The sequence below is a fragment of the Crossiella cryophila genome (assembly GCF_014204915.1).
Classification (GTDB): domain Bacteria; phylum Actinomycetota; class Actinomycetes; order Mycobacteriales; family Pseudonocardiaceae; genus Crossiella; species Crossiella cryophila.
This window is the reverse complement of the sequence record NZ_JACHMH010000001.1, coordinates 5011164-5068834: the sequence shown is the minus strand read 5'-3', so window position 1 is coordinate 5068834 and position 57671 is coordinate 5011164. Positions and strand designations below refer to the sequence as shown.

At 71.2% G+C, this 57671-nt stretch carries 39 protein-coding genes (2 of these 39 cut by a window edge); 17 read left to right on the top strand and 22 right to left on the bottom strand.

Annotated features, from left to right (window positions below; genetic code table 11):
* The 4 genes from HNR67_RS22435 to folP all read right to left on the bottom strand — a co-directional run.
* Positions 1 to 280, bottom strand: the beginning of a protein-coding gene (locus HNR67_RS22435; protein ID WP_185004177.1) for an FGGY-family carbohydrate kinase. Its footprint begins 1217 nt before the window's first position; 280 of the gene's 1497 nt are visible here — the first part of the coding sequence; the start codon lies at positions 278 to 280; its stop codon lies off the left edge, out of view.
* A gap of 8 nt (positions 281 to 288) precedes the next feature.
* Positions 289 to 462 carry a hypothetical protein gene (locus tag HNR67_RS22430; protein ID WP_185004176.1) on the bottom strand — a complete coding sequence of 58 codons (174 nt, stop codon included), beginning with the start codon at positions 460 to 462 and terminating at the stop codon, positions 289 to 291.
* A gap of 69 nt (positions 463 to 531) precedes the next feature.
* Entirely contained in the window at positions 532 to 1176 is a 645-nt protein-coding gene (locus HNR67_RS22425) for a nitroreductase family protein (RefSeq protein WP_185004175.1), read from the bottom strand.
* Positions 1177 to 1192: 16 nt separating this feature from the next.
* Positions 1193 to 2041 carry a dihydropteroate synthase gene (folP, locus tag HNR67_RS22420; protein WP_407645139.1) on the bottom strand — a complete coding sequence of 283 codons (849 nt, stop codon included), beginning with the start codon at positions 2039 to 2041 and terminating at the stop codon, positions 1193 to 1195.
* Positions 2042 to 2294: 253 nt separating this feature from the next.
* Between folP and HNR67_RS22415 the strand changes: the two genes are divergently transcribed.
* Together HNR67_RS22415 and HNR67_RS22410 are read left to right on the top strand one after the other, a co-directional pair.
* Positions 2295 to 3041 carry a hypothetical protein gene (locus HNR67_RS22415; protein WP_185004174.1) on the top strand — a complete coding sequence of 249 codons (747 nt, stop codon included), beginning with the start codon at positions 2295 to 2297 and terminating at the stop codon, positions 3039 to 3041.
* Positions 3042 to 3175: 134 nt separating this feature from the next.
* Complete coding sequence (locus HNR67_RS22410; protein ID WP_185004173.1) at positions 3176 to 4153, top strand: GGDEF domain-containing protein; 978 nt, start codon at positions 3176 to 3178, stop codon at positions 4151 to 4153.
* Here HNR67_RS22410 and HNR67_RS22405 read toward each other — a convergent pair.
* Positions 4150 to 5367 (bottom strand): glycosyltransferase, encoded by a 1218-nt coding sequence (locus tag HNR67_RS22405; RefSeq protein WP_185004172.1) that lies wholly within the window; start codon positions 5365 to 5367, stop codon positions 4150 to 4152. The two genes, HNR67_RS22410 and HNR67_RS22405, sit on opposite strands and share 4 nt — an antisense overlap.
* A gap of 127 nt (positions 5368 to 5494) precedes the next feature.
* Positions 5495 to 6529: an LLM class flavin-dependent oxidoreductase gene (locus HNR67_RS22400; protein WP_185004171.1), complete on the bottom strand. Its 1035-nt coding sequence runs from the start codon at positions 6527 to 6529 to the stop codon at positions 5495 to 5497.
* Positions 6530 to 6585: 56 nt separating this feature from the next.
* Here HNR67_RS22400 and HNR67_RS22395 point away from each other — a divergent pair, with 56 nt between their 5' ends.
* The gene (locus tag HNR67_RS22395; RefSeq protein ID WP_185004170.1) at positions 6586 to 8193 is read left to right on the top strand and encodes an FAD-dependent oxidoreductase; all 1608 of its coding nucleotides are present in this window, start codon (positions 6586 to 6588) and stop codon (positions 8191 to 8193) included.
* Here HNR67_RS22395 and HNR67_RS22390 read toward each other — a convergent pair.
* On the bottom strand, positions 8126 to 9634 hold the full coding sequence (locus HNR67_RS22390) for a beta-xylosidase family glycoside hydrolase (protein WP_185004169.1): 1509 nt from the start codon (positions 9632 to 9634) through the stop codon (positions 8126 to 8128). The two genes, HNR67_RS22395 and HNR67_RS22390, sit on opposite strands and share 68 nt — an antisense overlap.
* A gap of 356 nt (positions 9635 to 9990) precedes the next feature.
* Between HNR67_RS22390 and HNR67_RS22385 the strand changes: the two genes are divergently transcribed.
* Positions 9991 to 10458, top strand: a complete 468-nt coding sequence (locus tag HNR67_RS22385; RefSeq protein ID WP_185010957.1) for a hypothetical protein — start codon at positions 9991 to 9993, stop codon at positions 10456 to 10458.
* On the top strand, positions 10455 to 11543 hold the full coding sequence (locus tag HNR67_RS22380; RefSeq protein ID WP_312987817.1) for an MAB_1171c family putative transporter: 1089 nt from the start codon (positions 10455 to 10457) through the stop codon (positions 11541 to 11543). The genes HNR67_RS22385 and HNR67_RS22380 overlap by 4 nt, the downstream gene beginning before the upstream one ends.
* A 10-nt stretch (positions 11544 to 11553) precedes the next feature.
* Here the strand turns inward: HNR67_RS22380 and HNR67_RS22375 are convergent, their stop codons facing one another.
* The gene (locus HNR67_RS22375) at positions 11554 to 11949 is read right to left on the bottom strand and encodes a type III secretion system chaperone family protein (protein WP_185004168.1); all 396 of its coding nucleotides are present in this window, start codon (positions 11947 to 11949) and stop codon (positions 11554 to 11556) included.
* 122 nt (positions 11950 to 12071) lie between these two features.
* Between HNR67_RS22375 and HNR67_RS22370 the strand changes: the two genes are divergently transcribed.
* Together HNR67_RS22370 and HNR67_RS22365 are read left to right on the top strand one after the other, a co-directional pair.
* Positions 12072 to 12719, top strand: coding sequence for a nitroreductase family protein (locus tag HNR67_RS22370; protein ID WP_185004167.1), 648 nt, complete (start codon positions 12072 to 12074; stop codon positions 12717 to 12719).
* 24 nt (positions 12720 to 12743) lie between these two features.
* The gene (locus tag HNR67_RS22365; protein WP_185004166.1) at positions 12744 to 13526 is read left to right on the top strand and encodes a cyclase family protein; all 783 of its coding nucleotides are present in this window, start codon (positions 12744 to 12746) and stop codon (positions 13524 to 13526) included.
* 955 nt (positions 13527 to 14481) lie between these two features.
* Here HNR67_RS22365 and pdxR read toward each other — a convergent pair.
* From pdxR to HNR67_RS22340, 5 genes are all read right to left on the bottom strand, one after another.
* Complete coding sequence (gene pdxR, locus HNR67_RS22360) at positions 14482 to 15861, bottom strand: MocR-like pyridoxine biosynthesis transcription factor PdxR (protein ID WP_185004165.1); 1380 nt, start codon at positions 15859 to 15861, stop codon at positions 14482 to 14484.
* The gene (locus HNR67_RS22355) at positions 15854 to 16312 is read right to left on the bottom strand and encodes a carboxymuconolactone decarboxylase family protein (protein ID WP_185004164.1); all 459 of its coding nucleotides are present in this window, start codon (positions 16310 to 16312) and stop codon (positions 15854 to 15856) included. Before HNR67_RS22355 ends, pdxR begins: the two co-directional genes overlap by 8 nt.
* A 109-nt stretch (positions 16313 to 16421) precedes the next feature.
* A complete protein-coding gene (locus tag HNR67_RS22350; protein WP_185004163.1) occupies positions 16422 to 17237 on the bottom strand; it encodes an alpha/beta fold hydrolase in 816 nt (271 codons plus the stop codon).
* Positions 17238 to 17274: 37 nt separating this feature from the next.
* The gene (locus HNR67_RS22345; RefSeq protein WP_185004162.1) at positions 17275 to 17871 is read right to left on the bottom strand and encodes a dihydrofolate reductase family protein; all 597 of its coding nucleotides are present in this window, start codon (positions 17869 to 17871) and stop codon (positions 17275 to 17277) included.
* A 62-nt stretch (positions 17872 to 17933) separates the two neighbouring features.
* The gene (locus HNR67_RS22340; protein ID WP_185004161.1) at positions 17934 to 19424 is read right to left on the bottom strand and encodes a CoA transferase; all 1491 of its coding nucleotides are present in this window, start codon (positions 19422 to 19424) and stop codon (positions 17934 to 17936) included.
* On the opposite strand from HNR67_RS22340, the gene HNR67_RS22335 reads away from it, so the two are divergent.
* The 5 genes from HNR67_RS22335 to HNR67_RS22315 all read left to right on the top strand — a co-directional run bounded on the left by HNR67_RS22335 (position 19414) and on the right by HNR67_RS22315 (position 23447).
* Positions 19414 to 19554 carry a hypothetical protein gene (locus tag HNR67_RS22335; RefSeq protein ID WP_185004160.1) on the top strand — a complete coding sequence of 47 codons (141 nt, stop codon included), beginning with the start codon at positions 19414 to 19416 and terminating at the stop codon, positions 19552 to 19554. The genes HNR67_RS22340 and HNR67_RS22335 overlap by 11 nt on opposite strands.
* Complete coding sequence (locus HNR67_RS22330; protein ID WP_185004159.1) at positions 19551 to 20120, top strand: dTDP-4-dehydrorhamnose 3,5-epimerase family protein; 570 nt, start codon at positions 19551 to 19553, stop codon at positions 20118 to 20120. Before HNR67_RS22335 ends, HNR67_RS22330 begins: the two co-directional genes overlap by 4 nt.
* Positions 20121 to 20374: 254 nt before the next feature.
* Positions 20375 to 21388 (top strand): hypothetical protein, encoded by a 1014-nt coding sequence (locus HNR67_RS22325; protein WP_185004158.1) that lies wholly within the window; start codon positions 20375 to 20377, stop codon positions 21386 to 21388.
* A gap of 17 nt (positions 21389 to 21405) precedes the next feature.
* Positions 21406 to 22413 carry a hypothetical protein gene (locus HNR67_RS22320; RefSeq protein ID WP_185004157.1) on the top strand — a complete coding sequence of 336 codons (1008 nt, stop codon included), beginning with the start codon at positions 21406 to 21408 and terminating at the stop codon, positions 22411 to 22413.
* 29 nt (positions 22414 to 22442) lie between these two features.
* Positions 22443 to 23447, top strand: coding sequence for a hypothetical protein (locus tag HNR67_RS22315; protein ID WP_185004156.1), 1005 nt, complete (start codon positions 22443 to 22445; stop codon positions 23445 to 23447).
* 45 nt (positions 23448 to 23492) lie between these two features.
* Here the strand turns inward: HNR67_RS22315 and HNR67_RS22310 are convergent, their stop codons facing one another.
* The gene (locus tag HNR67_RS22310) at positions 23493 to 24275 is read right to left on the bottom strand and encodes an amino acid ABC transporter ATP-binding protein (protein ID WP_185004155.1); all 783 of its coding nucleotides are present in this window, start codon (positions 24273 to 24275) and stop codon (positions 23493 to 23495) included.
* Positions 24272 to 25741, bottom strand: coding sequence for an ABC transporter substrate-binding protein/permease (locus tag HNR67_RS22305; protein WP_185004154.1), 1470 nt, complete (start codon positions 25739 to 25741; stop codon positions 24272 to 24274). Before HNR67_RS22305 ends, HNR67_RS22310 begins: the two co-directional genes overlap by 4 nt.
* 200 nt (positions 25742 to 25941) lie before the next feature.
* Here HNR67_RS22305 and HNR67_RS22300 point away from each other — a divergent pair, with 200 nt between their 5' ends.
* The gene (locus HNR67_RS22300) at positions 25942 to 27021 is read left to right on the top strand and encodes an L-dopachrome tautomerase-related protein (protein WP_185004153.1); all 1080 of its coding nucleotides are present in this window, start codon (positions 25942 to 25944) and stop codon (positions 27019 to 27021) included.
* Between the two features lie 172 nt (positions 27022 to 27193).
* On the opposite strand, the gene HNR67_RS22295 is transcribed toward HNR67_RS22300, so the two are convergent.
* Positions 27194 to 30754 (bottom strand): discoidin domain-containing protein, encoded by a 3561-nt coding sequence (locus HNR67_RS22295; RefSeq protein ID WP_221490000.1) that lies wholly within the window; start codon positions 30752 to 30754, stop codon positions 27194 to 27196.
* Positions 30755 to 30883: 129 nt separating this feature from the next.
* Positions 30884 to 31153 carry a hypothetical protein gene (locus HNR67_RS22290; RefSeq protein ID WP_185004151.1) on the bottom strand — a complete coding sequence of 90 codons (270 nt, stop codon included), beginning with the start codon at positions 31151 to 31153 and terminating at the stop codon, positions 30884 to 30886.
* A gap of 610 nt (positions 31154 to 31763) precedes the next feature.
* Between HNR67_RS22290 and HNR67_RS22285 the strand changes: the two genes are divergently transcribed.
* From HNR67_RS22285 to HNR67_RS22275, 3 genes are read left to right on the top strand one after another with little or no spacing between them, the layout of a single operon-like run.
* Positions 31764 to 32570 (top strand): DUF1996 domain-containing protein, encoded by an 807-nt coding sequence (locus HNR67_RS22285; RefSeq protein WP_221489999.1) that lies wholly within the window; start codon positions 31764 to 31766, stop codon positions 32568 to 32570.
* A complete protein-coding gene (locus HNR67_RS22280) occupies positions 32567 to 33118 on the top strand; it encodes a DUF305 domain-containing protein (protein WP_185004149.1) in 552 nt (183 codons plus the stop codon). Before HNR67_RS22285 ends, HNR67_RS22280 begins: the two co-directional genes overlap by 4 nt.
* A gap of 30 nt (positions 33119 to 33148) precedes the next feature.
* Positions 33149 to 34168 (top strand): LacI family DNA-binding transcriptional regulator, encoded by a 1020-nt coding sequence (locus HNR67_RS22275; RefSeq protein WP_185004148.1) that lies wholly within the window; start codon positions 33149 to 33151, stop codon positions 34166 to 34168.
* 40 nt (positions 34169 to 34208) lie between these two features.
* Here HNR67_RS22275 and HNR67_RS22270 read toward each other — a convergent pair whose 3' ends face one another.
* The gene (locus HNR67_RS22270) at positions 34209 to 35468 is read right to left on the bottom strand and encodes a helix-turn-helix domain-containing protein (RefSeq protein WP_185004147.1); all 1260 of its coding nucleotides are present in this window, start codon (positions 35466 to 35468) and stop codon (positions 34209 to 34211) included.
* Positions 35469 to 35867: 399 nt separating this feature from the next.
* Between HNR67_RS22270 and HNR67_RS22265 the strand changes: the two genes are divergently transcribed.
* Positions 35868 to 36620: a thioesterase II family protein gene (locus tag HNR67_RS22265; RefSeq protein ID WP_185004146.1), complete on the top strand. Its 753-nt coding sequence runs from the start codon at positions 35868 to 35870 to the stop codon at positions 36618 to 36620.
* Between the two features lie 41 nt (positions 36621 to 36661).
* On the opposite strand, the gene HNR67_RS22260 is transcribed toward HNR67_RS22265, so the two are convergent.
* The 4 genes in view from HNR67_RS22260 to HNR67_RS44680 are tightly spaced (at most 38 nt apart) and all read right to left on the bottom strand, a layout consistent with a single transcriptional unit that may run on beyond the window.
* A complete protein-coding gene (locus HNR67_RS22260; RefSeq protein WP_185004145.1) occupies positions 36662 to 37132 on the bottom strand; it encodes a pyridoxamine 5'-phosphate oxidase family protein in 471 nt (156 codons plus the stop codon).
* 38 nt (positions 37133 to 37170) lie between these two features.
* A complete protein-coding gene (locus HNR67_RS22255; protein ID WP_185004144.1) occupies positions 37171 to 38448 on the bottom strand; it encodes an FAD-dependent oxidoreductase in 1278 nt (425 codons plus the stop codon).
* Positions 38448 to 44366 (bottom strand): type I polyketide synthase, encoded by a 5919-nt coding sequence (locus tag HNR67_RS22250; RefSeq protein ID WP_185004143.1) that lies wholly within the window; start codon positions 44364 to 44366, stop codon positions 38448 to 38450. Before HNR67_RS22250 ends, HNR67_RS22255 begins: the two co-directional genes overlap by 1 nt.
* Positions 44363 to 57671 carry the 3' portion of a type I polyketide synthase gene (locus HNR67_RS44680; RefSeq protein WP_246492570.1) on the bottom strand. The gene runs 6017 nt beyond the window's last position, so 13309 of the gene's 19326 nt are visible here — the last part of the coding sequence; its start codon lies off the right edge, out of view; its stop codon occupies positions 44363 to 44365. The genes HNR67_RS22250 and HNR67_RS44680 overlap by 4 nt, the downstream gene beginning before the upstream one ends.

Genomic DNA, 57671 nt, shown 5'->3' with positions numbered 1-57671 from the left:
GGCGCCCGGCGCCGTCGGCGGGCAGGTAACACGGCCCGATGCCGCTGACCGCGACCGCGGCCACCGGCTCCTCGACCTGGCCGAGCAGTTCCCTGGTGAGTGCGCGGAAATCAGCCCACCAGACCGCGTCGGCGTCGTGCTCGAACCAGCCGGGGCGGGGTGAAGACAGGGCGTGCGCCCGGCTCGCCCGCGCCAGCACCCGGCCATCCCGGCTGGTCAGCACGGCTTTGGAACTCGACGTCCCGATGTCGACGCCGAGCACTACTCCCGAATCAGCCACCGCGCCGGTCAGGACTCCCGGCTCAGGTCGACCCCGTGCTCACCGGCCAGCCGTTTCAGGTTGGCCAGATCGGCCTCGTGCAGATCGGCGCGGTGCTCATCGCCCTCTGCCCGAGCGGCCCGCACGGCCGCCTCGGCCTGCGCCACTCGCTGGAGGATGTTCGCCGTGAACTCACTTGCCACGTCTGCCCCTGACCTGCTCAGCCGTTCCCGGAAACTGCGATTCCATCATGCCCCTGGCCACTGACAATTTCACCAGCGGTCGTAGTGCAGAACCTCGGACAACGGCTGGCGGGCGGCCTTGCGGAAGTCCGTGCCGACAGCGTAGGCGGTCGGGATCAGCGCTGCCTGGCGGATATCGGACGGCAGGCCGAGCAGCCCGGCGATCTCCGTCTCGTACTCCAGGTGCAGCGTGGTCCAGGCGCTGCCCAGGCCACGGGCCCGCGCGGCCAGCATGTAACTCCACGCCGCCGGCAGGATCGACCCCCACAGCCCGGCCTGGTTGCCCTCGGCCAGCGCGGGCGCGCGCAGGCACGGGATGACCAGCACCGGCACCTGCCCCATCTTCTCCCCGAGGTAGGCCACGCTGCTGCCCACCTTGGTCTGCACCTTGGCCCGGTCCGGGTCCTCGGCGAAGAGCTTGCCCGCCGCGCCGCTCGATTCGAGGTAGCTGTCCACCGCGCGGCGGTAGTACTCGCCGATGGCGGCCCGCTGCTCCGGATCGGTCACCACCACCCAGTGCCAGCTCTGCCGGTTGCTGCCCGATGGCGCCTGCAACGCGATCTCCAGGCACTCCTCGATCAGCTCCCGCGGCACCGGCCGCTCCAGGTCGAGCCGCTTGCGCACCGAGCGGGTGGTGGTCAGCAACTCGTCGGGCGTGAGGTCCAGGGTGGCCACGCGACCTGCCTTCAGCTCAGGAAGCCGCTGCCCGGTTGGCCAACAGCGTGGCCACGGTATCGAGCACCGTCCGAGTGCGCGCGACCTGGTGCGCGCGGAACACCGCCGCGCCGGCGTGCGCCGCGATCGCGGTGGCGGCCAGGGTGCCGTCCACTCGCCCGGCCAGCGGCACGCCCAGGGTCTCCCCGATGAAGTCCTTGTTGGACAACGCCATCAGCACCGGCCACCCGGTGTCCACCAGCTCCCCGGCCCGGCGCAACAGCTCCAGCCCGTGCCAGGTGTTCTTGCCGAAGTCGTGCGTGGGGTCGATCAGGATCCCGGCCCGCGGCACCCCTTGCCGCACCAGCATTTCCGCCCGCGAGGTGGTCTCCGCGATGACCTCGCCGACGATGTCGGTGAACCGCACCCGGAACGGCCGGTGCCGCGGCGTGAGCCCGCCGGTGTGCGAGCAGACGAACCCGGCCCCGAACTCCGCAGCCACCTCGATCAGTGCCGGATCCGCGGCGGCCCAGGTGTCGTTGACCAGATCCGCGCCCTCGGCACAGGCCACCCTGGCGACCTCGGCCCGCCAGGTGTCGATGCTGATCACCACATCGGGGAAGGCCGCCCGCACCGCGACCAGGAACGGCACCGTGCGCGCGATCTCCTCGGCCACGCCGACGTCGGTGCCCGGCCCGGCCTTGACCCCACCGATGTCGATGATGTCGGCCCCCTCGGCCACCGCCTTGGCCACCGAGGCCATGGCCGCGCCGTCGGCGAAGTTGGCGCCCCCGTCGTAGAACGAGTCCGGCGTCCGATTGATGATCGCCATGATCATCGCGCCCTCGCGCCCCACCCGCCGACCACGAAAGCTGAACTCCACCACGCCCCAGGTCTATCACACCCCCCACCCCACCGTGTTCGCCCTTGTCGTACGCCGTGTTGGCCGTTGTCGTACGCCGTGTTGGCCGTTGTCGTACGGCGAGCGGGCGGCGCCCCGGCGGCTTTACCTGGGTAAGCGCGACCAAGGCACCATCGAGTGAGAAATTCGGCGCCTGTTCGTCGCGCGAGAGCCTCGCTGCCACCATGTGCGGATCACATTTTCCGCGACTCCTTGGGAGAGAGCTGTGTTCAGACGCATGTCCGCATTCGTGTTCACGATGGCCGCCGTGATGGCGCCGATCGCGTTGCCCGCACCCGCGATCGCGGACGACAAATGTGACGCCAGGCCACTGCCCGGCTCCCACATGTTCACCGAGAAGAAGGTGACCGAGGACGGCGAGCGGATTACCTACCTGGAGGCGGTGCGGGATGGCGACAACAATGTGATCACCCTGCCCAAAGACCTGTGCCTGAAGAAGATGGGCCTCCTCTTCGGCGAGCCGTTCCCGCTCACCGAAGGGGTGTGGGGCAGCGTCGATGAGACGGAGCTGGAAGAAGCGCCGGACGACCGGGATGTGGTCAAGTGGCAGAAGGATGGCGGCGGCGCACCGCATGACAAGGTCTTCATCCACCTCAAGATTCCCGGTCGGGTGGACCCCTACGTGTTCGACGTCAAGAGCCTGTGGGACTTCGAGCCCAACAAGCTGCTCGACCGGAAGCCCGCGCTGACCTGTGCGGCGACCACCGGTGACCTGACCCGGGCCTATCGGTGGTCCGCGCCGAGTGGAGTCATGGCGCATGTCATCACGTTGGGGCCGAACACCTGCCTCCGCTCGCTGGAAGACAAGGTCGAGGGCAAGTTCGACCACTATCAGCAGCACGTCAACTGGCCTTCGCAAGGCTGGTCGAAGAATTGGCTGGGGTCCTCGATGTGTTTCCGCCGGGACGCCGCCACCGACCTGTACGTCGACGTGAAGGACCTGAGCGACAAGTGGGCCTGCTGATCGGCTATCACTCGGTTGGGTGATCACTCGCTGGAACGAGGATTCACCCGTTCACGCATGAACCCCTCGACTACGGGAGCTGGTACAAACACCCCACCGAGTGCTGATCACCAAAACGGAGGGCCCGCACAGTCATGACCGCGCCCGGTTCGAGCGCCGATCCCGTGGACCCGGCCTGCCACTCCTGTGGCCATGCCGCGACCGACCGCCTCACCGGTCTACTCGACCGCTGGGGCTGGGACGAGCGGGCCCCGGCCGAACTCGCCCAGGCCGCCGCGGCGCGGGATTCACTGGCGTTGCTGGTCATCGACATCGACCACTTCAAGCGGTTCAACGACCGGTTCGGGCACATCGCGGGGGACGCGGTGATCAAGGCCGTCGCGGACACCGTGCGCCGCTCCACCAGGGAGTCCGATGTGCTCGGCCGGTACGGCGGGCACGGCGGCGACGAGTTCCTGGTGTTGTTGCGCCAGACCGACGCGGCCGAGGCGTTGTCGGTGGCGCACCGGATCCGGACCGGGGTGCGGGAGATCGCGGTGGACGCACCCAGCACCGACGGCGGGATCATCCGGCTGGACCGGGTGACCACCTCGATCGGGGTGTGCGCCAAGGTGCCCCGGCCCGAGGACGACCTGACCTCCTTCGTGGTGGCCGCGGACGCCGCGCTCCAGGTGGCCAAACAGGCAGGCCGGGACCGGATCCGGCTGGCCGACGAGTCGCGCACGCCGTTGCCGGTGCCGCTCGGGCGGCATCGCGCGGCGGCGCGGCCCGCCGTCCGGCGGTTCGTGCCGGTGCTGGTCGGACTGGGTTCCGTGCTGGCCGCCTTCGTCTACATCGTGGTCTTCGCGCCGCCCGGTGAGCGGGAGGAACCGGCGATGGCGGCCGCGCAGCTCGCGCCGATCGCCACCGCCGCCCCGTCCACCGAGACCACGATCATCGTGGTGACCACGGTGATCGGCCCGCCGCCCGCACCCCCGCAGCGGCCCGATCCCAAGCCCACCACCGCGAAGAAGAAGCCCACCGGCAAGCCCGCGCCGACCACCACCCCCGAGCAGAAGCCGCTGGTCGACGTCTGCCAGATCATGCGCCAGGTGGTCGGCCGGATCTGCTAGACCCCGGCCAGCAACAACCGCGCCGTGACCAGCGTGCCGTCGGTGCGCACCCGCTTCGCGATCTCCCTGCCCCGCTCGGCGATCTCCGGCCGCAGCACGAACTCCAGCGCCGTCACCAGTGATTCCGCCGTTGGCGCCCCCGGCGCGTGTGCGAAGCCGACGCCCAGGGCCTTTACCCGCTCGGCCAGGTAGTGCTGGTCGTACATCTGCGGCACGATCACCTGCGGCGTGCCGGACCGGGTCACCGCGGTGGTGGTGCCCGAACCGCCGTGGTGCACCACCGCCGCGACCCGAGGGAACAGCGCGTCGTAGTTGACCTCGCCGACCGAGAGGCAGTCCGGCGCGTCCCCGATCAGCTCCACATCGGCCCAGCCGCGGGAGACGATCGCCCGCCGCCCCACCGCGCGGGCCGCCTTGAGCACCTCCTGCCCCAGGTCACCGGGTGCGGGCATGCTGCCGAAGCCGAAGAAGACCGGCGGCTCGCCCGCGTCCAGGAACTCGGTCAGCTCCGGCGGCAGCGGGCGCTCGTCCGGCATGCTCCACGCGCCGGTCTGCACCACGTCCAGCTCGGCGGGCCGCTGCCATGGCGCCAGCGTCGGGTCGGCGGCCAGCCAGGGCCGGTCGGTGAACATGTGGCTCCGGACGTCGGTGACCGGGGCCAGGCCGAGTTCCGCGCGGTGCGCGTTGAGCGGCTCGCCCCAGCCCGCGTTCAGGAATTCCGCGTTCTGTGCCCAGAGTTCGGCGAATTGCGCCGGGTCCTCGGCCGGATTCTGCCCGAGGCTGCCCAATGGGGCGGGGCCGTGGTGCGGGGAGGGCAGGGTGTTCGGGCAGAAGGTGACGTAGACGTAGCGGATTCCCAGGTGCTCGGCCACCGAGGCGGCCGCGATCTGCATCGCCGACCAGGCCACGATCACGTCGCAGTCGCGCGCCGCCTCGCCGACCGCGGCGAACTGATCGCGAACCGTGCCCGCCATCAACTGCCTGCGCTGCTCCGCAGTTGGCGGGACCTGCGACTTCCCCCGGTCGGGCCTGGCCAGTTGCCGCAGCTCCGGCCCGACCGGGGTGAACGGGATGCCGAGCGAGCCGATCCACTCGCCGAAGTCCGGCGGCGCGCAGATCCGCACCTCCTGGCCGAGTTCGCGCAGTTTCAGCGCCAGTGCGACCACCGGTTGCACATCGCCGCGCGATCCGATTGTCGACAGCAGAACCCGCATGGCAAATCCCCTTGGTAATCGCGAACGCGCGCCAGCCGGCGCACGGAGCGAAATTGTGGACCGCCACCCCGGCCTTGCCGCAAGCCCCCCACCCCGCTATAACTTGAAAGTGGAGGGCAGCGCCCCACTAGTCCGTGAACTCCTTCCGGACCAGCGGCAGCACCTCGGTCCCGAGCAGTTCGATCGCCTTCATCACGTGCTCGTGCGGCACCCCGGACCAGTCCATCTGCATCGCGTACCGGTTCGCGCCGACCAGCTTGCCCACGCTGATGATCCGCTCCGCCACCTGCTCAGGGCTGCCGGTGAACAACGCGTTCGCGTTCTCGGTGTAGCCGTCGTAGTCGGCCCTGGTCGGCACCGCCCAGCCGCGTGCCCGCGCGCCGTACTTCATCGTCTGCAGCCAGTACGGGTAGAAGATGTCCTTGGCGTCCTGCGAGCGCGGCGCGATGAACCCGATGGCGCCCATGGTCACGTGCAGGTCCTCCGGCGCGTGCTCGGCGGCCGCGCCTGCCCGCCGGTACAGGTCCACCAGCGGCGCGAACCGCTCCGGCTGGCCGCCGATCACCGCGTACACCACTGGCAGGCCGAGCACGCCCGCGCGGATCGAGGACTCCGGGTTGCCGCCGGTGCCCACCGAGATGCGCAGCCGCCTACCGTACGGCCGGGGCAGCACCCGCACGTTCTTCAGCGGGGTGCGGTGCTTGCCGGACCAGGTCAGCGGGTCCTCGCGGTCGATGCGCAGCAGCAGCGCCAGCTTCTCCTCGAACAACTCGTCGTAGTCGCCGAGGTCCGCGCCGAAGAGCGGGAAGGACTCGGTGAAGGAGCCACGCCCGGCCAGCAGTTCGGCGCGGCCGTGGCTGAGCTGGTCCAGCGTGGTGAACTGCTGGTAGACCCGGACCGGGTCCTCGGTGCTGAGCACGGTGACCGCGGAGCTGAGCGTGATGTGCTCGGTGATGCTCGCGGCGGCGGCCAGCACGGTGGCCGGGTTGGAGATCGCGTACTGGTCCAGGTGGTGCTCACCCAGACCGTAGAAGGACAGGCCCAGCTCGTCCGCCAGCTTGATCCGCTCCAGCTGGTTGGCCAGGGCCCGAGCCACGGAGACCTGCTCGCCCGTCACCGGATCGGGGCTGCGGTCGCCGAAGCTGTAGATACCGAGTTCCATGGGCACTACAACGCCGGGCGCACACGATCCGTTACCCGGTGGACGGGGGCGAGGGCATGAGCGAGCACACGGACGTGGTGGTGATCGGCTCGGGTGCGGCCGGCCTGTCCGCGGCACTGGCCGCGGCGGTCGGCGGGGCCAGGGTGACCGTGCTGGAGGGCAGTCCCCACTGGGGCGGCACCACCGCGGTCTCCGGTGGTCAGGCGTGGGTGCCGGACAACCACCGGATGGCCGCGCTGGGCGTGTCCGACGACCGGGCGGAGGCGCTGACCTACCTGCTGGGCCGCACCGAGGGCCGGGAACCCGAGCTGGCCACCGCGTTCGTGGACGCCGCGCCGCGGATGGCCCGGTTCGTCGAGGAACACAGCCCGATCGAGTTCACCCCGATGAGCACCCCGGACTCCTTCGCCGAAGCCCCCGGCGGCAGGTCCGCGGGTCGCAACATCGAGGTGGCGCCGGTCGAACTGGGTGGGCTGGGCCGGGCGGAGGAGCTGTTCTGGCCCGCGCCTTACCCGATGGTGCTGACCAACGAGGAGGTCGCCGGGCTCGGTCTGATGACCGGCGGACGGTTGCCGCAGGGCCTGATCGAGTACCGGACCGCTGCCGGTCAGGTCACCCTGGGCCAGGGCCTGATCGCCGGACTGCTGCACGGGTGTCAGGCAGCGGGCGTCCAACTGCGGAAGGGGCAGCCGGTCACCGGGCTGGTGATGGAGCGCGGGTCCGTGGACGGGGTGTGGTGCACTCCGGACGAGGCGATCCACGCGGACGCGGTGATCCTGGCCTGCGGTGGTTTCGAGCACGATCACGACCTGGCCGAGGCGAAGTTGCACGGCCCGTTCCGACACCCGGTCTCCCCGCCGGTCAACCGGGGCTCCGCGATCCGGCTGGCGCACCAGGCCGGGGCGTCGTTCCGGCACCTGGGCGAGGCGTGGAGCTGGCCGGTACGGCAGGGCTCGACCTGGCCGGACGGCTCGCCGCGGCCGGAACTGGTGCTGGCCGAACGGATGCTGCCGCACGTGCTCTGGGTCAACCAGGCCGGCCGGCGGTTCGTCAACGAGTCCAGCCACAACGTGGCGCTGGCCTTCGCCGAGACCGACCCGGCCACCGGCCAGCCCGCCAACCTGCCCGCCTGGGCCATCGCCGACGCCAACTTCCGCACCCGCTACCCCTTCGCCGGCGCCTACCCCGGCCAGCCCCTGCCCGAACACATCCACCAGGCCGACACCCTGCCCGAACTCGCCGAGCGGCTAGGCATCCCCGCCGCCACCCTGACCACGACCATCACCGAGTTCAACACACACGCGGCCCAGGGCACCGACCCGGCGTTCGGCCGCGGCTCGTTCGCCTACGACCGCCACGGCGGCGACCCGAACGCACCACACCCCAACCTCGGCCCACTCACTGAACCCCCGTTCACTGCTATGCCCGTGCAGGCCGGCCTGGTCGGCACCAAGGGCGGCCCCAGGGTGGACGCACACGCCAGGGTGCTGCGCTGGGACGACTCGCCGATCAACGGCCTCTACGCCGCGGGCAACGCGATGGCCGCCCCGATCGGCCCAGGCACGGTGTCCGCGGGCGCCACCATCGGCTCCGCACTCACCTGGGGCTGGATAGCGGGCGCAACGACATCCGGTCCACATCGCACACCAGCCGTGCCCCGGTGAGATCGGTCGCACACACCCCGAGGAAGCCGCGCGACACGGGAAGCGGCGGCCCGATCCCGGTCCAGCTCCCGCCGTCGGCGGAAGCGGTGAACCGCAGTTCACCGTGCTGGAGCAGGGCCCGCAGCCAGACCGGCCCGTTCGGCCAGGGCAACGGGTCGGCCGGGGCGGCGAGCTGACCGTTGTCGCTGGTCAGGACGGCGAGGCAGCGGCCAAGCTGTTCGTGGTGGGTGAGGTGCAGCCAGTGCCAGCGGGTGTGGTCGGTGTAGTGGATCAGCCCGGCCAGCTGCTGGAAATGCGTGGGCTGGGCATCGAGCAGGACGGTGAACTCGCAGTCCTGGTGCTGGTGGCGGGCAAGCAGGCTGACCCGGTGACGGCTGGCCGGGGACTCGTCGGCGCGCAGGCGCAGCCAGCCGGGGCGTTCGCCGAGGGAGAGCCAGCCGGGGTCGGGCGGGCGGCGGACGGACTGCCAGCAGAAGGCGAGTTCGGTGGCGTCGAAGTCGTCGGTGTGGGTGAGCGGCTCGGGTTCGGCGGGCGGTCGCTCGTCGGCGGGGGCAGTCAACTCGGGCTCGGCGGGCAGCCGCCCATCAGCGCGAGCAGTCGACCCAGGCTCGGCGGGCACTCGCGCGCCGCCGGGCGGGACTGGCGCAGCAGCCCCGGTCGCCGGGCGCGCGTCACCGACTCTCGGCCACCCATCCCCCGCCCAATCCACCGCCCGCACAACGGTTTCCGACCCCAGCGCGCAGCCACCCTCCGGCCACGCCGTCAGCCACCACTCCCCCGCCCGCCCCTCGACCAGACACCCCGGTCCGCCCTCGGCCACCAGCGCGCCATGCGGATCCGGGTGGAACGGTCCGGTCAGGTGCGGCGAGCGGGCCACCGCGATCCCCCCGGCCACCAGGTAGTACCAGCCGGCCCGCCGGTGCAGCCGGGCGCCTCGCGCACCGCCGCGCACCAGGTGCGCCCGGCCGGTCAGCCGTCGGGTGCCGCGGTAGAACTCCTGCGCCCAGGTCCCGCCGAAGGAGTCCCGGCCCGGCCGGTGGTCCCATTCCGACCAGAGCAGGTAGGAGCGGCCCGACTCGTGGTAGAGGGAGGGGTGGAAACCCTTGGCGTGCAACAACACCGGCGGCGACCATGGGCCGTGCGGGGAGGGTGCGCGGACGTGGCAGATCGGTGAGTCGGCGAACCCGGACTCGCTCGCCGAGAGGGCCGTGCCGTACAGCAGGTGATACACACCGTCCACATAGGACAGGTCAGGGTCCAGGACGATGCCGGACTCCGGCATCTCGACCTGTTCCAGCGGGTGTGGGAGTTGTTCCCAGCGGGTCAGGTCCGGGGAGCGGAACAGCAGCACGCCAGGGTAGAACCGGCCGGTGGCGATGGCGGCCAGGTACTCGCCGTCGGCCTGGATGATCGACGGGTGGTCGCGCTGGGTGGTGGTCATGGGCGCTCCCGTTCCCCCGTGTGGCGGGAGACGTTAGGTCGCGATACTTCGTGGGTCAATGACTACGGCGCGCCGGTGACCGTAAGTTCACCTGGCGATCCCTTACCACCGACCGATGTGCCCGAGAGTTCGCCGCCAACCGGGTGGCAGTCCGCGCCAGATTCAGCACGGGCCGGACAGTCCTAAATGGTCATTACCCCTGAGTAGCCGGGCTCTTTGCGCAGGTCAGGGCCGAGTGCGGCCGGGGCGAGCCGGGTGCGCGACGGCCGGGAAGTCCCTGGGATCACATCGAACATGCTGGCCACGGCTCCACTCCGGACGAGGTTGCTGGCACCATGGCGTCCGTGTCGCGGCTGGTGAACGAACGCAGGTTGCGCCAGGAGTGCCGCCGGTTGCTCAGGGAGCTGAACCTGCGGCCGCCACTGGACGTGCGGGAGCTGTGCCGCCGGGTCGGCGAGCGCCGCGGGCGGCCGATTCACCTGACGCCGCACCGGTTTCCGGTGCCCGGCCCGTTCGGCGCGTGGACCGCGGGCGCCGAGGCCGACCACATCCACTTCCAGGCCGAGACCTCCGCCGCGCACCAGGACCACATCATCCTGCACGAGCTGAGCCACCTGCTGGCCGGGCACGAGCCGCCGCCGGAGAAAGCGCTTTACCGGCGTACGCACTACTCCAGCGCGGCCGAGTACGAAGCCGAGGCACTGGCCACGATCATCCTGGAGTGGTCGGCGGTGGCCGGGCGGATCAATCCCGGGCGCTCCAGCACGCTGCCCGCGCGGCGGATCAGCCGCAGCCTCGCCGGTGAAGCGGTGGGCTGGTTGTGACCGCGGTCTACCCGATCGCCACCTACCTCACCCTGACCTGGGTGCTGTTCCTGCTCGCCCGCCGCCCGCACGACATCCGGTTGCGCGCCATCGTCGGGGTGGTCGCCTGCTGGGCGGTGGCCTACCCGTTCATGGAACTGGCCGGTAACCACGTCACCGTGCTCGGCTTCCCGCCAATGGCCTCCCGGTTCGTCCAGCACGCGATGTTCCTGGTCGCGGTCAACTTCCTGATCGTGTTCTTCCTGCACTCCGCACTGGAGGAGGCGGCGGCGCGGCGGCGGGGCCGCTGGTGCGCGGTGCCGCTGGGCGTGGCGGTGACGGTGCTGCTGGTGACCGCGGCGCTGACCCCGCCGACCGCCGACACCAACGACCAGTCGGTGTCCAGCATCGCGGTGTTCTTCCTGACCTCCAACCTGTACGTGATGTTCGGCTTCGCGCTGGCCTGCTTCTGGACCCTGCGGCACGCCCGCGGCGCCGAACCCCGGCTGGCCCGGGGGCTGCGGCTGGCCGCGGTCGGCCTGGCCGGGATCGTGGCCGCGGACCTGGTGTTCCTGCCGACGGTGCTGATCCGCTGGTCCGGCGGGTTCGCGCCGCGCTGGTTCGTCGACATCGGCATCACGTTGGTGCTGCTGGGGATCGTGCTGTTCCTGGCCGGGGTGTGTTATCCGGCGGCGGGCATGCGGGTGGCCGGGCTGGGTGTGTGGTGGCAGCATTTGCGGCTGTACCGGCGGCTCTATCCATTGTGGACGATCCTGCACGAGCGGTTCCCGCAGGACACGCTGGAGTCCTTGCCCGCCAACACCCTGCGTGAGTTGTACGGGTTGCGCGGGGTGCACCGGCGGTACTACCGGCGGGTGATCGAATGCCGGGACGGGCTGGTGCGGATCAGCCCGTACCTGGGTTGCTCGCGCCGGGACGGGCTGCCGCTGGCCGATCAGTTGCGCGCGGCATTGCGCGCGCACGCGGCGGGCACCCCGGCCGCGGTGCACGCGGTGCCGGTGGCGATCCCGCGGGCCGAGGGCCTGGAGGCCGACGTGCGCGAGCTGGTGGCGTTGTCCGACGCGCTGCGGCTGGCGCCGCGCTGAGCAGGTCGGTTCAGTAGTCGTCGTCCTCGCCGGAGAACTGCTCCTCCAGCTCGTCCGCGGTGGCCGCCAGCAGGCTCAGCGGTTCGGTGAACTCGTTGAGGTCCAGGTTCTCCAGCGGCAGCGTGTGCCGCAGCACCACGTGCTCACCCATGATCACCACACCCCCGGCCACCGTGTTGTGCCCGACCTCGACCAGCAGCGCCCGCAGGTCGACCTGCCCGACCCGGCCACACGGCGAGGCGATCTGCACCCACTCGTGCTTGCCGTCGAGCACCTCCCGGCCCAGCAACACGGTCTGGCTGCGATCGTCCTCGAATCGCACCAGCAGCCGCAGTTCGTCGGGTTGCTGGTCGACCACCTTGTAGGCCGACCGGACGTAGCTGACCAGCTCGTCCCAGGTTGCCACGATGCCCCTCCCCGAAGACCGGAACCACTCCCGTGCCGAGCCTAGTGGCAGCGGATCTATTCCCGCCGTTCCACAGTGCGAGATCACGCCACCGGGGCGACCCGGCTGCCACTATTGGCCGTATGACCGAGTTGTCCGCGCACGAAGTGCTCACCACCACCCGCACCGTCCGCCGCCGCCTTGACCTGGACCGCCCGGTAGACCTGGACCTCATCCGCCAGGCCCTGTCCACCGCGCTGCAGGCCCCCAGCGGCTCGAACGCCCAGCGCTGGCACTTCCTGGTGATCACCGACGCCGACCAGCGAGCGGCCATCGGCGAGTACTACCGGCGCGCGGCCGAGGCGTACTTCCAGACCGCCGAGTCCGCGGGCAACCAGCCGCACGAGGACCCCAACCGTCAGCGCACCCAGCAGCGCGTCCGCAACAGCTCCGAACACCTGGCGCAGAACATGGGCCGGGTACCGGTCCTGGTCATCCCCGCCATCGAAACCCCGAACGTCACGGAGTTGCCGGCGGGCAACCAGTCCGGCCTGTGGGGCTCGATCCTGCCCGCGGCGTGGAGCTACATGCTCGCCGCCCGCAACCTGGGCCTGGCCGCGGCCTGGACCACCCTGCACCTGAAGTACGAACGCGAGGTGGCGGAACTACTCGGCCTGCCACCCACGGTGCACCAGGCCGCCCTGATCCCGACCGCACACCACACCGGCGACGGCTTCAAGCCCGCTCCCCGCCAGCCCCTGGATGAGGTGCTGCACCTCAACCGGTGGTGACAACGCCTGGGCCATGATGGCCCCATGCGCACCTTCGTCGACATCTCCGTTCCCCTGATGAGCGGCATCGCCTCCGACCCACCCGGCTTCACCCCGGAGATCACCTACCTGGACCACCAGGACACCGCAGGCGATGTCGTCTCCTTCTTCCCCGGCGCGAAGAAGGAGGACCTACCCGACGGCGAGGGCTGGGCGCTGGAGTGGGTGCGGATGACCACCCACTGCGGCACCCATCTGGACGCGCCGTATCACTATGCGTCCACAATGGACGGTGGGCAGCGGGCGATCACCATTGACGAGGTGCCGCTGGAGTGGTGTCTGCAGCCGGGGGTGAAGCTGGACTTCCGGCATCTGCCGGATGGGTATGTGGTGACGCCTGGGGATATTGACGCGGAGCTGGCTCGGATCGGGCATACGTTGAGTCCGTTGGAGATCGTGGTGGTGAACACGAGCGCGGGGGTTCGGTATGGGGAGCCGGATTACGTGTCGAAGGGGTGCGGGGTCGGGCGGGCGGCGACGTTGCATCTGCTGGAGCAGGGGGTGCGGGTGACGGGGACGGATGCCTGGAGTTGGGATGCACCGTTTGTCTATACGGCGCAGCGGTATGCGGCGGAGGGGGATCCGTCGGTGATCTGGGAGGGGCACAAGGCGGGGCGGGACATCGGGTACTGCCACATCGAGAAGCTGCACAACTTGGAAGCGTTGCCTGCTACGGGGTTCCAGGTTTCCTGCTTTCCGCACAAGGTGCATCGGGGATCGGCGGGGTGGACTCGGGCGGTCGCCATCATTGATACGCCGGAGCCTTGAGACCAGGCAAATCCCGCCCGGAGTGTTGGCCGTTGTTGTACGGGTCGTTGGCTGTTCTTGTACGGCGGGTGGGGGTTGGTCGTGATCCGGAGGCTGTCCGGAACGGCCAACACGGCGTACAAGAACGGCCAACACGCCGGGTGGGGGGTGTGGGTTTCAACCCTCCGCGCGTGTTGGCCGTTGTCGTACCGTGTGTTGGCCGTTTTGGGACGGTGTGTTGGCCGTTGCGGGACGGGTCGTTGGCCGTTGTTGTACGGCCGCAGGCCGGGGGTTGGGTTGGGGTTGGGGGTAAACCCCCACGACGAGGGTTCTCGTGTGTTCTCCGTACGGCCTGGAGCTTGCTGACCGCGCCCCGAGGAGCGGCCCCTGCAACACAAACCGCCGCCCGGCCCACCCAACGTGACGGGGGCCGCTCCTCGGGGTGTGGTTGGCTTGCGGAAGGCCGTGCGGAGAACACGCGAGCCCTCGGAGCCACGCTGGAACCGGCCCCGGCAGCCCAAACCCCGCCCCGTAACCTGCTCATCCCGGGGTTTGATCTGCCCTCCCCCCTCCGGTGGTCTGCCCGGCCGGCGAGGCCATCTTTTCCGCTCTTGATCTTTGCGCTGTTGGCCTCTGTTGCTGAGGTACACGAGCGACGATCAAGAGCGTCCTCGCCGGACGGGCAGGAATCAAAGGATGGGGGGGAAAGTCAAAGACGAAGAGCAAGAGCAGTGCTCGTGCGGTTCCCCCATCCCCGTCAACCTTCCGATACCAAACCACATCCCGGCAAGCGACCGCCGTCACGTTGGGCAGTATTGGCGGCGGCAGGTTGCAGCGGCCGCTTGCCGGGATGTGGTGTGTCCTCTCCAGGTTGACGGGGATGGGGGAACCGCTCGGATTGGGTTTTCGAAAAGCCGGCCCCGCTGCCTGTACGCGGGCTTCGCCCTGCGGTTGCAGGCACCTATGGCGTTGGGGGTCAGTCCAAGGTGTCGAGGAGTGTCTGCAAGGTGCGGCGCCAGGCGTGTGGGGCTGGCGTTGCGAAGCCCAGGACCAAGGCCGCGCCGGGGTTTGGGGTCTGGTCGTGCCAGTACCCGAACGCGTGCATCCCTTGCAGGAGTAGCCCCTTGGCGCGGGCCTTCGCGACGAGTTGGGTCTCCTGCTCGATCGAATCCAGGGGAAGCAACGCTTGTAGTCCGGCTGGGATGCCGCGGACTGTCAGTTTTGTGGTGGACTCGATGGCGGTGACCAGTTCGTTGCGGCGTCTGCGGTATGACAGGCGGGCTCGGCGGATGTGGCGGTCGTAGTCGCCGTGGGTGATGAGGTCGGCCAGGGCCAACTGGTCCAGGGACGGGACTGTGGCGCCAAGGGCGAAGAGTTTGGTGCGGACGGGGTTTCGTAGGGCGGGGGGTAGGACCAGCCAGCCTATGCGGACTCCGGGGGCCATGGTTTTGCTGGTGCTGCCTGCGAAAATCACTCGGTCGGGAGCCAGGGCCTGCAGGGCGCCTACGGGGCGTTGGTCGTAGCGGAATTCGCCGTCGTAGTCGTCTTCGATCAGGTAGCCGTCTACGCGAGTGGCCCAGTCTACAAAGGACTTTCGGCGGGGTGGGGACAGCACGTAGCCCTGGGGGAACTGGTGGTTTGGGGTCAGCAGGGCGGCTCGGGCCTCGGTTGACAGGTCTGCGGGGTTGGCGCCGCAGGTGTCTACGGTGAGGGGCGTGGTGGTCAGGCCTGCTGCGGTTAGCCAGTCTCGATGCAGGGGGAGGTTGGGGTTTTCGGTGGCGATTGTGGTGATGGCCTGGTCGTGGAAGACGTGGGCGAGGGCGGCCAGGGCGTGGCTGAAGCCGCAGGTGATCACTACTGCGTCGGGGGTGGCTTGGACGCCTCGGGTTCGGGCTACGTAGTCGGCTATGGCTGCTCGTAGGGCGGGGTGGCCTGCGGGGTTGCCGTAGTCGAAGTCGATTCGGTCCGCTGTGGACAGGGTTCGGCGGATGCTGGCTGTCCAGGCTGTGCGGGGGAAGGTGCTGATGTCGGGGCGGCCGGGGCTCAGGTCCAAAGTGGAGGGTGGGGAGGGGGATGTGGTGGCAGGCTGGGGAGTGGTGGCGGGGGCTACGCGGGTGCTGGAGCCTGCGTTGCCTACCAGCCAGCCTTCGGCGATGAGTTGGGTGTAGACCTGGACCACGGTTCCCCTGGCCAGCCCCAGGTCCGTGGCCAGGCGGCGGGTGCCGGGGAGGCGGGCGCCGGGGGCGAGGCGGCCGGTGCGGACCGCCTCGCGCAGCGCTTCTTCCAGGGAACGGCCTACTCCGCCTGGGGTTCGGCGGATGCCGCCCAGGTGCAGGTCTATGCCTGGGTCACGCATGTGGGAGTTTGGCGTGACTGGGTACGGCCAGGCGGTTGAAGGCGTTGATCACCACGATCATCCACATCACCGCCTTGTACTGGTCGGGGGTGAGCAGTTCGGTGGCGCGCTGGTACAGCTCGTCGGGGACGTCGCGGGTCTCGGACAGGCGGGTGACCTCTTCGGTCAGTTCCAGCGCAACGCGTTCCTGGTCGGTGTAGAGCTGGGTTTCGCGCCAGGCGTTGAGCAGGAAGATGCGGCGCTGGCTCTCGCCCGCCTTGAGGGTGTCCTTGGTGTGCATGTCGATGCAGAAGGCGCAGCCGTTGATCTGGGAGGCGCGGATCTTGACCAGTTCGAGCAGTTTGGGGTCAAGGCCGGCGGCGCGGCCCGCTTCGGCGACCTGGTTGTTGATGTCGATCAGGGCCTTGTAGGCGACGGGGATGCCGGGGCTGAGTTGGATTCGCTGAGTCACACCGGCAACGTTAGGCCCGGTACAGCCGGTTCGCTGTACCGGTTGGGGGGTGGTTCTGTGTACCGGTTGGGTGAGGTTTGGCGGAGTGGGTTGGTGGGTGGGCTTGGGGTTAGGTTTGGGCCCGTAGGAAGCCGTCGATGAGGGTGTTCACTGTTTCGGGGACTTCCAGGGCGGCCAGGTGAGCCGCGTTGTCCAGGACCATGAAGCGGGCGTTGGGGATGGCGTCGGCCATGGCTCTGGTCTCGGCTACCGGGAAGGTCTGGTCCTCCACGCCCGCGACCACCAGTACCGGGGTGCGGATGAGGCCGAACAGGCCGCGCTGGTCCGGTCGGCGGGGGACCACGCTGGTCACCGCCCAGGTCACCGAGTGGACGTTGATCCTGGTCAGGGCGGCGCGGATGGCGGCTACGGCGTGTGGGCGGGTGCGCATCGAGGTCGGGCCGAGGAAGGCCTTCAGCACCGAGGGGACCAGGGGTGCGCGGACGCCGCCGAGCAGCCGGGCCACCCGGGTGAGCAGGCCGTACTCCAGGCGCTGGCGGCGGCCGGCGGGTGAGGCGGTGCAGTTCATCAGGATCGCGGCGCCGACCCGGTCGGGGTGGCGGGCGGCGAAGGTGCCGCCGATCATGCCGCCCCAGGAGTTGCCGACGAAGTCCACCTGGTCCAGGCCCAAGTGGTCCAGGATCTGGCGGACGCAGGTGGCGCACTCCTCGAAGGTGAACTCCCGGCCCAGCGGCTCGCTGCCGCCGTGTCCCGGCGGGTCGACCAGCAGCACCTGCCGCGACCCGGCGAAGTACTCGGCCTGGGCCGTCCACAGTGCACTGTCCATCAGCAGACTGGGCCAGAACAGCAGTGCGGGCCCACTACCGGCCCGGCGCACCCGCAGGTGGCCGAGCACGGTTGGCACGTGGACGTCCTGGAGTTCCATGGGGCCTCCCGTCACCGAGGTGCGAAGAGACTACCCGTCAGCGCACCACCCGGTACTTCAAGTGCGTGACCGCGTTGCCCTGTTCGGTGGAGATCGGCCCCTCCAGGCTCACCGGCGCACCGGCCAGCGAGGCGAAGAACGGCACCCCGGCGCCCAGCACCACCGGCACCAGGTCGATCCACACCTCGTCCACCAAACCCGCGTCCAGGGCCTGCCCGCCGGTGATGCCTGCGGACACGCCGACCAGCTTCTCCCCCGCGATCTCCCTGGCCTTGGCCACCGCGGCCTCGATGCCCTCGGTGACAAAGACGAAGTGCTCGCCGTCCTGTTCCCAGCCGTCCGGGACCTTGTGCGTGAGCACCACCGTGCGAACGCCCAGCGGGTGCTCGCCGCCCCAGCCGTCGGTGATGTCGAACAGGCGGCGGCCGACCAGCAGCGCACCGGTGTTGTCCAGCATGCTCCGGAAGTGCGCCGCACTGGTCTCGGTCAGCTTGAAGGTCAGCGTGGGGTGCCTGGTCTCGATGGTGACGTCACCGTTCTCGTACCACTGGAACAGCTTGTCGAAGCCGCTCTCCTCCGGTCCGGAGACGTACCCGTCCAGCGACATGCTCGCGCCGAGGATCACCTTGGCCATGGTTCCGCTCCTCTGCTCGTGTTGCGGTTGTCATGGGGTCTGACTCGGACCGCGGCCGGAACTCATCGGTCCCTGGGCAGCCATTCCGCGCGGGAGGAGCCGCGGGGCACCAGCACGGTGCGGTAGCGGCCGGGGGTGGCCGACATCAGGACCTGGTCGGTGACGCCCTGGTAGTGGCCGAGCGGGGTGTCCGCGGTGAAGGTCTCCGGGTCCAGGTAGGCGTGCTGATCGCCTTGTCCGGCAACGGAATGCGCGTACTCCCGATCAAAGATGCCCATGCCGAGGATCCACAGCGCGACCCTGGTGAGCGAGACGTGCACCCGGTAGCTGCCGCCGTCGCGGGCGCGGCGGGCGAGGGCCTCGGTGGCGCCCGCGGCCATCAGCCAGGACACGATGTAGTCGTTGACCACCAGGATCGGTGGCAGCGCGGGGGTTTCGCCGTCGCCTTCCAGGTCCATCATGCCGACCAGGCTGCCCGCGGTCTGGTCGAAGCCGACCCGGTCGGCCCACGGGCCGCGCCGGCCGTTGAGCGAGGCGGTGACGTGGATGATGCCGGGCCGGATCGCGGCGGCCTGTTCGGCGGACAGGCCGATCTGGTCGAGGTAGCCGGGGCGGCGGTTGGCGTAGAAGACGTCGGACTGCGCGAGCAGGTCGCGGAGGCGGTCGTGGCCCTCGGCGGCATAGGGGTTGATGGTGGCGGAGCGGGTGCCCACGTTCGCGGTGAGGTAGGTGGTGTCGTGTTCGAGTTCGCCTGGGCGCCAGATGTTGAGCACGTCGGCGCCGTGCAGGGCGAGTGAGCGGCCCGCGCCCGCACCGGCGATCACGTGGCCCATGCCCAGCGCGCGGACGCCGTCGAGGGGGTCGGACGCGGTGGGCGGCAAGGGTTCCGGGGCGCTGTCGCCGATCCGGGTGATCTCGATCAGCGGCAGGTCGGCCAGGGCCTCGCGGTAGTGCTGGGTGGCCAGGAATTCGGTGGTGGAGCGCAGCATGGGCAGCACCACGCCCGCCTCGACCGCGGCTTCTTCCAGGTCGGCGGCGCGCCACTGGCTGATCGCCTTGGTGACGGCCTCGGTGTCGTCGGGCACGCCGAGCAGTCGCTGGGCGGCGACCTTGATCTTGGGGTACGGGTTGAGCGGCATCACCCAGCGGTTGTCGGCGGTCCGGTAGAACTGGAAACCGAAGGCGGGGCTGGTGTTGCTGGCCGCGGTGCCGGGGTAGCCGTTGAGCAGCTCCCACTTGCCGTCGTAGAACGGGCACAACCGGTGCGGGGCGGTGCGCAGGTCGACGGTGATGTCCTGGCCCTCGCCACCGCGCAGCCGCCACAGCTTGGCTACCGCGGCGGACTTGGCGGCCAGCGCGATCGCGGCCGCGCCACCCAGGCGCAGCGGGCTGGGCACCACCGGGTCCGCGCCGAGGAAGGTGACCTGGCCGCCGGTGTCGGCCGGGGTCATGCCGATGCCCTCAAGGACCTCGGTCAGCTCGGCGTGCGGATCGAAGTGGTCGTGGGTCAGTGGGTTGGCCACCGCGGCGGTCACTCGATCCGTGAGATTCATCCGAAGAGCCTATCGCCGGGTCGGCGTTTTTCCCGGTCCGGGCGGGGTGATGATCGTCTACACCGGTGTGCCGAGCACCGGGTACGCGCTCCGGCTGAGCGCGGAGAACGCCGCTGAGGAGGGCGAATGAAGTTCCACCACACCGAGTTGCCCGGGGCACTGGTCATCACCCCGGAGCCGATCGCGGACGAGCGCGGCAGCTTCTTCGAGAACCTGCGCACCGAGGCGCTGTCCGAGGAGATCGGCAGGCCGTTCCGCCCGGCACAGATCAACTACTCGGTGTCGCGCCGGAACACGCTGCGTGGCCTGCACGGGGTGCGCAACCCGCCTGGCCAGGCCAAGTACGTCACCTGTGTGCGTGGCGCGCTGCGGGACATCATGGTCGACCTGCGGCTGGGCTCGCCCGCCTACGGCAAGTACGTGGTCACCGAGCTGACCGCGGCCGGGGGCACCGCGCTCTACATCCCGGAGGGCTTCGGCCACGGCTTCCTCAGCCTGACCGATGACACCTGCATCAGCTACGTGCTCGGCACCGCGCACGTGCCCGGCACCCAGATCGACATCAACCCGCTGGACCCGGAACTGAACCTGCCCTGGGGCTTCGACGAGTTCCCGCTGATCTCGGCCAAGGACGCGGCCGCCCCCACCCTGGCCGAGGTCCGCGCCCAGGGCCTGCTGCTGGAGTACACCGACTAAGCCCCCGCCACCGTGTTGGCCGTTCTCGTACGGTGTGTTGGCCGAACTGGACGGTGTCTTGGCCGTTGTGGGCGGTGTGTTGGCCGGATGGCGTACCAGTTCGGCCAACACTGGGTACGACATCGGCCAACACGGCGGGAGGGGGTGTTGGGATCTGGTGGGCGTTAGGCCAGATGCAGTCACTTGGTGGCACCGGGGCTTTACAACGTTGCAGAATGGGGTTTCAACCTGGGGTTTCTGAGGGGGAACAACGCATGTCAGGCGTTTCCTTGGCGCGCGCGGCCACGGTCGCGGCACTCATCGGCACTGTTGTCAGCACCGGACTCGCGGCACCCGCTTCGGCGGCAGCAAAGCCGAGCCCGGCCTGCACCTGGCAGGCGCAGGCGGTGGCCGCGCCTGCCGGGCTTGATCCGCAGTACGCCAGCGTCACCGGGGTGGACGGGCTGGGCGGCTACTCCGGCTACTACGCCCCCAACAGCGGCGACATCACCCTGCTGCGCTGGACCGGCGGGGTCCCGGAGCGACTGGCCCCGCCCGCCGGGGTGAACTGGGTGTTCCCCCGGGACGAGAACCGCGCCGGGACGATCCTGGTGGACGGGATGAACACCGCGACCGGGGCGCGGCAGGTGTTCACGCTCTCCAGGGCCGGCGCCTACCACGCGCTGCCGATCCCGGCCGGGCTGACCCATGCGAGCGGGGCCGCGATCAACAACCGCGGTGACGTGGTCGCCTCGGCCCGGCGCAGCTCGGACAACCGGAACGTGGTGGTGCTGTGGGAGGCCCTCTCCACCGGGGCCGGGCCGCGGGTGCTCGATGTGCCGGAGGCGAGCCACCCGACCGCGGAGGACGTGGACGAGGACGGGTCCGTGCTGGTCAGCGGCGGTTACGAGGTCTTCGTCTGGCGCGATGGCGTGACCACCCGGCTGCCGGAGCCGGCCGGGGCCGTGGTGGGCCGGGCGATCAGCGACGGCCTGGTGGTCGGCCAGGGCTACGCCGCCCCGGCCCAGTCCTACGTCTGGGATTCCCGCGGCGGCAAGGTGGTCTACCCCGAGCGCGGGCGCACCGCCGAGGGCATCAACCGCGACGGGCTGATCGCCGGGGAGCGGGTGGACGGTCCGGCCGCGGTGTGGCAGGGCTCGACCTTCCTGGCCGAACTGCCCGCACTGGACGGACGGCCCGGCCGGCCGCAACTGGTGGCCGATGACGGGTCGGTGTTCGGCGAGACCTTCGAGCCGGGCAGTGTGCCGGTGCGGTGGTCGTGCCGCTGACAACTGGGGAGAAAGCCATGCGCAGCAAGGAAACCATCCGATCGGTAGGTACGGTGCTGGCGGCGGTCGCGCTGACCGCCGGGCTCACCGGCACCGCGGTCGCCGCGCCGGCGGACGCGCCGTGCACCTGGCAGGTGACCCCGGTGGCGGGTCCGCCCGGGATACCGGCCAGTGAGTTCACCGTGACCGGGTCCAACGCCCAGGGCGGGTACTCCGGGTACCGGCGGGCCAACGTCGACGACGCGGAGTTCTTCCGCTGGGTCAACGGTTTCGCCGTGCGGCAGCCCGCCGCGCCGGGGGTGACCGGGGCCCAGCCGGTGGATGAGAACAACGGCGGGACCGTGGTGTTGCGCGGCAAGGACGCCCAGGGCGAGCGGGTACTGCTCACCCACTCCCCCGCCGACGGCTACCGCGTGCTGCCACTGCCCGCCGGGGCCAAACTGCAGGAATCGGCCGCGGTCAACGACGGCGGCGATGTGGTGGCCGCGATCTGGCAGAACGGCAAGGACTTCGTGCTGTTGTGGCGGGCCGGTGCGAGCACGCCGGAGGTGATCACGCCGCCGGGTACCGGGGTGCCGATCCTGGTCGACATCGACGAGGACGGGACCGTGCTGCTCAGCGGCGGGCGGAGCAACGTGCACGTGTGGCGGGCCGGGGTGTTCACCGCGATGCCGGGCTCGACCGATGCGATGGCGCGTTCGCTGAACAACGGCCGGGTGGTCGGTCTCCGGTTCAACGGGCAGAACCCGATCACCGCCTGGCAGTGGGAACTGAGCACCGGCGTGGTCAGCCAGCCACTGCGTGGCGGGGCGGCGAACGGGATCAACCGGCTGAACCTGATCGGCGGGCAGCTGGACAACCTGGACGGCCCGCCCGCGGTCTGGCGCGGTACCCGGCTGCTGGCCGAGCTGCCGTTGCCGCCTGGCGCGACCGGTGGGCGGGTGAACGTCGTGGGGGATGACGGGGTGGTGCACGGCAAGGCCAGCACGCAGCCGTCGATTCCGGTGCGCTGGCACTGTTCCTGAGGAGTTGAGGGGGAAAGATGTTCGCACCAATGCGCACGACCGCGGTCGTGCTCACCGTGCTGCTGGCCTCGGCCGGGGTCAGCGCGGTGGCCACGGCCGCGCCGGAAGCCCCGGCGGCGGCCTGCACCTGGCGGGCAACGCCGGTGCCGGTGCCCGCGGGGGCCGACCCGGCCTACGTCCACGTCAGCGGCGCGGACGGGCGCGGGAACTACTCCGGCTACTACGGCCCGACCAGCGCCGATGTCACCTTCTACCGCTGGGTGCGCGGCGTTCCGGTCAAGCAGGCCCCGGCGCCAGGGGTGAGCTGGACGCTGCCGGTGGATGAGAACGCCGCGGGCGTGGTCCTGTTGCGTGGAGCCGATTTCAGCGGCGGCACGCAGAAGTACTACGTGCTCACCCAGACCCGGCAAGGGGTCTACCGCCAGCTGACCGTGCCGCCGGGCCTGACCTCGTTGCAGCCCAACGCGATCAACAACCGTGGTGACGTGGTCGCCTCGGCCAACCGGGACAGCGACGGCCGCGGCCAGGTCCTGCTGTGGCGGGCGGGCAGCACCCAGGCGACGGTGATCGATCCGTCGGAGATCGACTATCCGGCGGCCACCGACATCGACGAGGACGGCACCGTCCTGCTCACCGGCGGCTACCAGGTCGCGTTGTGGCACAACGGAACCGTCACCAAACTGCCCAAGCCGGAGAGCGGCGTCACCGCCCGCGGCATCGCCAACGGGCGGGTGCTGGTGCTGGACCTGCGGACCTCCACCCCGGTGTCCTACCTGTGGGAGCCGAAGACCAACTGGTTCGTGCACCTGGACCGCAGCGGCCCCGCGCACGCGATGAACAAGCGTGGGCTGGTCAGCGGTTCGATCGGCTCCTGGAGTGGCGCGCCCGCGGTCTGGCACGGCACGAAGTTCCTCGCCGAGCTGCCGGTGCCCGCGGGCGCCAGCACGGCCAGGGCGACCGTGGTCGCCGACGACGGCACCATCTTCGGCGAGACCTACCAGAACACCTTCCCGTTCAGCTGGACCTGCCGCTGAGCGAGCCGGGCGCTGTCCTCGCCATGGGGACAGCGCCCGCGCTACTCAGCCCGGGTCCAGGATGCGCTTGAGGAAGCGCTGGGTCCGTTCCTCCTGGGGGTGCTCGATCACCTGGCTGGGCGGGCCCTGTTCCACGATGACCCCGCCGTCCAGGAACAGCACCTGGTCGGCCACCTGCCCGGCGAACCGGATCTCGTGCGTGACGATCACCATCGTCCAGCCATCGGCGGCCAGGTCCTTGATCACGGCGAGCACCTCACCGACCAGTTCCGGGTCCAGCGCCGAGGTCGGCTCGTCGAAGAGCACCACCCTCGGTTTGAGCGCCAGCGCGCGGGCGATGCCAACGCGTTGCTGCTGCCCGCCGGAGAGCTGGTACGGGTAGGCGTCCGCCCGGTCGCCGAGCCCCACCTGGTCCAGCAGCACCTTCGCCTCGGCGACGGCCTCCTCCTTGGGCCGCTGCTGGGCGATGACCGGGCCCTCGATGATGTTCTCCAGGACCGTGCGGTGCGGGAACAGGTTGTGCGTCTGGAACACCATGCCGCTCTGCGCGCGCAGCCTGCCGCTCTCCCGGCGACCGGCCTTGCCCGTGGGCAGCGCGGCGAAGTCCACCTCGACCTCGTCGATCCGGACCACCCCGCGTTCGGGGGTCTCCAGCGCGTTGAGCGAGCGCAGCAGGGTGGTCTTGCCGGAGCCGGACGGTCCCAACAGGACGGTCGAACTCCCGCGCGGCGAGTCGAAGTCGATGCCGCGCAACACATGCGCGTCGCCGAAGGACTTGGCCAGCCCGCGCACCTGGATGCGGAGGTCCTGTTCTGCGGTCTCAGTCATGTGGTCACATACCTGTTCAGTCGGATCTCCAGTCGTTTCTGCCCGGCGGAGAGAGCCACGCAGATCAGCCAGTAGTACAGCCCGGCGAAGGAGTACAGCGCGAGGAACTCGTTGCTCTCCGCCGCGGCGAGCTGGGACTGCCGGAACAACTCGGTCAGCAACACCACCGAACCCAGTGAGGTGTCCTTGACCAGGGACAGCAACGTGTTGGACAGCGGCGGCACCGCGGTCCTGGCCGCCTGCGGCAGGATGATCCGGCGCAACGTCTTCCGGTAGTCCAGCCCGATGGTGGCCGCGGCCTCGAACTGGCCCTTGGGCACGGACAGGATCGCCGAGCGCACCACCTCGGCGGCGTAGCCCGCCACGTTGAGGCTGAAGGCGATCACCGCCGCGGCGAAGGGCGGGAACTTCAGCCCGAGCTGGGGCAGCCCGTAGAAGACGATGAACAGCTGCAGCAGCAGCGGGGTGCCGCGGATGATCGAGATGAACGCGCGGGCCAGTCCGGCCAGCACCCGGTAAGCGGAGATCCGGGCCAGTGCCACGAACAACGCGAGCACCAGGCCGATCGCGAAGCTCAGCGCGGTCAGCGGGATGGTCACCTCGACCAGGCCGACGAACATCGGCCAGGCCGTGCTGGCCAGTACCTCCCAGGTGCTGCGGCTGCCGCGGCCCTGGGACAGGTCGGCGTTGCCGCCGTCGGGCACCGAGACGTTGGCCTTGAAGTACTTCTGCGACAGGCCGTTGAGCGTGCCGTCGGCCTTGAGCGCGGTGATCGCCTGGTTGGCCTGGGCGAGCAGGGATCCATCGTCCTTGCGGAAGGTCAGCGCCTGCTCGCTGATCTTGTCCCCGGCGTTCCCGGCGATCTCCACCGCGGTGGAACCGGTGCTGGCCAGGTAGTCCAGCACGGCGATGTTGTCGTTGACGATCGCGTCCACCCGGCCCTGCGCGAGCAGTGCCGCGGCCTGCGCGAAGCCCTCGACGGCCTCGACCTTGGCCCCGGCGTCCTTGGCGACCTTGGCCCAGTTGCTGGTGCTGGACTGGGCGGTGGTCTTGCCCTTGAGGTCGGCCAGCGACTTGATGCCGGTGTCACCCGTGCGCCGGACCACCACACCGCGGGAGTAGGTGTAGGTGCTGGACAGGCCGTATTTGGCCTTGCGTTCGTCGTTGACCGAGACCTGGTTGGCGATCAGGTCGATCCGCCTGGCGTCCAGCGCCGGGAAGATCGCGTCCCACTGGGTCTCGACGAACTCCAGCCGCCACCCGGCCTTGCCGGCGATGGCCTTGATCACTTCGATGTCGTAGCCGGTGAGTTCCTGGCTGCGCGGATCGTGGAAGGAGAACGGCGGGTAGGTCCCCTCGGTGCCGACCCGGACCACGGGTTGTTCGGCGGCCTGCGCGCTCGCCTGCCCCGGCAGCACGATCATCAACAGCAGGAACAGCACCACGCCCCTGAGCGTGTGTCGCATCAGCGACTCCCTCGACTTCGGCCAGCAGCCCGGAAGCCGGGCGTGAGGCGGAGAGTAGTGCGATCGAGGGCGACACGGACGGGTGATCCACTATGCGGGATCCGGGTGCGAAAGGTGCGTCACCCGGGGGTGACCTGGTAACCGCGAGGTGCCCTGCCGTCCTTGCATGAAACCACCACCTGTTGTTTAGGTTGCCGCACATGAGGTTTTCCGCCGTAGTGCTGGCGGTCGCACTGGCCGTCCCGCTGACCGCCACGACCGCCGAGGCCACCGCCCGAGCCGACCTGCGGGTCGCGGCGCAGAGCCAGCAGATGATCTGGAACGCGGTGGCCGTTGACCGGGGCCGGGTCTTCGTCTCCGGCCCACGCTGGAGCGGCTCCAGGGGCCCGGCGCTGGCCAGACTGGTCCACGGTCAGGCCAGGCCCTATCCGAACGCCGAGTGGAACTCCTGGCAGCCCGGCCAGGACCCGGCCACCAAGTTCGTCAACATCAACGCCATCCACCACGACGGCCACGGCTCGCTGTGGGCGGTGGACACCGGGTCACCCGATTTCGGTGGCAACCCGCTCCCCCGCGCCGCCAAGCTGGTCCGGATCAACCTGCGCACCAACCAGGTCACCCGGATCCACCACTTCGCCGACTCGGTGGCGCTGCCCGGCAGCTACGTCGACGACGTGCGCTTCAACGGCCGCCACGCCTACCTGACCGACGCGGGCCGCCCCGGCCTGATCGTGCTGGACCTGATCACCGGCACGGCCCGGCGGGTGCTGGACAACCATCCCTCCACCCTCGCCCCGGCCGACCGGCCGCTGGTACTGGACGGCGCGGTGGTGCGGGCCCCGGACGGCAGCCCACTGCGGGTGCACGCCGATCCCCTGGAGCTGTCCCCGGACCGCCAGTGGCTGTACTACGGCTCGCTGCACGGCCCCTGGTCCCGGATCGCCACCCGCGACCTGGACAACCCGGCACTGTCCGCCGCGGAACTCGCGGCCGGGGTCACGCCCTGGGCCGATCTGCCCGCGGTAGGTGGCAGCGCGATGGACCGGCACGGGAACCTGTACTTCACCGACCTGGTCGAGCACGCGCTGAAGCGGCGCACGCCGGACGGCCGGATCAGCACCGTGGTACAGGACTCGCGTCTACATTGGACGGACGCGCCCTTCCTCGCCCCGGACGGCCGGATCTGGCTGCCGGTGCCGCAGATGGACCGGGTGGCCCTGTTCCACGGCGGTCAGTCCCGGGTCCAGTGGCCGATCCAGCTGCTCACGGTCCGGCCGTGAACAGCACCTGAAGCCGGCGTGTTGGCCGATGTCGTACACGGTGTTGGCCGAACTGGTACGCCCAACGGCCAACACACCGTCCATAACGGCCAAGACACCGTCCAGTTCGGCCAAGACACCGTCCAGTTCGGCCAACACACCGTACGAGAACGGCCAACACGGGGGTGGGGGGTTAGCGGGTGTTGTAGCCCTCTGCTGTCAGGGTTGGGGTGGTGGAGGGGTGGTTGGTTGGGTTCCAGGTGGCGGTGATGGTGCGGGATTCGCCGGGGAGGAGCCAGAGGTAGTTGTCGGTGTAGGTCACTGGTAGCAGCCGGGCGCCGGAGCGGCGGTCGCGGACGGAGAGGCGGATCAGCGCGGCTACTGTGCGGCCTTCGTTGCGCAGGGTGGCGGTCAGGCTGCCTGGGCGCTGGTCGTTGAGGCGGACTGAGACCCTGGTCTGGGGGAGGGTGTTGAGCTGGCGCATGTCCTCGGGTTTGCGGTAGCGCCAGTAGGTGTTCTCCGAGAGGACCTTGCCCTTGGCGTCGCTGAGGACCAGGCGTAGCAGGTGCAGGGCGGGCAGGTCGGCCGCGAACGGAACGGTGAAGGCGCGGGTGATGTTGGAGGCGGGGATGGCGAGCTGCTGGGACTGTGGGGTGCCGAGTTGCTTGCCGTTGAGGTCGTAGCGGGTGGCCTTGACCGTGGCGCCGGTGATCGCCACCGGGGTGTGGTTGGCCGCGACTACCTGGCCGTCCGGGTTCGCCTGTACGTGCAGGGCCTCGCAGCCCTTGCGGGCGCCGTAGTAGCTGCCGTTGACGTCCAGGTCGTAGTCGTAGGTCTGCCACACCGTGCTGTGCCAGGCCGGGTGCGACATCCACAGCAGCAACGCGTTCGCGTCCTGCCACAGGTTCGCCGTCCACGCCTCGAACATGGCACGCATGTTCTCGTAGTTGACGAACTGGGCCTTGCGGCAGAACTCGGCCAGGCTGGTCGACTCGCCGAGCCGGGTGTTGATCGCCTCCAGGTAGGTCTGCGGCCGCTGGTTGCCCTTGGTGGACCAGTCGTGGTGGAACCAGGTGATGTCGATCGGCCAGCCGGCGTGGTCCTTGCCGACCAGGTTGCGCATGCTCTCCACCACCGGGACGGTGGGCATGCCGATCTCGGTGTGGAAGCCGAAGTTGTTGGTGTCGTAGGTGCTCGCCTCGAAGTACTTGGCGGGTTCCACCCAGTAGTACGGGCCGTGGCCGGAGACGAAACCGCCTGCGGAGTCCGGCATGTACAGGATCTCGCTGTGTTCCTCGGCAATCGCCTTTGCGATGCCGTTGTGGATGGCCGGCGGCGGGTGCTGTTCGTTGGCCGCGCACCAGACCACGATGCAGGGGTGGGTGCGGTAGCGCAGGATGGTGTCCCGGGCGACGTCGACGTAGCCGGGCGGGTCGGCCAGGAAGGCGCCTGCCTCCCAGAAGTCGTTCCACACCAGGATGCCCTGCTCATCGCACTGGGCGAACAGCTCCTCCCGGTAGCTGCTGCCGATCCAGTTGCGGATCATGGTGAAGTTCATGTCGCGGTGCATCTTGACCACCGCGTCCATCCGGTCCGGGACCATCCGGCGCAGCAGTTCGTCCCAGCCCCAGTTGCCGCCGCGGCAGTACACCTGCACGCCGTTCACGCTGATCCGCAACGGGATCGGCGCGTTGCTGACCTTCTTGACGTCCGTCCAGCTCTGGCCGTCGGCCGAGGTCTGCACGGTGAAGTCCTTGGCGTAGGCGGTTTCCCACAGCAGCACCACCCGGTCGAACCCGGTGTCCGCGCCGAGGTCCACCTGGATCCACTGGTTGTCGGTGTACTCCGAGGACCAGCGGGTGCCGGTGTTGCCGTCGACCACGTTGCCAGCGGCGTTGCCCGGATTGTCCACTGAGGACGCACTGGCCGTCTTGCCAAGGGCCAGGTCGACATCGGGTTTGGCACTGTCCACAACGGACAGGCTCCACAGTGAGTTGCCCCAGCCGGTGGCCCTGGTGTGACAGTGGATCCGGACGTGCTTGGCCTGGACGGGGGCGAACTCGACGGTCTGCTTGGCCGAGTTGGTGGCCGGGTCGATCTTGATCGGGATGTCGTAGCCGTAGCCGAACTGGCGGATGCCGAAGCGCAGGCTGCGCCGGTCGCTGCGGACGCCGCCGACGGTGGCGGTCAGGGTGAGTTCGTGCAGGTTGGGGTCGCCGTAACCGTTGGGCCACCACAGTTTCGGGTCGCGCAGCCGCAGGGCGGGGTGCTCGGCCGGGGCGAACACGGCGTTGGCGCTGCCACCGGCGGGGACGGTCACCGTGGTGCGCAGGCTGATCGCGCCGAAGCTGGCCTGCACCACCACGGACACCGGCGCGGTCCCGGGGTTGCGCACCGGAACGCTGATCTTGACCTCGGCCAGGCTGGTGTCCGGCAGGTTGGGCAGGGTGGTCTCCACCCTCGGGTCGCCGAGGACGGCCGAACCGGTGCTGCGCAGGCGAACGTGGTTCCACAGGCCCGCGCCGCGGTCGCGTACGGCGGGCATCCAGTCCCAGCCGGAGGTGGCCAGGTAGGTCGGCGAGTCCAGGTAGAGCTTGCCGGAGTGCAGGAAGGCCAGGCCGTCCGCGCCCTTGTCGCCCGCGGTGCCGGGGTGCGGCATCGGGTCGACCCGGATGGCCAGGTTGTGCTTGCCGTTGCCCGCTTTCAGGGCTTCGGTGATGTTGAGGTGGGCGCGGGCGAACGGGCTGGTCACGGTGCCGACCTTGTGGCCGTTGAGCCAGACCTCGCCGTGGTGGTTGACCCCGTCCAGTTCCAGCCACACCTGCCGTCCGGCGCTGACGTCCAGCTCGCGGGGCACGGTGAAGGCCCGCCGGTACCACCAGCTGTGCCGGGACAGCGCCTCCGGGATGTGCAGGTTGTTCTGCCCGGACACCGGATCGGGCAGGTGGCCCTGGTCCACCAGGTCGGCCAGCACGGTGCCGGGCACCGAGGCGGGCAGCCAGGTGGTGGTGTCGATGCTGGGGCCGGACAGTGCCGCGCCGTCGCTGGTCCCGGCCCACTCGTCCATGGTCAGCGACCAGCCGGACTCCAGCGGCACGGTGCCGTCCTTGCCGACGGTCAGGGCCGGGGCGGGGCGGGTGTTGCGGCCCCAGTCGGTCCAGCCCTTGACCGCCGGGCGCGGGCGTTCGGTGCTGCCGTAGACCTCGAACCCGTTGAGCCCCACCGGGTTCGTGTTGTGCGTGCGCGAGGTGGACAGCCGCACCCAGCGACCGGTCGCGGGGGTGGGCAGCGCGATGTCGACCTGGCCGCCGGGGCCGGAGGAGGTCTCGTACACGGTCCGCCAGGCGGTGCCGTTGTCCGAGACCTCCAGCCGGAAGGCGGTGGCGGCACTGGAGAGGATCTCCGAGCCGTCGGTGTCGGAGAAGGGGTTCCAGCCGGTGCCCGGCACGTAGGCCGGGTCGGTCAGCCTGGCCTCGAAGACCAGGCGGACCGCCTCGATCCGGCACTGGGCCTGGAGATCCACGATCAGCCACTGCGGTCCCGCCGCCTCGGCCCGCCAGCCACTGCCCCGCACCCCGGTGACCGCGAGGCCGTCCACCGCGAACTCCGGCGGGGCGGCGGCATAGGCGGTGGAGGAGGCGGTGACCGGCCGGAACCTGGCCAGATCGGTGCGCGGCGGAGCGGCCTGTCCCGGATCGGGCGCCGCGGCCGCGGCGCCGGGTAAGGCGACGCCGACACCGACACTGGCGAGCAAGGTGCCCGTGGTGGCAAGGAAACCGCGTCGTGAGACTGGTCCAGTCGCATTCGCCATGCCGGACATCAGACCTTGGTTCAAGGCGTGGAACAAGTGGACAAGCAGGACAGAAATCCGGCCGTCCTGCGATCAGTCAACCGGCGCCAGCACCGGTTTCCGCTGCTCGCGGCTGATCCGCCGCTCTTCCATCAGCGCCGTCAGGCAGTGATGACAGCGATTTGTCCACCACCGGCGCGGCCGGTGGGCCAGGCGGTGCCACCGGGTGGGTCCACCGGTGAGCATCTTCTGGTGGGCTCGGTCCAGGGCCTGATCGGCCGCGATCAGCAGCCGTCCCAGGATCAGGACCAGCGCACCGCCGGCGATGAGGACAACGAGCACGACGATCAATGACAGGGGCATGTTGGGGAAGTTCCTACCGACAAGACGTGGAGCGGTCCCTCGACGCTGAGGGACCAGCCAGGACAACTGGCGGCGGCGACGCGCACCCTCAACCAGGGCGCGCGTCGCCGCCGCCACCGGGTAAGGCCGATCTGCCCGCGATGCGGACCAGCCGGGTGGCTGCCTCCTCCACCTCGACCCACCGGTCCACGTCCATGCGTGGTCCTCTCTTTCCCTCACACCCCGACTGTGCGCCGTCCGCACTGACGGCGAGAAAGCAGCACTGACCAGGCCAGATGCCGTGGCTCGAAGCGATGCTGTTGATCAACATCGTAGGTAACGGCCAGATTGCGGGGCAAGGCTCTACCGCCAATGCGCACCGAAAAGGTGACGGGTCACCCGGCTCGGCGACACAGTCCGCCTACTTGCGTGAACGTCCGAGAGAGCGCTCCCTCGGATTGTTGCGGACTCATACGAACGGCGGTTGCCGGTGCCGTCCGGGCAGCGCCATAGTGACCGCTTGAGAGCGCTCTCTCTCCATACGTTTGCGTCGGGCCCGATGCCAAGCAGAGGGAGTTCCAGAATGGCTTCTTCAACGACGAAGAGACGTTCCACCACTCTGTTCGCGATCATGGCCGTGGTCGCGGGCCTGCTCACCGGCGGCGCGGGCGCGGCGCAGGCCGAGCCGGTGCGGGTGGCCGAGTTCGTGGCCGACTGCCAGCTCAGCCACCGGCTGCCCGATGACCCGATCGTGCTGCCCAACCTGGCCGGGGCCTCACACCTGCACGACTTCTTCGGCAACAACTCGACCAACGCGCGCTCGACCCTGCAATCGTTGGCCGGGGCCACCGGCAACTGCGATCCGCTGATCGACATCTCCTCCTACTGGGTGCCGACGCTGTTCAAGGACAACGTGCCGGTGCCGCCGCGGTTCATGACCTTCTACTACCTCGGCGAGGGCGTGAACCGGCCGCAGGACATCCGGTCCTACCCGCTCGGGCTGAAGGTGGTGGCGGGCAACGCCAAGGCCACCGGCCACCACGACAGCATCGCGCGCTGGTCCTGCCTGCACGCCGGGCAGGTGAACCCCTCCAAGGACTTCGTGGAGTGCCCGCCGAACACGATGCTGGAGACCTACCTGGACTTCCCGCAGTGCTGGAACGGCCGGGACCTGGACTCGCCCAACCACGCCGGTCACCTGGCCTACCCGGTGGCGGGCGGCTGCCCGTCCGCGCACCCGGTGCCGGTGCCCAAGCTGCGCATGGTGCTGCGGTATCCGGTGACCGGTCCGACCGGCGGCCTGCGGCTGTCCTCCGGGCCCGGGTACACCATGCACGGCGACTTCTTCAACGTCTGGCCCGCGGCCGAACTGGACCGCCGGGTGCGCAACTGCCTCAACGTGGTGATCAAGTGCAACGCCGCGGGCGTGCCCGGATGAGCTTGGCCCGGCCCATGCTCATCGCCCTGCTGGGTCTCGGCCTGACCGGCTGTGCCCAGCAGGCCGCGTCCCCGCCGCCGTCAGCGCCCTCGACGGCGGCGGGGGTGTTCGGGCCGACCGAGACCGCCTTCGCCGAACTGGTCATCGCCACCGACGACCAGGCGGTCAAACTGCTCGACGCGGGCGCGGCCCGGGTGGTGAGACCGGCGCTGCGCGAGCTGGCGGCCGAACTCGGCTCGGCCCGCCGCGCGGAACGGGAAACCCTGCACGAGCTGCTCAAACAGGCCGGGGTGGCCTATGTGGACAACCACCAGGGCCACGACATGCCCGGCATGCCGACCGAGCCCGAGCTGAGCGCGCTGGCCAGGGCGGCGGACTTCGACGCGGAGTTCATCCGGCTGCTGCGCGCGCACCTGACCGAATCGAGCACGGTGGCCACTTCGGCGGCCGAGTCGATCACCCATCCGGCCACCAAGGAGGTCGCCGGGCGGATGACCGGGCAACGCGAGGTGGATCTGGCCCGGCTCGCCCAGCTCACGGGCGGCTGACCGGGCGGCGGGAGCCGGTATAAAGATCAGGTGTCCGTCTCCCGCCGCCCCACCGCCGAACGCGTGACCCTGGAGGTCGTCGCGCGGGTCGCCGGTGTGTCGCGGGCGACGGTATCCCGGGTGGTCAACGGCAAGGCCAGCGTGGACGAGGGTCTGCGCCAGGCGGTCGAGCGGGCCATCTCCGAAACCGGTTACCTGCCCAATCTGGCGGCCCGTTCCCTGGTCACCCGGCGCGCCGACGCGATCGCGCTGGTGCTGCCGGAGGAGAGCCGGATCCTGGGCGACCCGTTCTTCGGCCGGGTGGTCAGCGGGGTGACCAGCGTGCTCAACCCGCTGGGCCTGCACCTGGTGCTGCTGATGACCGGCCGGGACAGTCGCGAGCAGGTGGTCACCGACCTGCGTCAGGGCCGCCTGGACGGGGTGATCCTGATCCACACCTACGCCCAGGACCCGCTGCCCGGTCAGCTCCTGAAGTCCCGCCTGCCGGTCGTGCTGGCCGGGAAGTCGCCCAATCCCACCCGCATCACCTACGTGGATGTGGACCAGGTCGCGGGCGGCGCGCTGGCCGCCCAGCACCTGCACGCCCTTGTCCGCCACGACTTCGCCACCATCACCGGCCCGCTGGAGGCCCCCGCGGGCCAGGGTCGTCTCACCGGCTTCCGGGACACCCTCATCGGCCTCGGCCACCCGCCCCCGCTGATCGCCGAGGGCGATTTCAGCCGCGCGGGCGGCGCCGCCGCGATGGAACGGCTGCTCGCCGACACCCCCGGCCTGGACGCGGTGTTCGTCGCCTCCGACCTGATGGCCCAGGGTGCGCTGCCGGTGCTGCGCAAGCACGGCCGCCGGGTGCCCGAGGACGTCGCGGTGATCGGTTTCGACGACAGCAGCGCCGCGCTGGCCTGTGAGCCCCCGCTGACCACGGTCCGCCAGCCGGTGGAGGACATGGCCGCGGAAATGGCCCGCCAGGTGCTCACCAGGGTCGAGGACCCGGACGTGCCGCCGGCCGCGGTGATCTTCGAACCCACGCTCGTGCACCGGGACTCGGCCTGAGTCCGGGCCCGCCGACCGGAATCGGCGGGCCCGGCACCACTCAGTCCTCCGTGAGACTGCGGGCCTGATCCCGCAGCAGCTCGTGGAAGGTGTAGCGGCCCGGCGCCGGTTGCAACAGCAGGTGGTTGTCCACCAGGGTTTCCAGCAGTTCCTCGGCCCGCATCGGGGTGAGGCCGGCCAGTGTGGCTGCCGCGTCGGGGTCGAAGACCTCGCCGCCATGTCTGCCCAACAGGCGGAACAGCCGGAGCTGGTGCTGGTCCAACAGGCGATAGGACAGGGTGAATGTCGTTGCCACACCGGGCATCCCGGCCACGGCAAGCTCACCCAGCCTGCGGTTGTCATCCCGCAGCCGCTCCGCGAGGTGACCGGTGGTCCAGCTGGGCCGGTTGGCCAGCCGGACCGCGGCGATGCGCACCGCCATCGGCAGGAAACCGCACAGCTTGACGATCTCGGCCGCGCTGGCCTCCTCGTCCCGCATGCGGTCCCGGCCGGCCACTCGGGTGAACAGTCGCAGGGCGTCCCCGGGCGGAAGAACGTCCAGCGACAACGGAATCGCACCGGCCAGGGCGGGTAGCCGGCGACGGGAGGTGACCACGACCAGGCTGCCCGCGGTGCCCGGCAGCAGCGGGCGGACCTGATCGGTGTCCGAGACGTTGTCCAGCACCACCAGAACCCGTTGTCCGGCGACACTGGCCCGCCACAGCGCGGCGCGTTCGTCCACTGTGGGCGGTATCTGCCAGGACGGCACGTTCACCATCCGCAGCAACGCCTCCAGGGCTTCGGCAGGATCCAGTGGCTGGTGGCCCTGGCTGAAACCCCTGAGATCGCAATAGAACTGGCCGTCCGGGTACAGCGCGGTCAGCGCGTGCCCGGCGTGCACGGCCAGTGCCGATTTTCCGATGCCGGCCATGCCGTCGAGCACCGCGATGACCGTGCTCGCCGACAGACTGGCCAAGTGCCGCAACCGGTTCAGCTCCGCGTCGCGACCGACGAAGTCGGGCACGTCGTAGGGCAGGAACCCGTGCGACCCCACCTGGACCGCTGTCTCGGTCGTGGTGGTGCGTTCGCCGGTCTGCTGGGTCGGCAGCAGGCCGGTCATCTCACCGCGGGTCGCCGCGAACAGCGCACCGCGTTCCTCCACCGGCAGGGACAGTGCCTCGGCGAGCAGTCTCGCCGAGGCCAGCCGAGGCGCCTCACGCCTCCCGGTCTCCAGCAAGCTGATCGTCCGGGCCGACACACCCGAACCCTCAGCCAGTTCCTCCTGCGTCATTCCGGCGCGCAGGCGAAACTCTCGCAACATGGCCCCGAATAAACCTGAGTGATCCACTCCGAGAACGCCCCCCAGCGGCGAACTGGCTCTTCAACATGAGCCAAACGTGGATATAATCGAATTATTTTCTGAAGCGGCGAGCGCTTCACATATGGCTGAATAACTGGCGGCACCCCCATTGGTTGTGGTAGCGGTCCACAGGTCCTGCTCGTGGCAGAACCACTGGTGAGTGTGACAGCGGGGGCTGCGACCAGGCAAGAACCGGGCACATAGAGAACTCTGGTGAGCTAAATGTCGGATTCGTGACAGCAACTTGAGCACAACACGGACACCAGGCCGGAACAGCGGCTAGAATTGGGTCCATCGCGCGCATATGCGCATTGCGAATCCATTACTCCGGACCGCTGAAGTTAGGACTTCGGGGCAACCATGACTGACGATCTCTGGGTGCGTCGTTTTCACCCGGCGCCACAGGCACCCGCCCGACTGCTGTGCCTGCCGCACGCCGGTGGGTCGGCCAGCTACTTCTTCCCGGTCTCCCGCGCGCTGACCCCCGGCGTTGAGGTGCTCGCCGTGCAGTACCCCGGCAGGCAGGACCGCAGGCAGGAGCCGGGCATCGATTCCATCGAGGCGCTGGCCGATGAGGTGACCAAGGCCGTGCGGCCCTGGCTGGACCGCCCGGTCACCCTGTTCGGGCACAGCATGGGCGCGTCGCTGGCCTTCGAGGTGGCGCGCAGGCTGGAGGCGGAGGGGATCCGGCCGACCGGGTTGTTCGCCTCCGGTCGCCGCGCGCCGTCCCGGCCCCGCGACGAGCGCACCCACCTGCTCGATGACGACCGGTTGATCGTCGACGTCCGGAAGCTGGCAGGCACCGACTCCGCGCTGCTGGAGGACGAGGACGTGCTGCGGATGGTGCTGCCGGCGATCCGCACCGACTACAAGGCCGCCGAGACCTACCGCTACACGCCGGGTCCGCCGTTGTCCTGTCCGGTGATCGCGTTGACCGGGGACGCCGATCCCAAGGCCACCGTGGACGAGGTGAAATCCTGGGATGAGCACACCACCGGTTCATTCGAGCTGAAAGTATTTCCCGGCGGGCATTTCTTTCTCAACGCCGTGGTGCCGGAGATCCTGCGAATGATCTCCGCGCACATCGACGGCCATCTGGCCGGCACTGCGTGAGCAGGGTCCGGCCGGCGCCCGGGTGGGCGCCGGCCGGGCGGTCAGAGCTTGGCCATCCGTGGGATGAAGGTGAAGTCCTTCGGGAAGTCGGTGTTGACCTGCACCCGGGACGGGTCCAGCCGCAGCACCTCGAAGGCCGGGTTCTCCGGGCTGTCGATGCCGAACAGCCGCAGGTCGTACCCGTCGCCGCGGCCGTTGATCAGCTCGTACACGTGCTTCTTGGTCTCCCCGTCCTCCACCCAGCTGGCCACGCACTCGGCGAGCACGACCTCGCCGATCGCGCTGAGGTAGGACACCGCGACGTTCGGGTTCCCGGCCAGGTGTTTGGTCTTGACCGGGGATCGGGAGGTGAAGATCCAGCCGACCGGGCGGCCGTCCACCACCTCCCACACCGGGTGCAGCACCCGGGAGCGCGGGGCTCCGTTGCCGTCCACGGTGGTCACGGTGGCCAGCACGACGGTGCTGGTGACCTTCAGGAAGTCCTCCTCCAGCGCGGAGAATGCTTCGGACATGGTGGGGCTCCTTCTCATCTGCCGGGGTGAGCCGGCGGTCACTGGTTGACGAACTTCTGTTGCAGGGACGGGAAGGCGGTCAGCAGCCGGGACGCGGCGCCGAAGGCCAGGCGGGCGAAAGCGTTGTCGGCCAGGAACATCCGGGAGGCGCGGCGGGAGTCGGCGACCGCGGCGAAGCCGTAGTCGAGCATCTCCCGTTCGTACTCCCCCACCGCTGCCAGGAGATCCCGGCCGCCGTTGGCGACCTCGATGATCCGGTCGGCGAGCAGCCGGGCATCGCGCAGCGCGGTGCCCGCGCCGAGGCCGAGGAAGGGGGTCATGCTGTGGATGGCGTCGCCGAGCAGGGTGACCCTGGTGGTGGGCCAGGGCCGCACCGGGTCCGCGGTGTGCACGGGCAGCAGTGAGATGGTCTCCGCCTCGGTGTCGGCGACCATCCGGCGCAGTCCGGGATGCCAGTCGGCGATGAGTGAGCCGACCAGCTCGCGCAGGGTGTGCGGGTCGGCGCCCCTGGTCAGTCCGGGGTGGTGGCTGGGGCTGGCGTTGTAGGACCAGAGCAGGTAGTCGACGGTGTTGTCGAAGAGCACCGGGTTGTGCTGGTAGGTCTCGTCGTTGACACCGCCGTTCTTGTTCTGCCTGATGGGCATGGACATCAGGCTGCAGCCGCGCATCTCCAGCGCGCCGGTGATGCCGGTGCGCAGCTGGGCGGGCAGGTTCTGCGCGCGTTCCTCGGTGAGCAGGTACTTGCCCGCCACGATGAACATGCCGGTGTCGTGGCGTTTCGCGGTGGGCAGCAGCTGGGCGCGCACCCGGGAGCGGCCGCCGTCGGCGCCGACCACCAGGTCCGCGACGGTGCTGCCGCCGTCGGCGAAGTGGCAGCGCACCTGGCCGTTCGGGAGGTGTTCGTAGCGGGTGAAGTCCTGGTCGTAGTGGACGATGTCCTCGAGTCCACTGGCGAGCAGGGTTTGCAGGGTGCTGCGCTGGATGTCGTTGGTGGCCTCGGCCCGGTCGGCGACCACCTTCCTGGGTGCGGCGCGCAGCCGCAGTCGTTCCCGCAATTGGGTGTCGGTGAGCACCTGGTCGCCGTAGTCGGCCTCCACGCAGTGGTCCAGGAACTCCTGCCAGCGCCGGGCGGAGAGGCAGCGGCTGAGCGCGCGGGAGCCGTCGGGGTTGAGGCTGACCCGGTAGCCCTGCAGGCGTTCGGTGCGCACCCGGTGCCGTTCGTGCACGCTGACGCTGATGCCTGCGTTGTGCAGGGCGTGCGCCAGGCCGAGTCCGCCGGTGCCGCCGCCGATGACCGCGATGTGCGGGGAGGACATCAGAAACTCCGATCCGGGACAGGCTGTCCCAGGGTGGTGAGCCAGTCCCGGATGTGCGCGGCGGTGTTCGCCGCGTGTTCCTCCATCAGGGAGAAGTGGTCGCCGGGCAGTTCGCTGGTGGTGTGCGCGCCCGGCCAGGAGGTCTGCCACTGGGCCGGGTCCAGCGCCTGGCCGTCGGCTCCGGTGGCGAAGGAGGATTCGGGGCGCAGGAACAGGATCGGCGCGTTGATCCGTTCGGCGCCGAGCCAGTCCTCCAGCAGCCGGGCGTAGCGGGCCATCGCGGACAGCCGGGCGCCGGTGAACGGGCCGATCCACTCCTCCCTGGTGAGCAGGCCGTCCAGCATCAGCGCGACGACCTGGTCCAGGCCGGCGCCGTTGTCCCGGAAGGTGTCCAGCAGCACGACCGCGACCGGGGCCTGGCCGTCCTGTTCGAGGCGGTGTGCGACGGCCTGGGCGAGCAGGCCGCCGCTGGAGGCGCCCAGCAAGGCGAACGGCGCGGCACCGGCGGTCTGCCTGGCCAGGGTGGCCAGTACCTCGACCGCGGCCTCGGCGGTGGCCGGCAGTGGCTCGTCCTCGGCGAAGCCGGGCAGGGGCAGCACGGAGACGGCGAGCTGTCCGCGCAGGGCGGCGGCGAAGCGGGCGTACTGGCGGGCGCCGCCCATGCCCATCGGCGAGGGCAGGCAGATCAGCCGCAGTCCGTCGGCCTCGGCCAGGTGCACGGGGCTGGGCACGGGGTGCAGGTCGGCGGCGGTGTGGAAGACCGGGCGCAGTGCGGCGACGGCCTGGACGAGGTCGAAGGCGGCGAAGTGCTGCCCGGTCTGCACCGCGGTGCGGAACAGGGTGCGCACGGTCTCGCCGTCCTCCGCGGCGGGGGTGGCGGTGGCGCGCAGCGCGGTGTCCAGGTGCCGGGCCAGGCGCTGGGCGGTGGGTTCCTCGAAGGCCACGGTCATCGGCAGCCGCAGGCCGGTGGCCTCGTTGAGGCCGTTGCGCAGTTCGATCGCGGTGAGCGAGTCCAGGCCGAGTTCCAGGAAGTCCCGTTCGGGGGCGACCTCCGCGGTGCCGGGGTAGCCGAGCACAGCGGCGGCCCTGGCGCGGACCAGGTCGACCAGTGCGGTGTGCCGGGCCTCGGTGTCCAGGCCGGCGAGCCGGTCGCGCAGGGTGTCCGCGGCCTCGGTGACGCCGGTGCCCGCGGTGCGGCGGGCGGCGGGGACCAGGCCGCGCAGCAGGGCGGGCACGGTGCCCAGGCCGGTGGCCGAGCCGACCCGCATGGGCAGCAGCAGTGGGCGGGTGGCCCGGCAGGTGGCGTCGAACAACGCCATTCCGTCCACAGTGGACAGTGCCTGGACGCCGCCGCGGGTGAGCCGGGTGCGGTCGGACTCGGCCAGGTCGCCGGTCATGCCGCCGTGCTGGGCCCACAGTCCCCAGGCCAGGGACACCGCGGGCAGGCCGAGGGTGTGCCGGTGTTGGGCGATGGCGTCCAGGACGGTGTTGGCGGTGGCGTAGCTGCCCTGACCGGCGGCGCCGAGCACCCCGGCAGCGGAGGAGAACAGCACGAACATGGACAGGTCGCGGTCGCGGGTGAGTTCGTGCAGGTGCCAGGCGGCGTCGGCCTTGGGGCGCAGCACGGTGTCCAGGCGGTCGGGGGTGAGCGCGGTGAGCACGCCGTCGTCGAGCACGCCCGCGGTGTGCACCACGCCGGTGAGCGGGTGCGCGGCCGGGATGTCGTGCAGCAGGGCGGCCAGCTGGTCGCGGTCGGCGACGTCGCAGGCGGCGATGGTGGCTGCCGCGCCGAGTTCGGTGAGTTCGGCGAGCAGCTCCTGGGCGCCGGGGGCGTTGAGGCCGCGGCGGCTGGTGAGCAGCAGGCGGCGGTGTCCGTGGACGCCTGCCAGGTGGCGGGCGAGTTCCGCGCCGAGGGCGCCGGTGCCGCCGGTGATCAGCACCGTGTGGTCCGGATCCGTTGGGAGCGCGGTGGTCTCGGGTTCGGTGGCTCGGGCCAGGCGGGGTGCGTAGAGCTTGCCGTCGCGGACGGCGAGCTGGGGTTCGCCCTGGTCGATGGCGGTGCGCAGGGCCGAGGGGGTGGGGTCGCCGTCGAGCAGGATGATCCGGTCCGGGTGTTCGGACTGGGCGGAGCGGGCCAGGCCCCAGATCGCGGCGGCGGCCGGGTCGATCTCTTCGGCGCCGACCGCGACGGCGTGCTGGGTGTGCAGGACGAGGTGGCCTGGTTGGTCGGTGGCCAGCCAGTTCTGCACGGTGCTGAGCGCGGTGTGGGCGGCGGCGTGGATCCGTTCCGGGACAGTGGTTCCGGCCGGGTCCAGGTGAATGAGCGTGACTTCGGGGTCGGGGCCTGTCGACTCGGGCAGCGGCGTCCAGTCGAGCTGGAACAGGGCGTCGCGGCGGGTGTTCCCGGCCAGCTGGGCCGGGTTGAGCTGGCGGACCAGCAGGGACTCGATGGTGGCCACCGGGTTGCCCGCGCCGTCGGCCAGGTGCAGGGTCACGCCGTCCTCGGCCGGGGTGATCCTGACCCGCAGCCGGTCGGCGCCGGTGGCGTGCAGGGTGACGCCGCGCCAGGCGAAGGGCAGGCCGGGGCCGTCGGCGGGGTCGGCGGGCAGGGCGAGTCCGGCGGCTTGCAGGGCGGCGTCGAGCAGGGCGGGGTGCAGGCCGAAGCGGCCGGGTTCGGCGGGCAGCACGATCTCGGCGAGGATGTCCGCCTCCCGCCGCCAGGCCCGGTGCAGGCCCTGGAACAGCGGGCCGTAGCCGAGGCCGACCGCGGCGAACTTCTCGTACAACCCGGTCAGGTCAACGGGTTCGGCCGCGGGCGGCCAGGTCTCGGTGAACGGCTCTTCGGCGGTGGCGGGGACCAGGCGGCCGCGGGCGTGGCAGGTCCACGGCAGGTCCGCGCCGTCGGGGCGGGCGTGCACGGCGACCGGGCGGCCGCCGTCATCGGCCGGGCCGTCCACGGTGACCTGGAGCCGGATGCCGCCGCGGTCGGGCAGCACCAGTGGGGCGTGCAGCACGAGTTCGTCGATCCGGCCGCAGCCGAGCAGGCCGCCGGCGTGCGTGATCAGTTCGATCATCCCGGCGCCGGGGAACAGCGGCAGGCCGTTGACGGTGTGCTCGGCCAGCCAGGGCTGGGCGGCCAGGGACAGCCTGCCGGTCAGGGCGAGGCCGCCGGTGTCGGGCAGCGCGACGGGTTCGCCGAGCAGGGGGTGGCCGGTGGCGCCGAAGGAGGCGGTGGGCAGTGCGCCCTCCGGCCAGTAGCGGCGGCGTTCGAAGGGGTAGGTGGGCAGGTCGACGGTGTGCGCGTACGGGCCGAACAGTGGTTGCCAGTCCACCGGCACGCCGCTGACCTGGAGCCGGGTCACCGCCTCCAGCAGTGAGCGGGCTTCGGCCCGGTCCTTGCGCAGGGCGGGGACCAGCAGTGCGGTCTCGCCTTCGGGCAGGCATTCCTGGCCGAGGGCGGTGAGTGAGCCGCCGGGGCCCAGTTCCAGGCAGCGGGTGACGCCGTTGGCGAGGAGGGTGTCGAAGGCGTCGGCGAAGCGGACCGGCGCGCGGACCTGGCGCACCCAGTAGCCCGGGTCGGTGGGCTCGGCGAGCAGCTTTCCGTCCACAGTGGACACGATTGGGATGGCGGGTTTGTGGTACGTGACGCTCTCGGCCACCGCGCGGAACTCGGTCAGCATGGGTTCGATCAGCGGGGAGTGGAAGGCGTGCGATACCGGCAGCCGCTTGGTCTTCACCCCGCGTTCGGCCAGGGTCGCGGCGATGGCCTCGGCCTCTTCCTCGACGCCGGAGAGCACCACGGAGGCGGGGCCGTTGACCGCGGCCAGGTCGACGCCTGCGGTGAGCAGTGGCCGGACCGCGTCCTCGCCTGCCTGCACGGAGATCATCGCGCCGCCGGTGGGCAGGGCCTGCATCAGCCGGGCCCGTGCGGTGACCAGGCGGCAGGCATCGGGCAGGGTCAGCACCTCGGCGAGGTGGGCGGCGGCGAGTTCGCCGATGGAGTGGCCGAGCAGGAAGTCCGGGCGCAGGCCCCAGGATTCGAGGAGCCGGAACAGGGCGACCTCGACGGCGAAGAGGGCGGGCTGGGTGAACTCGGTGTGGTCCAGGCGTTCCGGGGCCGACCACAGCACCGTGCGCAGTTCCGGGTCCAGCTCGGCACTGACGGCGTCGAATGCCTCGGTGAAGGCAGGGTGGGTGTCGTACAGTTCCCGGCCCATGCCGAGGCGTTGCGAACCCTGGCCGGTGCACAGGAAGGCGAGTCCGCCGGGTTCGGTCACGCCGGTGAGTCCGCCGCCCTCGGCGAGGGTGTGCAGGCCGCGCAGCAGCTCCTCCCGGTCCGCGCCGACCACGGCGGCGCGATGCGCGAGGGCGGCGCGGCCGGTGGCCAACGAGAAGCCGATGTCCACTGTGGACAGTTCGGGTTCGGCCTCGATCCGGTTGGCCAGGCGGGCGGCCTGGGTGCGCAGGGCGGTGGCGGAGCGGGCGGAGAGCAGCCAGGGCAGCACTCCTGCCTCGGCGGTGGGCGAACTGAGCTGGTCGGGGGCTTGTTCCAGGATGATGTGCGCGTTGGTGCCGGAGATGCCGAAGGAGGACACGCCGGCGCGGCGGGGGCGGCCGGGGTCGGGCCAGTCCTGGGCCTCGGTGAGCAGCCGGACCTCGCCTGCCGACCAGTCCACGTGCGGGGTGGGCTCGTCCACGTGCAGGGTGGGCGGCAGGTGCTGGTGCCGCAACGCCTGCACCATCTTGATCACGCCGGCGACTCCGGCGGCGGCCTGGGTGTGGCCGAGGTTGGACTTGATCGAGCCCAGCCACAGTGGGGTTTCGCGGCCCTGGCCGTAGGCGGCGAGCAGGGCCTGGGCCTCGATCGGGTCGCCGAGGGTGGTGCCGGTGCCGTGTGCCTCGACAACGTCCACTTCGGACGGTTTCAGCCGGGCGTCGGCCAGGGCCTGGCGGATCATGCGTTGCTGGGCTGGGCCGTTGGGGGCGGTGAGGCCGTTGCTGGCGCCGTCCTGGTTGATCGCGCTGCCGCGCAGCACGGCCAGCACCGGGTAGCCGAGTCGTTGGGCGTCAGCGAGCCGGGCGACCAGGAGCATGCCGACGCCCTCGGACCAGCCGGTGCCGTCGGCGGCACCGGCGAAGGATTTGCAGCGGCCGTCCGGGGCCAGGCCGCCCTGCCGGGAGAACTCGACGAACCCGGTCGGGGTGGCCATCACGGTGACGCCACCGGCCAGTGCCAGTTCGCATTCACCGGTGCGCAGGGCCCGGATCGCCAGGTGCAGGGCGACCAAGGAGGAGGAGCACGCGGTGTCGATGGTGACCGCCGGGCCCTCCAGGCCCAGGCTGTAGGCGATCCGGCCGGTGGCCACGCTGCCCGCGTTGCCGTTGCCGGCGAAGCCGCCGACCTCGGCGGGCAGGGTGGCCGCCCAGACGGTGTAGTCGTGGTTCATCAGTCCGGCGAAGACCCCGGTCCGGCTGCCGCGCAGGGATTCCGGGTTGATGCCCGCGCGTTCGACTACCTCCCAGGAGGTTTCCAGCAGCAGCCGTTGCTGCGGGTCCATGGCGAGGGCTTCGCGCGGGGAGATGCCGAAGAAGGCGGCGTCGAACTCGGCCGCGCCCGCCATGAACCCGCCGTGCCGGACGTAGCTGGTGCCGAGCTGGCCGCGGTCGGGATCGTAGAGGCCGTCCACGTCCCAGCCGCGGTCGGTCGGGAATTCCGAGACGGCGTCCCGGCCCTGCTCGACCAGCCGCCACAGGTCTTCCGGCGAGCTGATCCCGCCGGGGTAGCGGCAGGCCATGGCGATCACCGCGACCGGTTCGTGGCCGCGGCCCTCGACCTCGGTCAGCCTGGCCTTGGTCTCGTGCAGGTCCACGGTGACCCGCTTGAGGTAGTCCAGCAGGCGCGTGTCGTTGTCGCTCATCGGCTTTCCCCCGTCGACTGACCGAACTCCCGGTCGATGAAACTGAGCACGTCCTCGGCGCTGGCCGCGGCCATCTCCCCAGCCAGGTCCCGGCCAGCGGCTGGTGTGGTCCTGGCGAGCAGGGCCTGCAACCGGGCCCGCACGGTGCCGAGCAGCTGCTCGTCCGCGCCGTCCAGTGCGGTGTCGAGCTGGTCGAGTCCGTCCAGCAGCAGCTCGTTCGCGGTGCGAGCGGCCGGGACCAGTTGCTCGCGCAGGTAACCGGCCAGCGCGACCGGGGTCGGGTAGTCGAAGACGAGCGTGGCGGGCAGCCGCAGGCCGGTGCCGGCGGTGAGGCCGTTGCGCAGTTCCAGTGCGGTCAGCGAGTCGAAGCCGACCTCCTGGAACTTCTGGGTGGCCTCGATCGCGGATCCGGAGGCGTGGCCGAGCACCCCGGCGGCCAGGGAGCGGACCAGCGTCAGCAGCATTTCCTGCTGGGCCTTCTCCTCCAGTCCGGCCAGTTTCTCCCGCAGTCCGGCGATCTCGGCCGGTCCGCCGGTGGCCGCGGTGCGCCGCCGGGCCGGGACCAGCCCGCGCAGCAGTGGCGGCACCGGGCCGCGGGCGGCCTGCGCCCTCGGGTCGACCCGCATCGGCACCAGCAGCGCGTGCCCGAGGGCGGTTCCGGTGTCCAGCAGTGCCATTCCCTCCACTGTGGACAGTGCGACGGTGCCGTCCCGGCGGATCCGGGAGCGGTCGGTGTCGCTGAGGGTCTCGGTCAGGCCGGTGTCCTTGGCCCACAGGCCCCAGGCCAGCGAGACCGCCGGGAGGCCGAGGGCGCGGCGGTGCCCGGCCAGGGCGTCCAGGAAGGTGTTGGCGGCGGCGTAGTTGCCCTGTCCGGCCGCGCCGAGCAGTCCGGCGACGGAGGAGAACAGCACGAACGCGGACAGGTTCGCCTCGCGGGTGAGTTCGTGCAGGTGCCAGGCGGCGTCGACCTTCGGGGCGAACACCCGGTCCAGGCGTTCCGGGGTGAGCGAGCCGAGCACGCCGTCGTCGAGCACCCCGGCGGTGTGCACCACCGCGGTCAGTTCGACGCCGTGCAGGGCGGCGGCCAGTGCGGTCCGGTCGGCGGTGTCGCAGGCGCGGATGGTCACCCTGGCGCCGAGATCGGTCAGTTCGGCCCGCAGTCCGGCCGCGCCGGGGGCGTCCGGGCCGCGGCGGCTGAGCAGCAGCAGGTCGCGGACGCCGTGGTTGGCGGTCAGGTGCCTGGCGACCTCGGCGCCGAGTGCGCCGGTGCCGCCGGTGATCAGCACCGTGCCCTCGGTCGGCCAGACCGGTTCGGTCTCGGCCCTCGGGACCCTGGTGAGGCGGGGCACGGTCAGCACCCCTGCGCGGACCGCCTGCTGGGGTTCCTCGGGGTTGAGCAGGGCGGGCAGGGTGCGGCGGTCGGGTTCGGGGCTGTCCAGCAGGATGATCCGGTCCGGGTTCTCCGACTGGGCGGAGCGGACCAGGCCCCAGATCGCGGCGCCGGCGAGGTCGGCGACCTCTTCCCCGGCCACCGACACCGCGCCCTCGGTGAGCACGACCAGTCGGCTGGCGGTCAGTCGTTCGTCGGCGCACCAGGCCTGCACGGCGGCGAGGACCCGGCCGGTGGCCGCGCGGGCGGCGGCGGGCAGGTCGCCGGTGACCGGCGGGCAGGGCAGGAACACCAGTGCGGGGGCTGCTTCGGCGAGCGCGTTCAGGTCGGGTTCGGCGTCCGCGGGCAGCCACACGTGCGCCGGAGCCGGGTGCGCCGCGGCGGGCAGTGGGGTCCAGGCCAGGCCGAACAGGTTGTCGTGGTGCCTACCGACCGTTCGGTCGGCGGCCGGGATCGCGCGCACCAGCAGTGAGTCGGCGGTGGCCACCGGGTTGCCCTCGGGGTCGGCCAGGGTGAGGGACAGGGTGTCCGTGCCGGTGATCCGCACCCTGGCCCGCAGGGCCGCGGCCCCGACCGCGTGCAGGGTGACGCCGGTCCAGGAGAACGGCAGGGCCGCGCCCGACTCGATGAGTTCGCTCAGGCCGACGGTGTGCAGCACGGCGTCGAACAGGGCCGGGTGCAGGGCGAACCGGTCGGCTTCGGCGTCCCCGGGCAGGGTGACCTCGGCGTACAGCTCGCCGTCGTGCCGCCACACCGTGTGCAGGCCCTGGAAGGCGGGCCCGTACTCGATGCCGCCGTTGAGGCTGTCGTAGAACCCGTCCACGTCAACGGGTTCGGCCTCGGCCGGTGGCCACTCGGTGAGCGCGACACCCGCGTTGCCCGCCGGGGTGAGCGCGCCGTGCGCGTGGCTGGTCCAGTCCTCCTCGGCCTCGGGCTGGTCCGGGCGGGAGTGCACGGTGAGCACGCGCCGCCCGTTGTCCTCGGCCGCGCCGAGGGCGAGCTGGACGAGCACGCCGCCGCGTTCGGGCAGCACCAGCGGGGCGGCCAGGGTGAGTTCCTCGATCCGGTCGCAGCCGACGTGCCCACCGGCGTGCAGGGCCAGTTCCAGGAATCCGGTGCCGGGGAAGATCGCCAGGCCCCCGACCCGGTGGTCGGTCAGCCAGGGGTGACTGGTCAGGGACAGCCGTCCGGTGAACACTATGCCGCCGGAGCCGGGCAGTGCGACCGCGGCGCCCAGCAGTGGGTGGCCGGTGTTCTGCTGGCCGACCGAGGTGAGGTCGCCGGTCCAGCCGGTGGCCGCCTCCAGCCAGTAGCGCTGGTGCTGGAAGGCGTAGGTGGGCAGGTCCACCCGGTTGGCGCCGGGGAAGACCGGCCGCCAGTCCACCTGGACACCGCGCACGTGCAGTTCGGCCAGTGCGGTGAGGAATCGGGACCGGCCGCCGTCGTCGCGGCGCAGTGATCCGGTGACCACCGCCTCGGCGCTGGTGGCGTCCAGGATCTCCTGCACCGCCATGGTGAGCACCGGGTGCGGGCTGATCTCGACGAAGACCTCGTGCCCTGCTTCGGCCAGGGCCTGGGTGGCCTCGGCGAATCCGACGGTGGTGCGCAGGTTGCGGTACCAGTAGGCCGCGTCCAGTTCCACGCCGTCCAGCCAGTCACCGTCCACTGTGGACCGGAACGGGATGCTCGCGGTGCGCGGGCTGATCGGGGCGAGCAGTTCCAGGAGTTCGGTCTCGATCCGTTCGACCTGGGCGGAGTGCGAGGCGTAGTCCACCGCGATCCGGCGGGCCCGCACCTGGTCCCTGGCGCAGTCGGCGAGCAGTTCGTCCAGTGCGCCGACCTCGCCGGAGACCACCACGGTGGCCGGTCCGTTGACCGCGGCGACCGAGAGCGCGCCGCCCCACCGGGCGATGCGCTCGGTGACCTGTTCGACCGGCAGGTGCACCGAGACCATGCCGCCGTGTCCGGCCAGTGCCCTGATCGCCTTGCTGCGCAGCGCGACCACCCGCGCACCGTCCACAAGGGACAGCGCGCCGGACACGCAGGCGGCGGCGATCTCGCCCTGGGAGTGCCCGATCACCGCGGCCGGTTCGACGCCGTGTGCCCGCCAGAGTTCGGCCAGCGAGACCATCACCGCCCACAGCGCGGGTTGCACCACGTCGACCCGGGCGAGGGCCTGCTCGTCGGTGAGCACCTCCAGCAGTTTCCAGTCCACAAAGGACGAAAGGGCGGCCGCGCATTCGGCCATCCTGGCGGCGAAAACCGGTTCCTCGGCGAGCAGCGCGGTGGCCATGCCGGTCCACTGCGCGCCCTGGCCGGGGAAGACGAACACGGTCTTGCCGGTGGTGCGGGCGGTGCCGACCGGGAGGTCGGCGGCGAACTCGCCCCTGGCCAGCGCGTCCAGCCTGGTGAGCAGTTCGGTGCGGTCGGCGCCGATGACCGCGGCCCGGTGGGTGAACCGGGTGCGGCCGGTGGCCAGGGAGAAGCCGATGTCGGCCGGGTTGCTCTCGCCATCGGCGAAGGTGCGCAGCCGGGCGGCCTGGTCGCGCAGGGCCGCTTCGGTGCGGCCGGAGAGCAGCCAGGGCACCGGGAGGGTGCTGGGTGCGCTGGGTCGCGGGGCCGGGGTGTCGGGGAGTTCCAGGATCACGTGTGCGTTGGTGCCGCTGATCCCGAAGGAGGACACCGCGCTGCGGCGGGGCCGTCCGGTCTCCGGCCAGGCGATGGGTTCGGTGAGCAGCCGGACGTCACCGGCGGACCAGTCGATGTGCGGGGACGGCTCGTCCACGTGCAGGGTGCGCGGCAGGGTGCCGTGTCTCATGGCCTGCACCATCTTGATGATCCCGGCGACCCCGGCGGCGGCCTGGGTGTGGCCCATGTTGGACTTGATCGAACCCAGCCACAGCGGGATGTCCCGGTCCTGGCCGTAGGTGGCCAGGAGCGCCTGGGCCTCGATCGGGTCGCCGAGGGTGGTGCCGGTGCCGTGTGCCTCGACCGCGTCCACATCGGACGGTCGCAGGCCCGCGGTGGCCAGTGCCTGGCGGATGACGCGTTGCTGGGACGGGCCGTTGGGTGCGGTCAGGCCGTTGGAGGCGCCGTCCTGGTTGACCGCGCTGCCCCGCACGACGGCCAAAACCTGGTGTCCGTTGCGGCGGGCGTCGGAGAGGCGTTCCACCAGCAGCAGGCCGACGCCTTCGGACCAGCCGGTGCCGTCGGCGGCGGCGGCGAAGGACTTGCACCGCCCGTTGCGGGCCAGTCCGCCCTGCAACGAGAACTCCACGAACGGTCCTGGCAGCGACATCACGGTGACGCCACCGGCCAGCGCGAGGTCGCACTCCCCCGATCGCAGGGCCTGCACGGCCAGGTGCAGGGCGACGAGCGAGGAGGAGCAGGCGGTGTCCACGGTGACCGCGGGGCCTTCCAGACCGAGGGTGTAGGCGAGGCGGCCGGAGAGGATGGAGCCGGAGTTGCCGTTGCCCAGGAAGCCGAGCAGGTCCTCGGGGATGGCGTGCATGACCCGGCTGCCGTAGTCGTGGTACATCAGCCCGGCGAACACCCCGGTCCGGCTGCCGCGCAGGGTGCCGGGGTCGATGCCGGCGCGTTCCACGGTCTCCCAGGCGGTTTCCAGCAGCAGGCGTTGCTGCGGGTCCATCGCGATGGCCTCGCGCGGGGAGATGCCGAAGAAGGCCGGGTCGAAATCGGCTGCCTGGTGCAGGAATCCGCCCTCGCGCACGTAGGAGCCGTTGCGGTCGGAGTCGGGGTCGTAGAGCAGTTCCAGGTCCCAGCCGCGGTTGTCCGGGAAGCCGCTGATGGCATCACCGTCCCGGTCGACCAGGTGCCACAGGTCCTCGGGGGTGCTGATCCCGCCGGGGTAGCGGCAGGCCATGCCGACGATGACGATCGGGTCCTCGCCGACCCGGGCCCTGGGCGCGGTGGTGACGACGTGGTCGGCGCCGAAGAGTTCGCCGTGCAGGTAGCCGGCGAGTGCGGTGGCGGTCGGGTAGTCGAAGACCAGGGTGGCGGGCAGGCGCAGGCCGCTGGCGGCGGTGAGGCTGTTGCGCAGTTCGACCGCGGTGAGCGAGTCGAAACCGAGGTCGGCGAAGGACTTCCCGGCGTCGACCTCGGCCGCGCCGCGGTAGCCGAGCACGGCCGCGACCTGTTCCCTGGTCAGCGCGAGCAGTGCCTCCAGTCGCGCGCTCTCCTCCAGTCCGGCCAGGCGGTCGCGGAGTTCTCCGGCTCCTGCCTGGTTGCGGGCGGCGGCACTGCGCCTGCTCCGCGGCACCAGGCCGCGCAGCAGGGCGGGCACCGCGACCTGGTTGGCCGGGGCGGCGACCCGCATGGGCAGCAGCACCGCGTCGGGCAGGGCGCGGGCGGTGTCCAGCAGGGCCAGGCCCTCCTCGACTGCCAGTGCCGCGCCACCACCGCGGGCGATGCGGTTGCGGTCGGCCTCGCTGAGCCTGCCCGCCATGCCGTCGCCGGCCCACATGCCCCAGGCCAGGGACTGGGCGGGCAGGCCGAGGCCGTGCCGGTGCCGGGCGAGGGCATCGAGGTAGGCGTTGGCGGCGGCGTAGTTGGCCTGGCCGGGGCCGCCGATGGTGGCCGCGGTGGAGGAGAACAGCACGAACGCGGACAGGTCGAGATCGCTGGTCAGTTCGTGCAAGTGCCAGGCGGCTTCGGCCTTGGCGTGCAGCACGGTGTCCAGCCGCTCGGGGGTGAGCGAGCCGAGCACGCCGTCGTCGAGCACGCCCGCGGTGTGCACCACGGCGGTGAGCGGGTGTTCGGCCGGGATCCGGTCCAGCAGGGCGGCCAGCGCGAGCCGGTTCCCGGCGTCGCAGGCGACCACCCAGGCGTGCGCGCCGAACTCGGCGAGTTCGGCCTGGAGTGCCGCGGCGCCAGGGGCGTCCGGGCCGCGGCGGCTGGTGAGCAGCAGTCGCCGCACCCCGTGCACGGTGACCAGGTGCCTGGCCACGGCCGCGCCGAGCTGGCCGGTGCCGCCGGTGATCAGCGTGGTGCCCTCGGCCGACCAGCCGCCGTGTTCCTCGACCCTGGGCATCCTGGCCAGCCGGGGTGCGCGGATCTCGTTGTCGTGCACGGCGATCTCGGGTTCACCGGCGGCGATGGCCGCGGTGACGACGGCGGGCAGGGTGTCGGTGGGGTCGGCGGTGAGGTCGACCAGGGTGATGCGGCCGGGGTTCTCGGACTGGGCGGAGCGGACGAGTCCGGCGACCGCGGCGGCGGCCGGGTCGGCGGCGGGTGGGGCGGCGTGCCGGGTGAGCACGGCCAGGTGGGTGTTGGCGAAGTGCTCGTCGGCCAGCCAGTTCTGCAGGGTGGCCAGGACCTGGTGGGTGGCGGTGCGCAGCCGGGTTGGCCCGTCGCCGTCGGGAATGGGGCAGGACAACAGGACCAGGTCGGGGGCCGCTCCGGTGGCCCGCAGTTCGGACAGGTCGGCGGTGCCGCTGTCCAGCCAGGCCACCGAGCCCGGGTCGGTCTGGCCGAGGTCGGGCAGGCCGGTCCAGTCCAGGCGGAACAGCGAGTCGTGGTGCGCGGCGGCCTGCGGGGCGGCGGTGGTCATCGGGCGGGAGACCAGTGATTCCAGGGTCGCCACGGGTGCGCCGGTGTGGTCGGCGACGGTCAGTGTCACCGAGCCCTCGCCGGTGCTGCGGGCGTGCACCCGGAGCAGGGCGGCGCCACCGGCGTGCAGCCGGTAGCCGGTCCAGGCGAAGGGCAGGCTGACCTGGTCCAGGGATTCGGCGAGCACGCCAGCGCTTTGCAGGGCCGCGTCGAGCAGGGCCGGGTGCAGGCCGTAGCGGGCGGCCTCGGCGTCGGCCTGCTCGGGCAGGCTCACCTCGGCGAAGACCTCGTCACCGCGCCGCCAGGCGGTCTTGAGGCCCTGGAACATCGGGCCGTAGGCCAGGCCCGCCCGTTCGCACACCGGGTAGTACTCGGTGAGGTCGACCGGTTCGGCGTCCGCCGGTGGCCACTGCGGGTGGTCGAAGACGCCCTGGCGGGTCTGGTCGCTGAGCAGGCCGGTGGCGTGCAGGGTCCACGGGGTCTGCTCGTCGGGGCGGGCGTGCACGGTCACCGGGTGCAGGCCGGTGGCGTCGGGGGCGGCCACCGCGACCTGGATCTGCACCGAGCCGTCGGCGGGCAGCACCAGCGGCACGGGCAGGGTCAGCTCTTCCAGCACCGGTACCCCGGCCTGGTCCCCGGCCCTGGTGGCCAGTTCGACAAAACCGGTGCCGGGGAACAGGATCGCGCCGCCGATCACGTGATCGGCCAGCCACGGGCAGGTGCGGGTGGACAGCCTGCCGGTGAGCACCACGCCACCGGCGGCGGGCAGTTCGACCGCGGCGGCCAGCAGCGGGTGGTCGGTGGCCTGCTGTCCGGCCGCGGCCAGATCGCCGGGCCGCTGCGCCGGGGTGTCCGGCCAGAAACGTTCGCGCTGGAACGGGTAGGTGGGCAGGTCGATCCGGTGGGCGCCAAGGCCGGTGACCAGCGGCCGCCAGTCCACCGGGAGGCCGTGCGCGGACAGTCCGGCCAGTGCCTCGGCGAAGGCGGACGGCTCGGTCCGGTCCTTGCGCAGGGCGGCGAAGGCGGGGGTGTCGGCGGGCAGGGACTGGCGGGCCATCGCGGTGAGCACGCCGTCCGGGCCCAGTTCGAGGAGCCGGTTGACCTTCTCCCCGGCCAGCCAGTCGATGCCGTCGGCGAAGCGCACGGTGTCGCGCACGTTGCGCACCCAGTGCTCGGCCGAGCCCAGTTCCGCCGGGGTGGCCGGGCGTCCGTACACAGTGGACACCACCGGGATGCGCGGGGCCTGGTAGCGCACGGATTCGGCCACGGCGCGGAACTCGGCCAGCATGGGGTCCAGCAGGTGCGAGTGGAAGGCGTGCGAGACCCGCAGTCTGCTGGTCTTGCGGCCCTGTCCGGCGAAGACCGCGGCGATCTCCGACACGGCGTCGGCCGCGCCGGAGAGCACCACCGAGTCCGGGCCGTTGACCGCGGCCAGGCCGACCTGGTCGGTGAGCAGCGGCCGGACTTCCTCCTCGGTGGCCCGCACCGAGATCATCGCCCCACCGGCAGGCAGGGCCTGCATGAGGCGGGCGCGGGCGGTGACCAGGCGGCAAGCGTCGGCCAGGTCGAACACCCCGGCCACGTGCGCGGCGGCCAGTTCGCCGATGGAGTGGCCGAGCAGGTAGGCCGGGGTCAGGCCGAAGGACTCGGCCAGCCGGAACAACGCGACCTCGATCGCGAACAACGCGGGCTGGGCGAATTCGGTGTGGTCAAGGCGATCCGGGTCTTCGCGCAGCACCTCGGGCAGGGCCGGGTCGAGTCCGGCGCACACCTCGTCGAAGGCCGCGGTGAAGACCGGGAAGGCCGCGTGCAGCTCGCGGCCCATGCCCAGTCGCTGGGCGCCCTGGCCGGAGAACAGCATGGCCAGGCGGCCGCGGGCGGCGATACCGGTGGCGAGTCCGGCGGCCGGGCGGCCCTCGGCGAGTGCGGCCAGTGCGGCCCGCAGGTCCGCGGTGCCTGCGCCGGTGAGCACGGCGCGGTGTTCCAGGGTGGTCCTGGTGGTCACCAGCGAGTAGGCCAGGTCGGCCGGGTCAACGTCCACAGTGGACAGAAGTTGGCTCGCCTGGTCGCGCAGGGCGTTCCCGGTGCGGCCGGACAGCGGCCAGACCAGCACCGCGGGTTCGGTCCGCTCCTCGGCGACCGGGGTCTGGGCCGGGGCGGCCTCGATGATCACGTGTGCGTTGGTGCCGCTGATCCCGAAGGAGGACACCCCGGCCCGGCGCGGCGCACCGGCTTCCGGCCAGTCGGTGGGTTCGGTGAGCAGGTCGACCTTGCCCGCGGTCCAGTCCACGTGCGGGGAGGGCTCGTCCACGTGCAGCGTGCGCGGCAGGTGGTTGTGCCGCAACGCCAGCACCATCTTGATCACCCCGGCGACCCCGGAGGCGGCCTGGGTGTGCCCCAGGTTGGACTTGACCGAACCCAGCAGCAGCGGCACCTCCCGGTCCTGCCCGTAGGTGGCCAGCAATGCCTGCGCCTCAATGGGATCGCCCAGCGAGGTGCCGGTGCCGTGCGCCTCGACAACGTCCACATCGGACGGTCGAAGGCCGGAGTTGGCCAGGGCCTGGCGGATCACCCGTTGCTGGGACGGGCCGTTGGGCGCGGTGAGGCCGTTGGACGCGCCGTCCTGGTTGACCGCCGAGCCGCGCACCACCGCGAGCACCGGGTAACCCAGGCGCTCGGCGTCGGAGAGCCGGGCCAGCATGAGCATGCCCACGCCCTCGGCCATGCCGATACCGTCCGCGGCGGCGGAGAAGGCCTTGCACCGGCCGTCCTGGGCCAGGCCGCGCTGCCGGGAGAAGTCGATCAGGCCGAGCGGGGTGGACAGCACGGTGACGCCACCGGCCAGCGCGGTGGTGCACTCCCCCGCCCGCAGTGCCTGGCAGGCCAGGTGCAGGGCGACCAGCGAGGAGGAGCACGCGGTGTCCACGGTGAGGGTCGGGCCCTCCAGCCCGAAGGTGTAGGCCAGGCGACCGGAGGCGACGCTGGCCGCGCCGCCGGTGAGGCCGTCGCCGAGTGCGCCGTAGCCCTGGAATCCGGCGCCGATGAACACGCCGGTGTGACTGCCGCGCAGGGTGGCCGGGTCGATCCCGGCCCGCTCGAAGGCTTCCCAGCTGGTTTCCAGCAGCAGGCGTTGCTGCGGGTCCATGCCCAGCGCCTCGCGCGGGGAGATGCCGAAGAAGGTGGGGTCGAAGCCGTCCACGCCGCGGACGAAGCCGCCTTCGCGGGCGTAGCAGGTGCCGAGGTTGTCCGGGTCCGGGTCGTAGAGGGCGTCCAGGTCCCAGCCGCGGTCGGTGGGGAACGGGGCGATCGCGTCGCCGTCGGTGGTGAGCAGGGCCCACAGGTCCTCGGGCGAGGCGACCCCGCCGGGCAGGCGGCAGCTCATGCCGAGGATGGCGATCGGCTCGTCGTTGGCCGCGGTGACGGTGAGCGCGGCCACCGGCGTGGCGGCCGCGCCGAGCAGTTCGGCCCGCAGGTACGCGGCCAGTTCGCGTGGGGTCGGGTAGTCGAAGGCGAGGGTGGCGGGCAGCCGCAGGCCGGTGACCGTCTTCAGCTCGTTGCGCAGGTCGACCGCGCTGAGTGAGTCGAAGCCGAGGTCCCGGAAGGCCCGGTCCTCCTCTACCGCGTCCGCGCCGGCGTGCCCGAGCACGGCGGCGGCGCGGGCCCGCACCAGGTCGAGCAGTTCGGATTCCTGCTCGGCCTCGGGCAGCGCGATGATCCGGGTGGCCAGTTCGCTGGCGCCCGCGGTGTCGCCCTCCACCTGCTGGGCGTCGGGGACCTCGGTGAACAGGTGACTGGGCCGGTTCAGGGTGAACACCGGCAGGAAGCGGTCCCAGTCGATCTCGCAGATGGCCAGTGCGGCGTCGTCGTGGTCGAGGGCCGCGCGCAGGCCCTGGAAGCCCAGCTGCGGGTCGAAGGACGGCAAACCCTGCCGCCGCAACCGTTCCCCGGCCTGGACCGCGGTCTCCGCGGTGGCGCCTCGGCGTGGGTTGGCGGCGTGCCAGACACCCCAGGCGACCGACATCGAGGGGATGCCGCGGGCGCGCTGGCGCTGGGCGAGCGCGTCCAGGTAGGCATTCGCCGCGCCGTAGGCGGCGTGGTCGGAGCTGCCCCAGAGTCCGGCCAGCGAGGAGAACAGGACGACCGCGTCCAGTTCGGCGGGGTCGAGCAGTTCGTCCAGGTGGCGGGCGCCGAGCACCTTGGCGGCCAGGACTTCGGCGACCTCGGACAGGTCGGTGCCCTCGATCGGGGCGAGGCCGATCAGGGCCGCGGCGTGCACCACCGAGCGCACGGTGTGGCCCTGTGCGCGCAGGCCGGTGAGCAGGTCGGCGACCTGTTCGCGCTGGGTGATGTCGCAGGCGGCCATGTGCACGTCCGCGCCGGACTCGGTCAGCTCGGCCCGCAGTTCGGCCGCGCCGGGGGTGTCCTCGCCACCACGGCTGACCAGGACCAGGTGCTGGGCGCCCTGCTCGACCAGCCAGCGGGCCAGCAGCGGGCCCAGCGCGCCGGTGGCGCCGGTGACCAGCACGGTGCCGCGCGGTCGCCAGTGCCGGATCGGGGCGGCCGCGCCCAGTGGCGCGCGGCGCATCCGGCGGCCGTGGAAACCACTGGGCCGCAACGCGATCTGGTCCTCGGACTGACCGGCGAGCACGGTGCACAGCCGGTCCAGGGTGCGTTCGTCCGGGTCGGCTGGCAGGTCGATCAGACCGCCCCAGCTGGCCGGGTACTCCAGTGCGGCGGTGCGGCCGAGGCCCCAGATCATGGCCTGCTCAGGGCTGTGTGCCTCCTTGGGTGCGCTCACCGCGACCGCGCCGTGGGTGGCGCACCACAGCTTCGAGCTGCTCTGCTGAGTGGCCATGGCCTGGAGCAGGGCCAGGGTGGCGGCCAGTCCGGCCGGGACCGCGGGGTGGTCCGGGTGCGGCTGCTCGGCGGTGGCCAGCAGGGACAGGATGCCGGTGCAGTCCGGGTTTTGGGCCAGGACAGCGGTGAAGTCCGGGTTGACCGGGTCCACGAGGTGTTCGACGACCTCCGCGCCGCGGGACCGCAGGGCGGTGGCGTAGCGGGTGTCCGCGGCGGTGGTGAGCAGCAGCCAGCGGCCGGTCAGCGGGGCCGGGGCCGGGTCGGGCAGCCGGGTCCAGCCGACCCGGTACCGCATCGCGTCCACAGTGGACAGTTGCTGGCGCTGGCCGGCGCGGATCGCGGCCCCGCTCATGTCCACCCAGTACCGGTTGCGCTGGAAGGCATAGGTGGGCAGGGTCAGCCGGGCGCCGCTGGTGCGCCAGTCGACGGCGACCCCGTTGACGTGCACCTCCGCCAGGGACAACGCCATCCGGCGCGGGCCGCTCTCCTCGCGGCGCAGCGAACCGGCCACCACCACCTCGGCGCCGTGCTCGTGCGCGGTCTCCTCGATGCCGGGGGTGAGCACCGGGTGCGCGCTCACCTCGACGAAGATCCGGTGACCGGCATCGAGGAGGCCGCGGACGGATTCGGCGAAGCGCACGGTGTGCCGCAGGTTGCGGTACCAGTACTCGCCGTCCAGCTCGGTGCCGTCCAGGAAACGTCCGTCCACAGTGGAGTAGAACGGGATGCTCGCGGCCTGTGGGCGGACCGGGCGTACGGCGGCCCTGATCGCCTCGGCGAGTCCTTCCACGTGTGCGGAGTGGGCGATGAAGTCGACGCCGGGGATGCGCCAGCGTGGCACACCGAGGCGGGAGAGTTCGGTCTCCAACTCCAGCAGTGCCTCGTTCGTGCCGGAGACCACCACGGTGGCCGGTCCGTTGACCGCGGCCACCGCGAGCTGATCGGTCCAGCGGTCCAGCAGTTCGCGGACCTGCTGCTCGGGCAGCATCACCGAGAGCATGCCGCCCTGTCCGGCCAGCGCGCGCAGTTCGCGGCTGCGCAATCCGACCACCCTGGCGGCATCGGCCAGGGACAGCGCGCCCGCGACGCAGGCGGCGGCGATCTCGCCCTGGGAGTGCCCGATCACCGCGGCTGGCACAACGCCCTTGGCGCGCCAGAGTTCGGCCAGCGCGACCATGACCGCGAACAGCACCGGCTGCACCACGTCCACCCGCTCCAGCAGCGGCGCGTCCGGGTGCCCGCGCAGCACGTCGAGCACGGCGAAGTCCAGGTGCTCGGACAGCGCGGTGGCGGCCTCGGTGAGGCGTTCGGCGAAGGCCGGTTCGGTGTCGAGGAGGTCCAGGGCCATGCCTGCCCACTGCGCGCCCTGGCCGGGGAAGACGAAGACCGGTCCGGCGTGCGGAGTGGCGGCGCCGGTGGCCAGGTTGGGCGCGGTCTCGCCGCGGCCTAGGGCGGTGAGTCCGGCGAGCAGTTCGGCCCGGTCCGCGCCG

Coding starts and splice junctions, on each gene's coding strand:
- HNR67_RS22395 (WP_185004170.1), top strand. CDS start 6,586: ATGAGCGAGCACACGGACGTGGTGGTGATCGGCTCGGGTGCGGCCGGC.
- HNR67_RS22280 (WP_185004149.1), top strand. CDS start 32,567: ATGAGCTTGGCCCGGCCCATGCTCATCGCCCTGCTGGGTCTCGGCCTG.
- HNR67_RS22285 (WP_221489999.1), top strand. CDS start 31,764: ATGGCCGTGGTCGCGGGCCTGCTCACCGGCGGCGCGGGCGCGGCGCAG.
- HNR67_RS22255 (WP_185004144.1), bottom strand. CDS start 38,448: ATGTCCTCCCCGCACATCGCGGTCATCGGCGGCGGCACCGGCGGACTC.
- HNR67_RS22330 (WP_185004159.1), top strand. CDS start 19,551: ATGAAGTTCCACCACACCGAGTTGCCCGGGGCACTGGTCATCACCCCG.
- HNR67_RS22315 (WP_185004156.1), top strand. CDS start 22,443: ATGCGCACGACCGCGGTCGTGCTCACCGTGCTGCTGGCCTCGGCCGGG.
- HNR67_RS22390 (WP_185004169.1), bottom strand. CDS start 9,634: ATGACCACCACCCAGCGCGACCACCCGTCGATCATCCAGGCCGACGGC.
- HNR67_RS22325 (WP_185004158.1), top strand. CDS start 20,375: ATGTCAGGCGTTTCCTTGGCGCGCGCGGCCACGGTCGCGGCACTCATC.
- HNR67_RS22400 (WP_185004171.1), bottom strand. CDS start 6,529: ATGGAACTCGGTATCTACAGCTTCGGCGACCGCAGCCCCGATCCGGTG.
- HNR67_RS22300 (WP_185004153.1), top strand. CDS start 25,942: ATGAGGTTTTCCGCCGTAGTGCTGGCGGTCGCACTGGCCGTCCCGCTG.
- HNR67_RS22310 (WP_185004155.1), bottom strand. CDS start 24,275: ATGACTGAGACCGCAGAACAGGACCTCCGCATCCAGGTGCGCGGGCTG.
- HNR67_RS22260 (WP_185004145.1), bottom strand. CDS start 37,132: ATGTCCGAAGCATTCTCCGCGCTGGAGGAGGACTTCCTGAAGGTCACC.
- HNR67_RS22370 (WP_185004167.1), top strand. CDS start 12,072: ATGACCGAGTTGTCCGCGCACGAAGTGCTCACCACCACCCGCACCGTC.
- HNR67_RS22320 (WP_185004157.1), top strand. CDS start 21,406: ATGCGCAGCAAGGAAACCATCCGATCGGTAGGTACGGTGCTGGCGGCG.
- HNR67_RS22345 (WP_185004162.1), bottom strand. CDS start 17,871: ATGGCCAAGGTGATCCTCGGCGCGAGCATGTCGCTGGACGGGTACGTC.
- HNR67_RS22405 (WP_185004172.1), bottom strand. CDS start 5,367: ATGCGGGTTCTGCTGTCGACAATCGGATCGCGCGGCGATGTGCAACCG.
- HNR67_RS22270 (WP_185004147.1), bottom strand. CDS start 35,468: ATGTTGCGAGAGTTTCGCCTGCGCGCCGGAATGACGCAGGAGGAACTG.
- HNR67_RS22410 (WP_185004173.1), top strand. CDS start 3,176: ATGACCGCGCCCGGTTCGAGCGCCGATCCCGTGGACCCGGCCTGCCAC.
- HNR67_RS22340 (WP_185004161.1), bottom strand. CDS start 19,424: ATGAATCTCACGGATCGAGTGACCGCCGCGGTGGCCAACCCACTGACC.
- HNR67_RS22290 (WP_185004151.1), bottom strand. CDS start 31,153: ATGCCCCTGTCATTGATCGTCGTGCTCGTTGTCCTCATCGCCGGCGGT.
- HNR67_RS22415 (WP_185004174.1), top strand. CDS start 2,295: ATGTCCGCATTCGTGTTCACGATGGCCGCCGTGATGGCGCCGATCGCG.
- HNR67_RS22350 (WP_185004163.1), bottom strand. CDS start 17,237: ATGGAACTCCAGGACGTCCACGTGCCAACCGTGCTCGGCCACCTGCGG.
- HNR67_RS22250 (WP_185004143.1), bottom strand. CDS start 44,366: ATGAGCGACAACGACACGCGCCTGCTGGACTACCTCAAGCGGGTCACC.
- HNR67_RS22365 (WP_185004166.1), top strand. CDS start 12,744: ATGCGCACCTTCGTCGACATCTCCGTTCCCCTGATGAGCGGCATCGCC.
- HNR67_RS22265 (WP_185004146.1), top strand. CDS start 35,868: ATGACTGACGATCTCTGGGTGCGTCGTTTTCACCCGGCGCCACAGGCA.
- HNR67_RS22305 (WP_185004154.1), bottom strand. CDS start 25,741: ATGCGACACACGCTCAGGGGCGTGGTGCTGTTCCTGCTGTTGATGATC.
- pdxR (WP_185004165.1), bottom strand. CDS start 15,861: ATGCGTGACCCAGGCATAGACCTGCACCTGGGCGGCATCCGCCGAACC.